The 57,494-nt window shown below is 61.7% G+C and carries 51 protein-coding genes, 3 rRNA genes and 1 pseudogene (1 of these 55 running past the window's edge); 38 read left to right on the top strand and 17 right to left on the bottom strand.

Annotated elements, in window-relative coordinates; all coding sequences use genetic code 11:
- Positions 1-45: 45 nt before the first annotated feature.
- Positions 46-981, top strand: a complete 936-nt coding sequence (trhO, locus tag H0194_RS05300) for an oxygen-dependent tRNA uridine(34) hydroxylase TrhO (protein WP_185176753.1) — start codon at positions 46-48, stop codon at positions 979-981.
- Here the strand turns inward: trhO and H0194_RS05295 are convergent.
- The 4 genes from H0194_RS05295 to H0194_RS05280 all read right to left on the bottom strand — a co-directional run bounded on the left by H0194_RS05295 (position 978) and on the right by H0194_RS05280 (position 4,367).
- On the bottom strand, positions 978-1,487 hold the full coding sequence (locus H0194_RS05295; protein ID WP_185176752.1) for a hypothetical protein: 510 nt from the start codon (positions 1,485-1,487) through the stop codon (positions 978-980). The genes trhO and H0194_RS05295 overlap by 4 nt on opposite strands.
- A gap of 68 nt (positions 1,488-1,555) precedes the next feature.
- Positions 1,556-2,545: a universal stress protein gene (locus tag H0194_RS05290; RefSeq protein ID WP_185176751.1), complete on the bottom strand. Its 990-nt coding sequence runs from the start codon at positions 2,543-2,545 to the stop codon at positions 1,556-1,558.
- A gap of 101 nt (positions 2,546-2,646) precedes the next feature.
- The gene (locus H0194_RS05285; protein WP_185176750.1) at positions 2,647-3,174 is read right to left on the bottom strand and encodes a MarR family winged helix-turn-helix transcriptional regulator; all 528 of its coding nucleotides are present in this window, start codon (positions 3,172-3,174) and stop codon (positions 2,647-2,649) included.
- Positions 3,175-3,221: 47 nt separating this feature from the next.
- Positions 3,222-4,367: an inositol-3-phosphate synthase gene (locus H0194_RS05280; protein ID WP_185176749.1), complete on the bottom strand. Its 1,146-nt coding sequence runs from the start codon at positions 4,365-4,367 to the stop codon at positions 3,222-3,224.
- Positions 4,368-4,538: 171 nt separating this feature from the next.
- Here H0194_RS05280 and H0194_RS05275 point away from each other — a divergent pair, with 171 nt between their 5' ends.
- The 9 genes from H0194_RS05275 (at position 4,539) to H0194_RS05235 (ending at position 13,342) form a co-directional block, all read left to right on the top strand.
- Positions 4,539-4,907 (top strand): DUF5318 family protein, encoded by a 369-nt coding sequence (locus H0194_RS05275; RefSeq protein ID WP_185176748.1) that lies wholly within the window; start codon positions 4,539-4,541, stop codon positions 4,905-4,907.
- A gap of 172 nt (positions 4,908-5,079) precedes the next feature.
- Complete coding sequence (locus H0194_RS05270; RefSeq protein WP_185176747.1) at positions 5,080-7,422, top strand: transglycosylase domain-containing protein; 2,343 nt, start codon at positions 5,080-5,082, stop codon at positions 7,420-7,422.
- Positions 7,423-7,554: 132 nt separating this feature from the next.
- Positions 7,555-8,967, top strand: a complete 1,413-nt coding sequence (locus tag H0194_RS05265; protein ID WP_185176902.1) for a glycosyltransferase family 87 protein — start codon at positions 7,555-7,557, stop codon at positions 8,965-8,967.
- A complete protein-coding gene (locus H0194_RS05260; protein ID WP_185176746.1) occupies positions 8,968-9,144 on the top strand; it encodes a hypothetical protein in 177 nt (58 codons plus the stop codon). It abuts the gene before it with no gap.
- A gap of 137 nt (positions 9,145-9,281) precedes the next feature.
- On the top strand, positions 9,282-9,569 hold the full coding sequence (rpsF, locus tag H0194_RS05255) for a 30S ribosomal protein S6 (protein WP_185176745.1): 288 nt from the start codon (positions 9,282-9,284) through the stop codon (positions 9,567-9,569).
- 82 nt (positions 9,570-9,651) lie between these two features.
- The gene (locus H0194_RS05250) at positions 9,652-10,254 is read left to right on the top strand and encodes a single-stranded DNA-binding protein (protein WP_185176744.1); all 603 of its coding nucleotides are present in this window, start codon (positions 9,652-9,654) and stop codon (positions 10,252-10,254) included.
- Between the two features lie 93 nt (positions 10,255-10,347).
- Positions 10,348-10,800, top strand: coding sequence for a 50S ribosomal protein L9 (gene rplI, locus H0194_RS05245; protein ID WP_185176743.1), 453 nt, complete (start codon positions 10,348-10,350; stop codon positions 10,798-10,800).
- A gap of 606 nt (positions 10,801-11,406) precedes the next feature.
- Entirely contained in the window at positions 11,407-12,855 is a 1,449-nt protein-coding gene (dnaB, locus tag H0194_RS05240; RefSeq protein WP_185176742.1) for a replicative DNA helicase, read from the top strand.
- 304 nt (positions 12,856-13,159) lie between these two features.
- Positions 13,160-13,342, top strand: a complete 183-nt coding sequence (locus H0194_RS05235) for a hypothetical protein (RefSeq protein ID WP_185176741.1) — start codon at positions 13,160-13,162, stop codon at positions 13,340-13,342.
- Positions 13,343-13,357: 15 nt separating this feature from the next.
- Here the strand turns inward: H0194_RS05235 and H0194_RS05230 are convergent, their stop codons facing one another.
- From H0194_RS05230 to H0194_RS05220, 3 genes are all read right to left on the bottom strand, one after another.
- Positions 13,358-14,743, bottom strand: coding sequence for an MFS transporter (locus H0194_RS05230; RefSeq protein ID WP_185176740.1), 1,386 nt, complete (start codon positions 14,741-14,743; stop codon positions 13,358-13,360).
- Between the two features lie 121 nt (positions 14,744-14,864).
- Entirely contained in the window at positions 14,865-17,156 is a 2,292-nt protein-coding gene (locus tag H0194_RS05225; protein WP_185176739.1) for a heavy metal translocating P-type ATPase, read from the bottom strand.
- A 6-nt stretch (positions 17,157-17,162) separates the two neighbouring features.
- Positions 17,163-17,366 carry a heavy-metal-associated domain-containing protein gene (locus tag H0194_RS05220; protein ID WP_185176738.1) on the bottom strand — a complete coding sequence of 68 codons (204 nt, stop codon included), beginning with the start codon at positions 17,364-17,366 and terminating at the stop codon, positions 17,163-17,165.
- Between the two features lie 263 nt (positions 17,367-17,629).
- On the opposite strand from H0194_RS05220, the gene trxA reads away from it, so the two are divergent.
- Both trxA and H0194_RS05210 read left to right on the top strand, forming a co-directional pair.
- A complete protein-coding gene (gene trxA, locus H0194_RS05215; RefSeq protein ID WP_185176737.1) occupies positions 17,630-18,028 on the top strand; it encodes a thioredoxin in 399 nt (132 codons plus the stop codon).
- 182 nt (positions 18,029-18,210) lie between these two features.
- Entirely contained in the window at positions 18,211-18,981 is a 771-nt protein-coding gene (locus H0194_RS05210) for a PspA/IM30 family protein (protein WP_185176736.1), read from the top strand.
- A gap of 93 nt (positions 18,982-19,074) precedes the next feature.
- On the opposite strand, the gene H0194_RS05205 is transcribed toward H0194_RS05210, so the two are convergent.
- Positions 19,075-20,418, bottom strand: coding sequence for an NYN domain-containing protein (locus tag H0194_RS05205; protein WP_185176735.1), 1,344 nt, complete (start codon positions 20,416-20,418; stop codon positions 19,075-19,077).
- Positions 20,419-20,662: 244 nt separating this feature from the next.
- Between H0194_RS05205 and H0194_RS05200 the strand changes: the two genes are divergently transcribed.
- From H0194_RS05200 to H0194_RS11165, 12 genes and pseudogenes are all read left to right on the top strand, one after another.
- Complete coding sequence (locus tag H0194_RS05200) at positions 20,663-21,037, top strand: GntR family transcriptional regulator (RefSeq protein WP_185176734.1); 375 nt, start codon at positions 20,663-20,665, stop codon at positions 21,035-21,037.
- Positions 21,034-21,942 (top strand): ATP-binding cassette domain-containing protein, encoded by a 909-nt coding sequence (locus tag H0194_RS05195; RefSeq protein ID WP_185176733.1) that lies wholly within the window; start codon positions 21,034-21,036, stop codon positions 21,940-21,942. The genes H0194_RS05200 and H0194_RS05195 overlap by 4 nt, the downstream gene beginning before the upstream one ends.
- Positions 21,923-22,981 (top strand): hypothetical protein, encoded by a 1,059-nt coding sequence (locus tag H0194_RS05190; protein WP_185176732.1) that lies wholly within the window; start codon positions 21,923-21,925, stop codon positions 22,979-22,981. The genes H0194_RS05195 and H0194_RS05190 overlap by 20 nt, the downstream gene beginning before the upstream one ends.
- Positions 22,968-23,861 carry an AAA family ATPase gene (locus H0194_RS05185; RefSeq protein ID WP_246389091.1) on the top strand — a complete coding sequence of 298 codons (894 nt, stop codon included), beginning with the start codon at positions 22,968-22,970 and terminating at the stop codon, positions 23,859-23,861. The genes H0194_RS05190 and H0194_RS05185 overlap by 14 nt, the downstream gene beginning before the upstream one ends.
- Complete coding sequence (locus H0194_RS05180; protein WP_185176731.1) at positions 23,842-24,948, top strand: hypothetical protein; 1,107 nt, start codon at positions 23,842-23,844, stop codon at positions 24,946-24,948. The genes H0194_RS05185 and H0194_RS05180 overlap by 20 nt, the downstream gene beginning before the upstream one ends.
- A gap of 541 nt (positions 24,949-25,489) precedes the next feature.
- Positions 25,490-27,003, top strand: a 16S ribosomal RNA gene (locus H0194_RS05175).
- 463 nt (positions 27,004-27,466) lie between these two features.
- Positions 27,467-30,537: ribosomal RNA gene (locus tag H0194_RS05170) — 23S ribosomal RNA — on the top strand.
- A 121-nt stretch (positions 30,538-30,658) separates the two neighbouring features.
- Positions 30,659-30,775 (top strand): 5S ribosomal RNA (rrf, locus tag H0194_RS05165).
- The 16S, 23S and 5S rRNA genes sit together here, the layout of an rRNA operon.
- Before the next feature lie 533 nt (positions 30,776-31,308).
- The gene (locus H0194_RS05160; protein ID WP_185176730.1) at positions 31,309-32,775 is read left to right on the top strand and encodes a putative Ig domain-containing protein; all 1,467 of its coding nucleotides are present in this window, start codon (positions 31,309-31,311) and stop codon (positions 32,773-32,775) included.
- Positions 32,776-33,189: 414 nt separating this feature from the next.
- A pseudogene (locus H0194_RS11120) lies at positions 33,190-33,720 on the top strand (potassium transporter TrkG); the annotation flags it as partial.
- Positions 33,721-33,790: 70 nt separating this feature from the next.
- Positions 33,791-34,051 (top strand): potassium transporter TrkG, encoded by a 261-nt coding sequence (locus tag H0194_RS11115; RefSeq protein ID WP_343061342.1) that lies wholly within the window; start codon positions 33,791-33,793, stop codon positions 34,049-34,051.
- 207 nt (positions 34,052-34,258) lie between these two features.
- Positions 34,259-34,612 carry a potassium channel family protein gene (locus H0194_RS11165; protein WP_425486449.1) on the top strand — a complete coding sequence of 118 codons (354 nt, stop codon included), beginning with the start codon at positions 34,259-34,261 and terminating at the stop codon, positions 34,610-34,612.
- On the opposite strand, the gene H0194_RS05145 is transcribed toward H0194_RS11165, so the two are convergent.
- A complete protein-coding gene (locus tag H0194_RS05145; protein WP_185176729.1) occupies positions 34,554-35,618 on the bottom strand; it encodes a pseudouridine synthase in 1,065 nt (354 codons plus the stop codon). The two genes, H0194_RS11165 and H0194_RS05145, sit on opposite strands and share 59 nt — an antisense overlap.
- On the opposite strand from H0194_RS05145, the gene H0194_RS05140 reads away from it, so the two are divergent.
- The 4 genes from H0194_RS05140 to H0194_RS05125 all read left to right on the top strand — a co-directional run bounded on the left by H0194_RS05140 (position 35,554) and on the right by H0194_RS05125 (position 37,954).
- Positions 35,554-35,700 carry a hypothetical protein gene (locus H0194_RS05140; protein ID WP_185176728.1) on the top strand — a complete coding sequence of 49 codons (147 nt, stop codon included), beginning with the start codon at positions 35,554-35,556 and terminating at the stop codon, positions 35,698-35,700. The genes H0194_RS05145 and H0194_RS05140 overlap by 65 nt on opposite strands.
- A 150-nt stretch (positions 35,701-35,850) precedes the next feature.
- Complete coding sequence (locus H0194_RS05135; RefSeq protein ID WP_185176727.1) at positions 35,851-36,747, top strand: universal stress protein; 897 nt, start codon at positions 35,851-35,853, stop codon at positions 36,745-36,747.
- Positions 36,748-36,988: 241 nt separating this feature from the next.
- Positions 36,989-37,183 carry a GlsB/YeaQ/YmgE family stress response membrane protein gene (locus tag H0194_RS05130; RefSeq protein ID WP_185176900.1) on the top strand — a complete coding sequence of 65 codons (195 nt, stop codon included), beginning with the start codon at positions 36,989-36,991 and terminating at the stop codon, positions 37,181-37,183.
- A 153-nt stretch (positions 37,184-37,336) separates the two neighbouring features.
- A complete protein-coding gene (locus tag H0194_RS05125; protein ID WP_246389089.1) occupies positions 37,337-37,954 on the top strand; it encodes a TetR/AcrR family transcriptional regulator in 618 nt (205 codons plus the stop codon).
- A 42-nt stretch (positions 37,955-37,996) separates the two neighbouring features.
- Here H0194_RS05125 and yidC read toward each other — a convergent pair whose 3' ends face one another.
- A complete protein-coding gene (gene yidC / locus H0194_RS05120) occupies positions 37,997-39,148 on the bottom strand; it encodes a membrane protein insertase YidC (protein WP_185176726.1) in 1,152 nt (383 codons plus the stop codon).
- A 97-nt stretch (positions 39,149-39,245) separates the two neighbouring features.
- On the opposite strand from yidC, the gene H0194_RS05115 reads away from it, so the two are divergent.
- Both H0194_RS05115 and H0194_RS05110 read left to right on the top strand, forming a co-directional pair.
- Positions 39,246-40,043 (top strand): class E sortase, encoded by a 798-nt coding sequence (locus H0194_RS05115; protein WP_185176725.1) that lies wholly within the window; start codon positions 39,246-39,248, stop codon positions 40,041-40,043.
- On the top strand, positions 40,043-40,198 hold the full coding sequence (locus H0194_RS05110) for a hypothetical protein (RefSeq protein WP_185176724.1): 156 nt from the start codon (positions 40,043-40,045) through the stop codon (positions 40,196-40,198). Before H0194_RS05115 ends, H0194_RS05110 begins: the two co-directional genes overlap by 1 nt.
- Before the next feature lie 9 nt (positions 40,199-40,207).
- Here H0194_RS05110 and H0194_RS05105 read toward each other — a convergent pair whose 3' ends face one another.
- Positions 40,208-40,873, bottom strand: a complete 666-nt coding sequence (locus H0194_RS05105; protein ID WP_246389087.1) for a DUF2020 domain-containing protein — start codon at positions 40,871-40,873, stop codon at positions 40,208-40,210.
- Between H0194_RS05105 and H0194_RS05100 the strand changes: the two genes are divergently transcribed.
- The gene (locus H0194_RS05100; protein WP_185176723.1) at positions 40,872-42,116 is read left to right on the top strand and encodes a sensor histidine kinase; all 1,245 of its coding nucleotides are present in this window, start codon (positions 40,872-40,874) and stop codon (positions 42,114-42,116) included. The genes H0194_RS05105 and H0194_RS05100 overlap by 2 nt on opposite strands.
- Before the next feature lie 46 nt (positions 42,117-42,162).
- Positions 42,163-42,801, top strand: a complete 639-nt coding sequence (locus tag H0194_RS05095; protein ID WP_185176722.1) for a response regulator — start codon at positions 42,163-42,165, stop codon at positions 42,799-42,801.
- A 43-nt stretch (positions 42,802-42,844) separates the two neighbouring features.
- Here the strand turns inward: H0194_RS05095 and H0194_RS05090 are convergent, their stop codons facing one another.
- The gene (locus H0194_RS05090; RefSeq protein ID WP_185176721.1) at positions 42,845-43,480 is read right to left on the bottom strand and encodes a DUF6474 family protein; all 636 of its coding nucleotides are present in this window, start codon (positions 43,478-43,480) and stop codon (positions 42,845-42,847) included.
- A gap of 116 nt (positions 43,481-43,596) precedes the next feature.
- Here H0194_RS05090 and H0194_RS05085 point away from each other — a divergent pair, with 116 nt between their 5' ends.
- Positions 43,597-45,150, top strand: coding sequence for a TM0106 family RecB-like putative nuclease (locus H0194_RS05085; RefSeq protein WP_185176720.1), 1,554 nt, complete (start codon positions 43,597-43,599; stop codon positions 45,148-45,150).
- On the opposite strand, the gene H0194_RS05080 is transcribed toward H0194_RS05085, so the two are convergent.
- The 4 genes from H0194_RS05080 to H0194_RS05065 all read right to left on the bottom strand — a co-directional run bounded on the left by H0194_RS05080 (position 45,147) and on the right by H0194_RS05065 (position 50,168).
- Complete coding sequence (locus H0194_RS05080; protein WP_246389085.1) at positions 45,147-46,520, bottom strand: copper oxidase; 1,374 nt, start codon at positions 46,518-46,520, stop codon at positions 45,147-45,149. The genes H0194_RS05085 and H0194_RS05080 overlap by 4 nt on opposite strands.
- Before the next feature lie 63 nt (positions 46,521-46,583).
- Positions 46,584-47,714, bottom strand: coding sequence for an MFS transporter (locus tag H0194_RS05075; protein WP_185176896.1), 1,131 nt, complete (start codon positions 47,712-47,714; stop codon positions 46,584-46,586).
- A 68-nt stretch (positions 47,715-47,782) separates the two neighbouring features.
- Positions 47,783-48,787 carry an App1 family protein phosphatidate phosphatase gene (locus H0194_RS05070; protein WP_185176719.1) on the bottom strand — a complete coding sequence of 335 codons (1,005 nt, stop codon included), beginning with the start codon at positions 48,785-48,787 and terminating at the stop codon, positions 47,783-47,785.
- 775 nt (positions 48,788-49,562) lie between these two features.
- Positions 49,563-50,168, bottom strand: coding sequence for a superoxide dismutase (locus tag H0194_RS05065; RefSeq protein WP_185176718.1), 606 nt, complete (start codon positions 50,166-50,168; stop codon positions 49,563-49,565).
- A gap of 171 nt (positions 50,169-50,339) precedes the next feature.
- Here H0194_RS05065 and msrA point away from each other — a divergent pair, with 171 nt between their 5' ends.
- A complete protein-coding gene (msrA, locus tag H0194_RS05060; RefSeq protein WP_185176717.1) occupies positions 50,340-51,011 on the top strand; it encodes a peptide-methionine (S)-S-oxide reductase MsrA in 672 nt (223 codons plus the stop codon).
- A 68-nt stretch (positions 51,012-51,079) separates the two neighbouring features.
- The gene (locus H0194_RS05055) at positions 51,080-52,765 is read left to right on the top strand and encodes an alkaline phosphatase D family protein (protein ID WP_185176716.1); all 1,686 of its coding nucleotides are present in this window, start codon (positions 51,080-51,082) and stop codon (positions 52,763-52,765) included.
- Here H0194_RS05055 and H0194_RS05050 read toward each other — a convergent pair.
- The gene (locus tag H0194_RS05050) at positions 52,750-54,582 is read right to left on the bottom strand and encodes an alpha/beta-hydrolase family protein (protein ID WP_185176715.1); all 1,833 of its coding nucleotides are present in this window, start codon (positions 54,580-54,582) and stop codon (positions 52,750-52,752) included. The two genes, H0194_RS05055 and H0194_RS05050, sit on opposite strands and share 16 nt — an antisense overlap.
- A 95-nt stretch (positions 54,583-54,677) precedes the next feature.
- Between H0194_RS05050 and H0194_RS05045 the strand changes: the two genes are divergently transcribed.
- The 3 genes in view from H0194_RS05045 to H0194_RS05035 are tightly spaced (at most 42 nt apart) and all read left to right on the top strand, a layout consistent with a single transcriptional unit that may run on beyond the window.
- A complete protein-coding gene (locus tag H0194_RS05045) occupies positions 54,678-56,528 on the top strand; it encodes a pyruvate kinase (RefSeq protein ID WP_185176714.1) in 1,851 nt (616 codons plus the stop codon).
- A complete protein-coding gene (locus tag H0194_RS05040) occupies positions 56,525-57,238 on the top strand; it encodes a glycerophosphodiester phosphodiesterase family protein (RefSeq protein WP_185176713.1) in 714 nt (237 codons plus the stop codon). Before H0194_RS05045 ends, H0194_RS05040 begins: the two co-directional genes overlap by 4 nt.
- A 42-nt stretch (positions 57,239-57,280) precedes the next feature.
- A protein-coding gene (locus tag H0194_RS05035; protein ID WP_185176712.1) for a DUF5926 family protein crosses the window boundary here: on the top strand, positions 57,281-57,494 show its 5' portion. Its footprint extends 698 nt past the window's final position; 214 of the gene's 912 nt are visible here — the first part of the coding sequence; it begins with the start codon at positions 57,281-57,283; the stop codon falls past the right edge of the window.

The raw sequence follows: 57,494 nt of genomic DNA, 5'->3' as shown, positions 1-57,494 counted from the left end.
AACGGTGATTTTCTTTATGGGGCTCGGGGACTAGGATCGAAAGCTATGCAGCGCCTTTCGAAGATCCTCCTGTATTACAAGTTCCTCCCCATCAGCGACCCCAAGGCCGTGATGCTGTGGCAGCGCGAACTGTGCGAACGCCTCGGCCTCAACGGTCGAATCCTGATTTCCGAGCACGGCATCAACGGCACAGTCGGCGGAGATATTGACGCCTGCAAGGAATACGTGAAGAAGACCAAAGAATACTTTGGGGCGATGGAATTCAAATGGTCCGAGGGCGGCGCCGAGGACTTCCCGCGCCTGTCCGTGAAGGTGCGCGATGAGATCGTGGCCTTCGGTGCGCCGGGGGAGCTCAAGGTGGACGAGAACGGCGTCGTCGGCGGAGGCGTGCACCTCAAGCCCGAAGAAGTGAACACACTGGTTGAGGAACGCGGCGACGACGTGGTCTTCTTTGATGGTCGCAACGCCATGGAAGCGGAGATCGGAAAGTTTAAAGACGCCGTGGTGCCCGATGTGACCACCACGCACGACTTCATTGCGGAACTAGAGTCCGGCAAGTACGACTGGATGAAAGACAAGCCGGTGGTCTCCTACTGCACCGGTGGTATCCGCTGCGAGATCTTGTCCGCGCTCATGAAGAATCGCGGCTTCAAAGAGGTCTACCAAATCGACGGCGGCATCGTTCGCTACGGCGAGAAGTACGGCAACGACGGCCTGTGGGAAGGCTCCCTCTACGTCTTTGACAAGCGCATGCACACCGAGTTCGGCATCGGCACTGAGGACCCCGGATTCGTGCAGCTTGGTCACTGCATCCATTGCGGCAAGGGGAACAATAAGTTCGTCAACTGCGTGAACGAAGACACGTGCCGCCAACAGGTGCTCATCTGTGACGAGTGCGCCGCTGACGTGCGCACCTCACACTGCGGCCGGGAAGACTGCGCCGCGGTCGCCAGCGAACTCGCCGCGAAGCAGGGCGCCTAGCTCGTCGCGTCCACGAAGACCATGATGGTGGCCAACAGCCACCCCATGCAGTGCGGGACGAGGAACCAGAAGAAGCCCATCCAGGAGCGCCAGCGCACGTAAGACTTCAGCTTGTGCACCATGATGACGCCGCAGCCGATGGCGCCGACGATGGGCGGGATGCTGGTCAGCCCGGCCCACCACAGCTGCTGGGAGCGGGTGCACAGCCAGACCCCTTCGCCGCTATCGCAGCGCTCGCCGCCGACGAGCCGGAACGCAAGCGCGAGGCCGAAGGCCACGAGCACGGACATGATCACTGTGCCCGCCGCCCACAGCTGAGCCTGACGGGTGGAGCGGTTATTGAGCTCGGCCTGCACCTTGGGATCAACCCCTTGCGCGAGTTCCTCGAAGCTGCGCGGCTCCGGGGGAGCAAGGTTGGCGGAATCCGCGTCTCCGAACAAGTCGTTTTCGGGGTGCTCGAGGCGCCGTTGGGACTGCTGGCGGCGATCGCGGGGTGAAGAGGACATGGCTCTTAGCTTAGTGCCCGGCGCAAGGCGATGGGGCGCGACGGCGGGCAAAGGTCACGCGGTTGTGCCTAACGCGTATGCGCGGGGTAGATAATCACCGGTACCCGTAGGTGGTTCAAAAACTCGGTGGTGGTGGAACCGAGGAAAACGCGCTCGAAAGGACTGAGCGGCGCGGAGTCCAGGCACATGATGTCACCCTTCTTCCATTTCAAGGCGTCGACCGCGCCGGCCCAGCCGTTGCCGGAGCCGATGTCGGTTTCCACCTCGAGGTCGGGGAACGCATCGAGGACGAAATCGCTGGCGACGTCGAGAAGCGCCAACGAGGTCTCCCTCCAGTGCGAGGTCAGGGCCTGCGCCACATCCATGGAACCCGAGGGTGAGCTCAACAAACCGGACGGGGAGAAGCCGAGGATGCGCAGCGGGACGTTCCAACGCGACGCCATGGCGGCCGCGGATTCCAACCCGGGAAGCTGGCTGAGCTCCAGGTTCTTGCCGGGCTCTTCGACGAACGCAAAGTTCACACGGGTCACACCGTGCTTGGACAACTTGGCGGCCCGCGGGCTCAAGCCCAGTGGGATGGGGGAGGAGTGGAGCAGGGTGTCGGCGGTTGTGCCGGCGAGGAAGCGCCCCTTAGGTGCGGCGGCGCCGGGCCCGATCAGGATGAAGTCCGCGTCGAAGTTTTCCGCCGCGGCGGTGAGTAGCGCGGCTTTGGAGGAGCCGTCGACGAGGATAGAGAATTCCTCGTCCCAGTTCTCTTCCGCGATACCTGCGCCGCGAAGGGCCTTTTCTACCTGTTCAGCGCAAGCAGCAGCTTCCTTCTTAAACCACTTTTTGTACTTGCCACCGAGTTTGCTCAGGCTGGTGGTGGTCCAAGGTTGGACGAGAGTAGAAATCACGCGAATGTGGATGGGGGTGGTGCGAGCCAGCCAGGCGGCATAGTTGAGCGCGGCGTCGCTGGAGTTCGTGGGGCTCCACGCAATCAATACCCTCGGGATCGCTGGGACACCGCGCTGCGCCAACGCGGTGTCAGAATCCGGAGCAGAGGTGTCTTTAGCCATAGTGATGTTTACAGCTAGCTTAGTACATGCAGTTTTAACGGAAAATCCCGCTGGAGTTAACGCGGATTAACACCGGTTAACTAGGAGGACACTCAGCCCGGCTAGGGCTGGGTGGGTCGGTAGATGCGGGAGAGTTCGTTGATCAACTCAGCGAGGTTCTCGGCGGTGTTGATATATTCCGGCCCGAGCCATTGGACGATTCGGGCGAGGGCTTCCGACCGCTGCTCCGAGACGTCGTCGAGGACCTGGCGGCCCTTGTCCGTCAGGGCCACCTTTACGCCGCGGCGGTCGTCCTCATCGCGTACGCGGGACACCAAGTCGCGCTTTTCCAACTGCAACAATGCGTTGGAGGCGGTGGGCATCCTGATGAGCTCCATGGAGGCCACGTGGCTAATCCGGCATGCACCCTCCTCTTTGAGGCGGTTCATGATGGAAACCTGCGAGGACGTCAGGCTCGAGCCTTCCGTGGTGCGCTGAAAGATGACCACCAGCTTGTTCATGGCGGGCTGGATCTTGGTGGCCAGTTCCATGGCATCCTCCATGGAGGTGGGCGGAACCGAATCTCCCGCGGGGGCGCCCGGCTGCCCCGGTGCAGCAGGATTGTTGTCGGGCGAAATATTTTTGTCCATGACAGCAATCCTAGCTAATTTCCATTTTGTGCTAGAAACTAGTCGGACTACTGGTCGACGATGAAGTTTTCCAACTCCTCGCGCGCCTTCTCATCGGCCATCTGCACTGGTGGGGACTTCATGAGGTAAGCGCAGGCAGGAAATACTGGCCCGGCGACTTCGCTATCCAAGGCGATCTTGGCGGCGCGGAGCGCGTCGATGATGATGCCGGCGGAGTTGGGGGAGTCCCACACCTCCAACTTGTATTCCAGATTGAGAGGAACCTCGCCGAACGCGGAGCCCTCCAGTCGGATGTACGCCCACTTGCGGTCATCGAGCCACTCCACGTAGTCCGACGGGCCAATGTGGACATTGCGATCTTCTTTCTTGCCAGCCAGGGGCCCGTCCGTAAGGTTTGAGGTCACAGCCTGGGTCTTGGAGATCTTCTTTGACTCCAAGCGGTTGCGGTCCAACATGTTCTTGAAGTCCATGTTGCCGCCCACATTGAGCTGCATGGTGCGCTCCAGGCGCACGCCGCGGTCCTCAAAGAGCTTGGCCATCACCCGGTGGGTGATTGTGGCGCCCACCTGGGACTTGATGTCATCGCCAACAATGGGAAGCCCGGCTTCTTCAAACTTTTGTGCCCATTCCGGGTCGGAGGCAATGAATACTGGGAGTGCATTGACGAAGGCGCAGCCGGCGTCGATGGCGGCCTGAGCGTAGAACTTCGCCGCCTCTTCAGAACCGACGGGGAGGTAGCAGACCACGACCTCGGCGCCGGCGTCCTTAAGGGCCTGCGCGACGTCGACAGGCGCAGCGTCTGCTTCCTCGATGGTCTGCAGGTAGTGCACGCCCAAGCCGTCGAGTGTCGGGCCGCGCTGCACAGTCACGCCCAGGTGGGGGACATCTGCGATGGAAATGGTGCAGATCGTCGGCGCCTTTGTCGCCTCGCTGAGATCTTTGCCCACCTTTGCGGCGTCGACGTCGAAGGCGGCGACGAATTCGACATCTTTAACGTGGTACTTCCCGAGCGTGGCGTGCATCAACCCCGGGATCTTCTCCTCCGTGCTGGCGTCGCGATAAAACTCCACGCCCTGGATGAGGGACGTGGCGCAGTTGCCGACGCCGACGATGGCCACCTTCACACTGGAATTGCCGGAGGGTTGCGTGCCGGCGGTGGAGGAATTTTCTGCGGGATTGCCCGAACCGTTCATGGTGCGTGAGCTCCTTTTTCTTTCTGTCGTGCTCGCCACACATCGCTGCCTGCGACGTGTTAGACCTCTCAGGCTAGGTAGGGTCGCAGGAAAAGAGTAGGGTGAAACCTCCATTGCGCACGGTGTATCGATTAAGTAAATCGATCAAGGTTTCACTGAGGAGGTGGTGGCATGGCTCGCAACATTCGTTATACCGATGTGGTCTCCCATGAATGGGAGCGCGCAGCGGCGCTCCGGGACCTGCGCGCCGGGCGGGTGCTTCGCGACGACGTGTGTGATGCCGACTTCCTCCTTCGCGCGGCGGCCGAACACCACGGCGAGACAGCGCCGCGACCGTGCCCGGTGTGTGAGGACGAGGAACTGCGTTTTACTCGTTGGGTGTACGGAGAAGCACTTGGTCGCCGTGCCGGTTCGGCACGCAGCGAGGAAGAGATCGCTGATTTTGTCGCCGAGGGGCTGGAGTTTACGGTGCACCTCGTTGAGGTGTGCCGTCGATGTCAGTGGAACTTTCTCCTGCGTACTGCTACTGCAGGAGCGTAACGCCTGACGCTGAATGCACAATAAATTGAATGCGTGAGGCTTGAAGCTGGCTTGAAAACGGCTCACAACTGCCAACTGGTTGGTTGTGTTGGTTTTCTGTAGGCCCGAAAACCCAGTAAGCTGCGAATATTGTGTTGTACATTTCCTCTACTCAACTGAGGGGCAGAATTTAGTGAATGAGAAAGCAGAATCCGGCGCAGCGCACTCCGCGTCCGCGTCGGGTGCAAGCGCCCGGTCCGCTACCCGAAAGGGAAGGCAGAAGCCTAAGCGCCGGGCGAAGTCAGGCTGCCTCATCTGGTTCCTCGTCATCGCGCTGGTGGCCATCGCTGTGCCAGCAGTGGCGTTTTCTGTGGCCTACTCCAAGGCCCGCATCCCAGAGGCGAGTGAGCTTCAGAACGCGCAGATTTCTACCATCTTTGCCGGCGATGGCAAGACTGAGCTCGCGCGTCTAGTACCGCCGGAGGGTAACCGCAAGCAGATCACCTTGGACAAAATTCCGGACCACGTTGAGACTGCGGTGCTGGCGGCCGAGGACCGTGAATTCTGGACCAACAGCGGCTTTTCGGTGACTGGTTTCGGACGCGCCGTCATCGGACAGTTGACCGGTAATGACTCCGCCGGTGGAGGCTCCACTATTACCCAGCAATACGTGAAAAACACCTTGGTCGGCGACGAGCGTTCCTATGAGCGTAAGGCCCGTGAGCTGGTGTATTCGGTGAAGATGACCAACGAGTGGCCCAAGGAGCAGATCCTTAACGCTTACCTCAACACGGTGTACTTCGGCCGTAATGCCTATGGCATCGAGTCTGCGGCGAATGCTTATTTCAATAAGCCCGCCAGCAAGCTGACCGTGAGCGAAGGCGCTTTGCTCGCCGGCTTGATCCAGACCCCTTCGCAGCTGGACCCGTGGGTGAATAAGCAGCGATCCGTAGATCGCTGGAATTACGTTATGGACGGCCTCGTGGAGATGGGTGAGGTTGATGCGGCGGAGCGCAGCAAGCAGAAGTTCCCGCAGACACGTAACCCCGCGAAGTACTCCGCCTACACGGAGGCCACCGGACCTAATGGGCTCATCAAGAATCGCGTGATCGACGAGCTCGAGCACATCGGCATCACCGAGGACGATGTGACCAACAAGGGCTTGCAGATCACCACCACCATCGAAATGAAGGTGCAAAACGCCACTCTCGATGCCGTGCGTGCCAACCTAGATCCGCTGCAGGACGACGCCCGCGCGGCGTCGGTCAGCATTGATCCCGCCACCGGCGCGGTGCGCGGCTACTACGGCGGCGATGAGGCCGGAGGCTGGGACTACGCCAACGCCCCGATGCAGACGGGCTCTACCTTCAAGATCATGGCGCTGGCCGCGGCCCTGCAGCAGGGCATCTCCCTGGACACCGGCTACTCTTCGGCGCCGGTGACTTTGCCGGGCAACATTCCGGTGTCCAACGTGGAGGGCTTCGACTGCGGCTTTTGTTCCATCAAGGATGCTCTGAAGTACTCGCACAACACCTCGTTCATTCGCCTGCAGGACGACCTGAAGAACAAGATGCAGGACACTGCGGACATGGCTCACTCTCTGGGTGTGGCTGATACCCTGCCGTCGATTGAAAAAACCTTGACCGAAAACGGCAACCCTCCTTACGAGGGCATCGTTTTGGGCCAGTACCCGTCTCGCCCGGTGGACATGGCAACCGCCATGGCTACTTTGACGAATAAGGGCGTGTGGAACGAAACCCACTTCGTGCAGAAGGTAGAAACCGGCACCGGCGAAGTGCTGTTTGAACGCCCGGAGCCGGAAGGCCAGCGCCGAGTCTCCGAGACCGTTGCAGGCAACGTCCTGGAGGCAATGAAGCCAATCGCCTCCTACTCCAACGGCGCGCTTGCCGACGGCCGTGAGTCCGCGGCCAAGACCGGTACCTCGCAGCTGGGCGATACCGGCAACAACCGTGACGCCTGGATGGTGGGTTCCACCCCGCAGCTCGCCTCCGCAGTATGGGTAGGTACCGCTGACAACGCCTCCGCCATCTTCAACCAGTGGGGCGGCATCATGTACGGTTCCCAGGCACCGACCCAGATTTGGAAGCAGACCCTGGATGCCTCCCTCGCCGGTCAAGAATTGGTGCCTTTCGATTCAGTAAAGCCGGTGCGTTACGGCACGGGCATGTACGGCGGCGGCTACGTGGACCCCAACTACGTCCCTGAGCAGGCGGCCCCAGTTGAGGAGGCTCCGGTGGAGGAGGTACCCGCCGAAGAGGCCCCTGCGGAGGAGCAGCGGACCCCGCGCTCCAACCGAGGTGACTCCGGCAACTCCGGAAACAGCAACCGCGGAAACTCGGGCGGCAACTCGGGCAATGGTGGCGGTAACTCGGGCGGGAACTCCGGTAACGGAGGCGACTCTGGCGGAAACTCGGGTGGCAACTCCGGCAACGGAGGCGGCAATACCGGCGGGGGCAACGGCGGTGGCGCTGTAGAGCAGGACATCGAGGATCTCATCAACGAGTTCCTGCAATAAATCTCGCACAGTAAGTATCCGGCGAACGTCTGAAGTAAAGTATCAGCTGTGAAAACTTCGACGAACTCCGCGACTGAACCCAATAGGCCTACCGGGCGCTCACGCCGCGCACCGCACGGGGAGAATCTCCCGGTGGTGCGCGGCGTCGTCGACTATCTAGGCGGGCCCCTCGGCGCCCATGCCGGCGCCGTCCGCCCGGGGTGGTGGACGCTGCTGCGCACGCTTATCTTCACCGCCCTGGTGTTCTTGAGCTTCGGTTACCTTTCTAAGGCTCGCTGCCTGGAAGGCGTGCGCAGCGCCGACGGCGTAGTGAACCTCAACTGGGCGGGCAACCGGCAATACGTGGCCGCCTGCTACAACGACATCATCCCGCTGTATAAGGGCCGCGGTCTCAACGAACCGGGGTTCATTTACAACTTCAGCTGGCAGGAAGGCGACCTCACCCGGTACATCGAGTACCCGGTGCTCACCTCCCTGTTCCAAAACCTCATGGGTTTCATTAGCCGCTCCACCTACGGCGTGTTGAATATCTTCGGGGAGCACTCCATCCCGGAGGCCTCGTGGTACTTTTCGGTAACCGCCCTGGTGCTTTCAGCATTGTGGGTAGTGACGTTGCGGATGGTCGCGGACATGGTGGGCAATCGCCACCTGGACGCTTTCCTGGTCGCTGCTAGCCCCATCGTTATTGTCCACGCCTTTTCGAACTGGGACATCCTGTCCATCTTCTTCGCCGTCGCCGGTATGTACGCCGTGATGCGGCGCAAGACCTGGCTCGGCGGCATCATGTTCGGTCTGGGTACCGCCGCCAAGATGTGGCCGTTGTTTATCCTCGGCGCCTTCCTCGTGCTTGCTTTCCGATGCCGCGCCTGGGCCCCGTTCGCCCAGATCACCGCCGGCGCCGCGGGAGCATGGCTGGTGCTCAACGTTCCCATCATGCTGGCCTTCCCTGAGGCGTGGCGAGAATTTAACCGGCTCAACACTGAGCGCGGCTGGGAGTGGACGACCATCTACGCCATAGCGAGCCGCAACCTCGGCTGGACTGGCTTTGACTCTGGCGACGGCGCGCCCACAATCCTCAATGCCGTGACGCTGCTGCTGTTTCTTGGCAGTTGCCTGGCTATATTCCTCCTCGGCATCAAGGCGCCACACACGCCGCGGGTGGCGGAGCTCGTGCTGCTCATCCTCATCGCTTTCCTGCTGTTCAACAAGGTGTGGTCGCCGCAGTACTCCATCTGGTTAGTGATCCCGGCCGTCCTTGCGGTGCCGCGCTGGCGACTCCTGATCTCGTGGATGATCACAGAGATGTTGGTGTGGCCGGCGCTGATGTGGCACATGCTGGGCACGGATAAGAAGGGCGTGCCGGGTGAATTCTTGGACCTGGTGCTACTGTGCCGCGACGGCTTCCTCATCGCGCTGGCGGTCATCGTGATCCGTCAGATGTACGGCAAGACTGCGGACAAGGTGCGCGACGCGCACGAGGGCCGCGATCCCCTCGCCGGCCCCTTCAGGCCGCGAGTAAAAGTGGCGTCGGAAAGCGCGATCTAAATGGCCGTGACCATCATCGGCATCGTGTCGATCTTCTTGGGCTTTATTTGTGTCATCACGGCGTACTGGACCTTTATGCGCAACAAGCCGCGGTGGGTGCCGCTCTTGTTGGGGCTGGGGGCCTTAGTGTTTCTCACGGTCATTCCCACGACCTGCGCGGTGTTTTACGCCGCTTAAGCGAGGTAGGGGATTTCTTTTCGGGGTCTGACTAGGGTAATCTGGCGTGGTTGCTTGACGCAACGTACCCTCCTGCCACATCCGCAAAGGTGATGTGGCCGATTACAACAACTAGACCATAGGAGGTGATGAGGTCCGTGCGTCACTACGAAATCATGATCATTGTGGATCCAAGCCAGGATGAGCGCACCGTAACCCCGTCCCTGGATAAGTACCTGGAAATCATCCGTAAGGATGGCGGCAAGGTAGAAAACCTGGACGTGTGGGGCAAGCGCCGTCTTGCGTACCCGATCAACAAGAAGGAAGAGGGCATCTACGCCGTCGCCAACTTGGAGTGCGAGTCCGCATCTGTGCAGGAGCTCGACCGCCGTCTGAACCTCAGCGATACCATCCTTCGCACCAAGGTTCTGCGAACCGACAGCTAATTGAGGATACTGGGTTTGGACAAGCTCAAATGTGAGCTTTTGAACCTCGGAACCTAAAGCACTTCAACGAAAGGCTGAACACATGGCACAGGGCGATACCAACATCACGTTCGTGGGTAACTTAGTTGCCGATCCCGAACTTCGTTTTACCCCTGCGGGAAAGGCAGTTGCCAACTTCCGCGTCGCTTCCACACCTCGTCGCTTTAACTCGCAGACGAACCAGTGGGAAGACGGCGAAGCCACGTTCTTGACCTGCAATGTATGGAACAAAGCCGCAGAAAACGTCGCCGAGTCCCTGACCAAGGGCGCTCGCGTCGTTGTCACTGGTCGCCTCCGTCAGCGGTCCTACCAGACCCGCGAGGGCGAAAACCGCACCGTTTTTGAAATCGAAGTAGACGAGGTTGGCCCCTCCCTGCGTTATGCCACTGCCCAGGTGAACCGGAACCCGCGTGAGGGCGGCTCCGGCAACTACGGCGGCGGCAATAACTTTGGTGGCGGCAACTCCAACTTTGGTGGCGGCAACGGTGGGAACCAGGGCGGCAACTACGGTGGCTTCGGTGGCAATCAGCCACAGCAGGCCCCCGCGTCCCAGCCGCAGCAGAACGCTCAGCCTGACAATGATCCGTGGGGCTCTGCTCCGCAGGCTGGCTCCAACTTTGGTGCCAGCGAAGAGCCACCGTTCTAAACCCAGTTACCCCTTAGCCTGTCATTTCTCACCATAAACCCATTTCCGCCAGCGCTTTTTAGCTCGCGGGCATAACAACGAAAGGCAGGGATCATGAAGCTGATCCTCACCGCTGCCGTTGAAAACCTCGGCGCCCCAGGCGAAATTGTTGAGGTTAAGGACGGCTACGGACGTAACTACCTGCTTCCTCGCGGCTTGGCCATCGTGGCTACCCGTGGCGCGGAGAAGCAGATCGAAGGCATCAAGCGCGCTCAGGAAGCACGTGCGATCCGCGACCTGGACCACGCACGCGAGGTCCGCAACCAGCTCGAGCAGCTCAGCGGCGTCACCGTCACGGTGAAGACCTCTGAGAAGGGCAAGCTCTTCGGCTCCGTGTCCGCACAGGACATCGTGGACGCTGTGGCAGCTGCCGGCGGTCCGAAGCTGGACAAGCGCATCGTGAACATGCCAAAGGGCCTAGTCAAGAAGACGGGCAACTACCAGGTCGAGGTCAAGCTGCACGCTGACGTACTCGGCAAGGTCAACTTCTCGGTCGTAGGCGCTTAAATTACTTAAGCCCTTCGGCGGTCACTGTCAGTGACCCACAGACAACAGCACTCGAAAGCCCCGCACGGCTTACCCGATGATTCGGGTTCGTCGCGGCGGGGCTTTCGCGGTTCCTGGGCCGCGCTCGGTGCCTCATGTGGGGTATGTGGATAACTCCGAAAACCTGTGGATAACTTTTGAGAAAAATCCCACAATTCCTCGTTCGCGTTCGTGCAGGTGGCAATCTTATCCATTTTTCATACCGTCCCTTAGCGCAGGTAGAGGTAGTTTTGCACAATTAACACGATGGTTGTCCACAGCCACAAATGGCGTCTGAGCTGCGCATTGCATGAAAAGTGCCAAAGTATGCGTCCGTTTCTCCACAAGTTATCCACAGTGGGTGTAGGGCACGGATGCTTAAAACCGCACATGAGGCGCCGATAGGAGCGGGAGCTGTGGATAACTTGGGGGCTGGGGTGGATATCGGTCCGCGAGCCAGTGGAGTTATCCACTGGCTCAGACCCAGCTAGACTGTTCGAGCAAGCGGTTTATTTTTCGATGCGCGTGGCGTCCGCGGTGCCCCGGCACCGGCGGTCGTATCCGTGAAAAGGGGAAGGTAGAGAACCTATGACGAGTGGCTTTAGCCCAGCTTTCGACGACGCCAGTTTCCCTCCGGAACCGTTTAATGATTCCCCGCCGGAGCCCACTGGGCGCTATTCCTCCCCGCGGTCGGACCAGGGAAACAATTACGGTGAATTCCGCACCCCGCCGCAGGACCGCGAGGCTGAGGAAGGCGTGCTGGGTGCGATGCTGCTCAGCCGGGAAGCCTGTGACGAAGTCATGGACATCCTCAAACCCGATGACTTTTATGTGCCCCGCAACCGCACGATTTACGAGGCGATTCTGAAGGTCTTGTCCAACGAGGGCGAGATCGATCCGCTCATTCTGTCCGGCCAGTTGGATCGCCAAAACGATCTGGAGCGCGTGGGTGGCGCGGCATATCTGCACCAGCTCGTGGCGTCCGTACCTAGTGCGGCGAACTCGCGCTTTTACGCTGAGATGATCGCGGAAAAGGCGGTGTTCCGCAGCCTCGTGTCAGCCGGTACACGCGTAGTGCAGCTGGGCTACGAAGGCTTGGAAGATGCCGAAGTGGACGCTGTCGTGGATATGGCGCAGCAGGAGGTCTTCGCCGTCGGCAAGCGCCAAACCGCAGATGACTACGACGTCTTGGGTAACCTGCTCGGCCCCACCATCGATACCCTCACCGAGCTGCAGCAGCACGGCGGGCAACAGGTGGGTGTGCCCACCGGTTTCATTGACTTGGACGAGCTGACCAACGGCCTGCGCGGCGGCCAGATGATCATCATCGCGGCGCGTCCGGGCGTGGGTAAGTCAACCTTGGCCATGGACTTCATGCGCGAGGCCTCTATTCGCCACGGCAAGACGTCCGTCATCTTCTCGCTAGAGATGTCCAGCGAGGAGATCGTCATGCGTATTTTGTCCGCGGAGGCCGAGGTCAAGCTGTCGGATATGCGCGGCGGCAAGGTGTCCACGGAGGACTGGCAGAAGCTGGTGGCGAGCTTTGATGCCCTGGAAAAGGCGCCGTTGTACATTGACGATTCCCCGACGCTGACCATGATGGAGATTCGCTCCAAGGCGCGCAAGCTCTCGCAGACCCACGGCCTAGATCTGGTGGTGCTGGACTACATGCAGCTGCTGAGTTCAGGCCGCAAGGTGGAGTCGCGTCAGCAGGAGGTGTCGGAATTTTCGCGACAGCTCAAGCTGCTGGCTAAGGAGCTCGATGTCCCCGTCATCGCCATCTCGCAGCTCAACCGTGGCCCAGAGGCTCGTACGGACAAAAAGCCCCAGTTGGCCGACCTGCGTGAGTCCGGCTCGCTGGAACAGGACGCGGATATGGTGATGCTGTTGTACCGCCCGGATTCCCAGGACCGTGACAACGAGCGCGCTGGTGAGGCCGACATCATCTTAGCCAAGCATCGTGGCGGCCCTATCGATACCGTGCAGGTCGCGCACCAGTTGCACTACTCCAAGTTCGTCAACATGGCCCGCGGCTAAGCGAGACCGCTTCTCGACGCCTCGCGAACCTCCCCCCCCCCAACGAGGGCGTCAATGTTAACTTTGTCACACTGGCAGTCGCGGGCGTCGGCGCCCCGATGCTTCTCGAATGGGAGAAATTGCCTTTTACGTGCGGAAATCATGGTCTATTTAGGCTTACCTATTTAAGGGCAAAGTTACTAAGTATTGGCTTACCAACGGTGACTTTGCTGGTCATGGACTTCTAAATTAGGCAATGCAAGAGATTTCGACATGATGTAGCCCATGATGTTTCGATCGTCACCCATTGGAGGAGGGACAAGCCATGACTATCCGCACCTTGAACACGAAGGCAGCGTGCGCCAGCACCCTCGCCTCCCTGACTGAAGACATCACGGTAGCGCGCACGGAGCGCTCCACCATGTTGCTCAATATGCCCACGGACATCCGTGAGCTGGAGGAAGCCGCCCCGAAGCGCGGTTTCCTGACTCGCCTTTTCGGCGCCTAAAGGCGATGAGCTCCTTTAAGCATCAACGACCTTGGCCCGCTGCTCCGGCAGCGTGAAGGCGGCGATGGCCGCCACAGCAAACGAAGCCGCGAACACGGCGAACAGAACGCCGGTAGACCAGTTGCCCAGAATGAAGGGCACGGCAAGCGGGGCCAAGATGGATGCGACGCGGCCGAAGCCCGCCGCCGAACCCGTGCCCGCGCCGCGGATGTGCGCTGGGTAGAGCTCCGGCCCAATCGCGTAAAGGGCACCCCACGCGCCGAGGTTGAAGAAGCTCAAGAGGCAGCCGGCCACGATGATCATGATCTCAGTGTCGGCGGTGCCGTATAGCCCCGCCGCTGCGGCCGAACCCGCCAGCAACGTGGCCAAGGTAGCGCGGCGGCCCCACGCCTCCACCAGCCACGCCGCCACGGCGTAGCCGGGCAGCTGAGCCAGCGTGATAATCAGCGTGAACGTAAAGGACTTCACCAGGGTGAAGCCATCCGCCACCAGCAGCGACGGAATCCAGATGAACGCTCCGTAGTAGGAGAAGTTCACGCAGAACCACACGATCCACAGCGCCGCAGTGCGCCCGCGCATGACGGGGGAGAAGATGCTTCGCGCGGTCAGCGCCGGGTCGCTTTCTAGGCGGGCGCTGCTGCCCGGCGAGCTGACCTCGTCCACCGCGGCCTGAGTAGCTTCGTTGAGCTCCGCTGCAGGTACCTCTGCCTCGAAAGAAGCCACTACCTTTTCCGCCTCCTCGTGGCGCCCGCGCGCTTCGAGGTAGCGCACGGATTCCGGCAGGCCGAGGCGGACCACTAGCGCGTAAAGTGCGGGGACCGCGCCGAGCGCCAGTGCCCAGCGCCAGCCGTTGTCGGAAGCGCCGACGACGAAGGTGCCGATGCCCGCGGCGAGGATCCACCCCACGGCCCAGAAGGCCTCGAGGATGACCACCATGCGCCCGCGAATCTTACGGGGCGCAAATTCCGATACCAAGGTGGACGCCACCGGCAGTTCCGCGCCGAGGCCGAGGCCGACTACAAAGCGCAGCGCGATGAGCATGGCCAGGCCAGTGGACAGTGCCGAGGCGCCGGTGGCCAGGCCGTAGACCAAGAGGGTAAGGGCGAATACTTGGCGGCGGCCAATCTTATCGGCGAGCAGGCCGCCCAGGGTTGCACCGATGGCCATGCCTACAAAGCCCGCAGAGGCGAGCCAGGACGTCTGGGTCTTGTCCAGCTCCCAGTGGACCGCCAGCGCGGCCATGATAAAGGAAATGAGCCCGACGTCCATGGCGTCAAGGGCCCATCCAATTCCTGATCCGAGGACCAAGCGTTTGTGCTTACGGGTGACCGGAATGCGGTCTAGGCGCTCGTTGCGAGTCAGCGGAACCGCAGGTGAGGTGGAGTTTTCAGTATTGAGCATGAAGGCATATTAATCCCTATCCCAACAATTGGGAAGCATTTGTCAATAAAAGTATGCTCGCGGTGCACTGTATCGATTGAGAGCCCACACCTGCGGGGCCCGACGGCGGGCGGGGAGCGGCTTAGGCCCCGGCGCGGAAGCCCCGCAGTCGCAAGGAATTGCTCACCACAAACACCGAACTCAGCGCCATGGCCAGACCAGCCAGCATGGGATTGAGTAGGCCCAGTGCCGCGACGGGGATGAGCACCACGTTGTAGGCGAAGGCCCAGAACAGATTGCCCTTGATGGTGGACAGGGTCTTGCGTGACAGCCGGATGGCGTCGGCGGCGGAGTGTAGATCGTTGTGCATGAGCGCGATGTCCGCGGCTTCCAGTGCGACGTCCGTGCCGGCGCCCATGGCTAGGCCGAGGTCGGCTTGCGCGAGTGCGGCGGCGTCGTTGACGCCGTCGCCGACCATGGCCACGTTGTGGCCTTCTTCCTGGAGCTTCTCGACGATCGCGACTTTGTCCGCCGGCATGACCCCGGCGGTGACGTTGGCGGGCTCGATGCCCACCTCGCGGGCGACGGCCTGTGCGGCGCCCTTGTTATCGCCGGTGAGCAGGTGGGGAGTCAGGCCCAGGTCGCGAAGGCGCTGGATGGCGGCGGCGGAAGATTCTTTGACGGTATCGCTGACAGTGATGATGCCCGCCGGTGCGCCGTCGACGTAGATCACCACCGGGGTGGCACCCCGTTCCTGCGCCGCGGTGAAGCCGTCCTGCAGTTGCCCCAGTGGGCCCTGCGGGCGGCCGACAAATACTTCGTGGCCGCCGACCCGGCCGCGCACGCCCCCGCCGGGCTCGGACTGGAAGTCCGTAACGTCGTCCGGCGCATCGTCGGCGGACTCTGCTGTGGCAGCGCTGACGATGGCGCGGGCAATAGGGTGCTCGGATCCCTGCTCCAAGGCACCGGCGAGCGCCACAACGTCGGCGCGAGAGTAAGCGCCCGACTCCGGTACGAGGACATCCGTGACGGTCATCGTTCCCTCAGTGACGGTTCCGGTCTTGTCCATGACCACCGTGTCCACCTTGCGGGTGGACTCCAGTACCTCGGGGCCCTTGATGAGTAAGCCAAGCTGGGCGCCGCGGCCGGTGCCCACGAGGATGGCCGTGGGCGTCGCCAAGCCTAGCGCGCAGGGGCAGGCGATGATGAGCACTGCCACTGCGGCCGTGAAGGCGGCGGTGAGGGAGGCACCAGCGAGTAACTGGCCGATGAGGGTGAGCAGCGCGAACGCGATGACGGTGGGGACGAAAACCTGGGAGATGCGATCCACGAGTCGTTGGACGGGGGCCTTCTTCGACTGCGCGTCCGTGACGAGCTTCGCCATCTGCGCCAGGGTGGTGTTCTCGCCGACCTCGGTGAGCTCCACCTCCAGGCGTCCCGAAGTATTGAGCGTCGCGCCGGTGACGCGGTCGCCTTCGCTGACTTCCACAGGGACGGATTCGCCGGTGAGCATGGATTCATCGATGGCCGAGGCGCCGGCGCGGACAATGCCATCGGCGGGAATCTTTTCTCCGGGGCGCACGAGCACCCGGTCTCCCACCTGGAGGGCGGAGACGGCGACGCGGGACTCCGCGCCGTCGCGAAGCACGGAAGCCTCCTTGGCGCCCATGGTGAGCAATGCCCGCAGCGCCTCGGAGGACTGCCCCTTGGCGCGGGTCTCGAACCAGCGGCCCAGCAACAGGAAGGTGATGACCATGGCCACGGACTCCAGGTAAATGGCATCACCGTGCGAGTTCCGGGCAAAAAGCTCCATGTGCATGGTCATGCCTGGCTCGCCAGCGGTGCCAAAGAAGAGCGCCCACAGGCTCCATACGTATGCCGCGGTGGTGCCCAGTGTGATGAGCGTGTCCATGGTGAACGAACCGTGTTTGAGGTTCGCCCAGGTGGCGGTGTGGAAGGGAGCGCCGCCGAAGATGTAGACGATGGTGGCCAGGACGAGGCTGGCCCACTGCCAGTTGTTGAATTGCCACGCCGGGATCATGGACACGGCCATGATGGGAAGGCCCAAGATGGCGGAGATGATGGTGCGCCGGAGGAGGTCGCGAGCCTCGGCTTCGCGGGCGTCGTCAAGCCGATCGGTGGCAGAGGCGCTGTGTCCGGAACCCGCGGAGTCGGCATCCGCAGAATCGCTTGTCGACGTCGCGGCCTTGTCGAAGGCGTCGTATCCGGCGCCGCGGATGACCTCGATGAGCTCATCGGGGGAGGTCTTGGTGGGGTCGTAGTCCACAGAGGCGGACTCGGTGGCGTAGTTGACAGCCGAGGTGACGCCGTCGACCTTGTTGAGTTTGCGCTCGACGCGCGAGGAACAAGACGTACAGGTCATCCCCATCACCCCGAGATCGAGGTGAACAAACTGCGGAGTAGGGGTAGACATGGTGATTTAGGCTTTCAGGGTGTAGCCGGCCTCGGCGACGGCAGCTGAAACCTGGTCGTCGGTGAAACCCTCGCCGCTGACGGCGACGGCACCGGTGTTGTGATCGGCGGTGACCTCGTTGACGCCCGGGATCTCCATGATTTCCTCCTGCACGGACATTTCGCAGTGGCCGCAGGTCATGCCTTCGACGGAGTAGTTCTTCTGTGCCATGGTGAACTCCTTAAATCCTTAAATATGGTGTCGGTGAAATTGCTTACGTCCTCAAGAGTATACCCCTAGGGGGTATCTCGCAAGGGAGGCTATCGAGCTGATGTGCCATACTGGCGGGCGCTAGGAATTGGGCTAGGAATTGGATGAGGAATAGGACCGAGCCTAGTGGTGTTGGAGCCACATAGAACGCCAACAAACGAGCCCGCGGTAGAAGGCCTCCCTGACATCGCCGGCGCAAACGAGAAACCTAAGGAGCGATAGACATGGCAACCATCGACATCACCGAGGACACCTTCGAGGAGACCGTCACCCAGGACGGCATTGTTTTGGTTGATACCTGGGCAGAGTGGTGCGGACCGTGCAAGCGCTTCGGCCCCGTCTTTGAGAAGGCCTCCGAGGAGCACCCGGACGCGGTCTTCGCCAAGATGGACGCGGACCAGAACCAGGGCATCACCGCTGCGCTGCAGATCCAGTCCATCCCGACGCTCATGGTCTTCCGTGATTCCATCATGGTCTACCGTGAGGCCGGCGCGCTGCCGCCAGCTGCACTGGAAGATCTTATCGGGCAGGTTAAGGCGCTGGACATGGACGAGGTACGCCGCCAGGTGGCCGAGCAGAACGCCGCCGCTGACGCCGAGGGTGCCGAGGGTAACAACGCCTAAGGCTCTGCCCAATCCTGCGCGCCCGCGGCATACGCCAAGCTCGCGCGCGCTTGCTGAGCGCCTCCTCCCTGCTTTCGTTAAGATCGCAGGGAGGAGGCGCTTTTATGGGCCTGCCTCGAATTTCATAATGAGAGATATTAGAACGCGAACCAGGCAACACCGAAGGATAGGGAGCAAACGACATGGCGAACCCATTGGGCAAAGGATGGAACTACCTGAAGTCTTCGCTGGACAAGAAGATTGAGGACAACGCCGATCCACACGTGCAGATTGAGCAGGCCATCGCCGCTGAAAAGGAACGCCACCAGCACATCTCCGATTCCGCGGCGGAGATCATCGGCACCAAGTCGCAGCTGGAAATGAAGCTCAACCGCCTCCTGGAATCACAGGAGAAGTACCAGTCCCAGGCGCGCGAAGCCATCAAGGCGGCCGATTCTGCTTCCACTCCGGAGGATGCTGAGCGCTACAACCAGACCGCCGAGGTGCTTGCCTCCCAGCTAGTCAGCGTGGAGCAGGAGATCGAAGCGACCACAAAGCAGCACGAGGAAGCGACGCAGGCCGCGGAGCAAGCGAAACGCCAGCAGCAGGAGTCCGAGGCGCGCCTGCGGGAGCAACTCTCGCAGGTGGAGGGACTGCGCCAGCAGGCCGACCAGGCCAAGCTGCAAGAGACTAGCGCTGAGATTCTGCAGGGCGAAGACCCGCTGGCCCCCGACGATTCCGTGCCGACGCTGGATTCGGTGCGCTCTAAGATCGAACGCCGGTACACCGATGCCCTCGGTGCGCAGGAGATCTACCAGTCCTCCGTGGGGGACCAGATGCAGCAGATCCAGTCAGAGGGCAACGACATGCGCGCTACCGCGCGCCTGGACCAGCTCCGCCAGGAGATGAAGGGAATCGAGGCCGGCAGCAACGCTGAGGACGCCGACTCGCCCGCCGCTGATGAGCAGAAATAAGGCGACGGAGAAGTAAGGTCCAAAAGAAAACAGCGGGCCAGCCTGCCTTCCCTGAAGGGAAGGGGCTGGCCCGCTGTGCTGCGTTGGGCGGTCCTAGGTGCGGCGGACGTTAATGAGAACGCCGCGGATGCCGGAGTGGAAGCCGTCACGCAAATTCACGCGCTGAGACTCGCTGAGCGTGTACTCGTGCAGGGTCTCGCAGGCGAATTGCAGGAGCGGCCGGTCAATCTCGGGCGGCAGGCCGCCGCCGGAGAGCAAATGAGCCTGGTCGCGCTGCTCCGTGCTGGCCGCGTTGTTGTACCACCAGGTGGCGTATTGCTGGCCGACGTCGAAAGGCGTTTGGAAGCCCGCGGACGTCCACACCTCTTCCGGCAAGGGAACATAGCGTGAGCGCAGCTTTCGTCGCGGCGCCATCATGGACGGCTTAGGTGCGGGCTTGGGTGCGCCACTTGGCTTCGGGCGCGCCGTCTCGTTCTTCTGCTCCGTCGCGGCGGACTCATTGGTGATCTCTTCGGAGCCTGGCCGTGCGGGCGTGGCGGCCTGCGCACTCTGGGGAGCGACGGTTGCCGGGGTGGGATGGCCGCCGGGCATGTTGGCAGGACTCGGGGAGGTTGTCCGTGGGGTCGCCGTAAATGCGGTTTCTGCCTCGGACGGTTCGACGCAATCATCGGCGTCTGCCTCTTCGGTGTCTCGTTCCTTTGCGGTGCTCTCGTCCTTCGAAGGGCTTGCCGCGGCTTCGTTGTCCGGGGCGTCGGTGGTGGCGGTATTGTTGCCATCCGTTGCGGCGGAGTTGTCGCCTTCGGCCTGGGGCACCGGTGCGCCAGGCGGGCACTCGTCGCCCTCGTCCTCCTCCGTCGACTGGTAGGAGCGAATGACTGGTGGCAGCGGGCCTTCGAGGACCTGGAGTTCCATAGCGTCCGCGAAGTCCTCGCGCGGGTCCAGGATGGTTGTCGAATCGCAGGCATGGCGGAGGGCGGAGGACATGGAGTCCCAGCCGAAGCCGTAGAGGTGCACGCGGATTCCGTTGTTGATGGCTTCTTCGACGCCGGGGATCATGTCCGCGTCGCCGGAGACGAGCACAAAGTCGGTCACGTGCTGCTGGATAGCGGTGACCACCATGTCAGCGACAAGGCGGGTGTCCACCGCCTTCTGTGTACGGCGCTCACCCCACTCGATGAGCTGGCCCGTGCGAAGCTGCACACCGTCGCAGGTGCGCAGTGCGCGCTGGTAGCGGTGCGGACCTGATTCGGGGATGCCGTCGTACCAATTTTGACGATGAACTGGGTGGCCTAGTTGGCCTTCCACCATGTGGCCCAAGGTGGCTACTACCTCGGGGAGATCGATTTCTAACTGCGCGCGAGCGCCCGTTTCCCAGGAGTTATAAAAGCTGGCCAGGAGGTATGAGGTGTCAACAAAGACAACTGTGCGTTCAAGCATGACTCCTAAATTCCGTTCTAATTGTTTTTAAATAAATTTTGTTACGCCTCCAGTGTGCCTTATTTGAACTCAGTAGTCGATGTCCGTCCCACAATTTCGGTGTTTATCCCGGTTAGCGGCGGTGGTGGTGACGGATTTCTCACACGCATGCACCTAGCTCTTGCATAGTTTCGGGGGTGGTTATATGGTTAGTTGCATGAGTAACTAACCGAGTAACTCATGGATAGCGTTAACGAGAGGGAACATGGACAACTCAACGCAACCGTTGTTCCGGCAAATCGCCGCGCTCGTGGAGGACTCCATCGTGGACGGCTCCTTGGAAGAAGGGGCCCAGGCGCCATCCACCAATGAGTTGGCAGCCTTCCATTCCATTAACCCCGCAACCGCCCGGAAGGGGCTGAATCTGTTGGCCGATATCGGAGTACTGGAAAAGCGCCGGGGCCTGGGCATGTTTGTCGCCCAGGGTGCGGTGGACAATATTCGCTCGCGACGCCGTAGTGACTTCGCTGCGGAATACGTCGCTCCGCTCATTGATGAAGCCGTCCGGCTGGGTTACGAGCGCGAAGCACTGCACGAGCTATTGGACCGTGTTGCTGAAAGCCGAGGGATGTACAAATGAGAAACGACATCAATACCACCCATGCCAGTGAATCCACCGCCGTTATCGCCCGCGGGCTGCGTAAGAGCTACGGCAAAAAGGAAGTACTCACCGGCGTCGATTTCGCCCTCGAAGATGGCCAGATTTATGGCCTGCTCGGGCGCAACGGCACCGGCAAGTCCACGTTGCTGTCCTTGCTCGCCGGCCAGCTCAAGCACACTGCCGGCGAACTGCAGGTGTTTGGCAAGCAGCCTTTCGATAACGCTGCCGTCATGGATGAGGCGGTCTATGCCGGAATCGACGTCCCGTATCCCCCCACCTGGTCACTGAAGAGGGTCCTCCAGGTCGCGGCCGCCCGTTTCCCGCACTGGAACGCGGCCGAGGAGAAGGAGCTCATTGACGCCTTTGAGCTGGACCCGCGCACCAAGTATTCCAAAGCCTCGCGCGGCCAGCGCTCCATGGTCGGCATCATCATCGGCCTGGCGGCCAACGCGCCGCTCACGCTTATCGACGAACCCTACCTCGGCCTTGATGTTCGCAACCGGGAGGTCTTCTACCGGGCGCTGCTGCGCTCGCAGGAGGCCAACCCGCGCACCATCGTCATGGCCACCCACGACCTGGGTGAGTCCGCGAAGGTCATCGACCACTACCTGCTGCTGGGCCGCGACGGCACCATCTTTATGGACATGGACGCCGCGGACGTAGACGCCGCGTTCGTCACGGTGACCGCCAGCAGCCTGCCTCGCGACGTTCTCACTCTCGCGGTGCACTCCGAGGGGATGCCTGGACAGGAGCGCGCGGTGCTCAAGCGCGAGGCGCTCGACGCCCTCGCCCTCCCCGAAGGGGTGGCCGTTCACAACCTGCCTATCGACGAGGCCCTAGGAGTCTTCCTGGGCAAGGATTGGGGTGGCGGCGATGACGTTTAAACTGATTCGCGCCCATCTTTCCCAGCTGCGGTGGATGTGGCTGCTCCTCGGTTACGTCCTCCTCGTTGCGTATGCCATGACGGCGGCCAATCAATTCTTCGTTGAAGGCAATATCTCGATTGGCTTGGCGGTGTGGACAGCGACAATGCTGTTTATCTGCATCATGATGTTCTCCCCGTCGGCGATCAACGCACGCGCGTTCGGATTACGGCGGACCGTGTTTCTCAAAGCAGCACTGGTCGTCAGCGTCGTCGTGCTCCTGCCGGTCCTAGCAATGGCTGTGTTCAACGGGGGCCTCGTTCCCAGCGGGGGCGGGTGGCTGATTATTGGACTGACGCTTCTCCTCACCGCCTTGTGGGCATGTTTGTCCTACTGGCAGGTGCCTACCGCGCGAGCTGATGAAAACAAGCTGAGCTCCTTTTTGGCTATCGGTGATGTCGAGGTGCTTCCTTTCGGTCCGTTGGCAGTGCGTCTGTTGGTGTATCCGCAGATTCTTTGGAGTGCGGTGTTCGCCGCCGTGGTGGTCATCGTGACGGAATTGACACCCGTCGATTCCCCGCTGGGTGCGTCGTACGCGGTCCTTTTCATCGCCATGGGCGCTTCCGGTGTCCTCACCATCAGTCGAACTCTCGCCACATGGCAGGCTTTCGGCAAGACCCGACGGGAATGGATGCTGGTGACTCTGCTGACCGGCCCGGCCATTGCGGCCGTCTTCGCGGCACTGCTCGAGGTGACGCTATTCCCCGAGTATGGAGGCCACATCACCCTATTGAGCGTCATCACCGCCGTCATGTTCGTTGGTCTCTCGGGTCTCAGCGTCTGGGTCACCTTTGCCGCCATGTTCGCCGTGGCGTTGCCCCTGTCGATGGCCATCGGCTTCGTTGACGGGGCAGCAATCTCGACGCCCATCTTCATCGCGTATGGCATCCTCGCGGCGCTTACGCTCATTGTCTTCTTCGCCACCGCCGGGCGCGGTGTGCGGCCGGCCAAACAACTGTCAACCAATGGACTGAGGAGCAGCAACAATGCACGCCGTTAAAGCAACAACCATGCGCGCTGGATACGGCGCGGGAGCGGTGCTTGAAGACCTGGACTTTACTTTGAGGCCCGACCAAACTCATGGGCTCATCGGCCCGAACGCCGCGGGCAAAACCACTGCGCTGCGCGCCATCGCGGGTCAGGTCCGCGCTAGCGGCCTGGAGGTCTTCGGCGAGAAACCATTTGATAACCAATCCGTCATGGACCGCACGATCCTCATGGGCATTGATGCCCCGCTCGTCGACGGCTGGAGCCTGAAGAAGCTCGCCGCCATCGGCGCGGCGCGGTGGCCCAACTGGGACGATGGCATCCTCGACGAGCTCACGGAACGTTTTGAGCTGCCGCTGAAACAAAACTACTCGGGGCTCTCCCGCGGCCAGAAGTCCGCGATGGGCATCGCGTGCGCGTTTGCGTCCGGATGCGAGCTGGTGTTGTTGGACGAACCGTACCTGGGACTCGACGTCGATAAGCGCCGGGAATTCTACGACGTCCTGGAGCAATTCCGCGGCACGCGCACGATTGTGGTGTCCACCCACCATGTCAACGAAATTGCTGGCCGCCTGGACACGGTACTGCTCCTGGGCAAGGATGGCGCCACCATTGCCGGTGGGGCGGAGGAATTCGCCAACAATATCCTGGAGCTCGCCGGCCCCGGCGAGCTTGTCGACGCCCTGGTGCAAGACCTCACAGTTCTCCACCGCGAGGAAGGGCGCCTGGGTACCCAAGCGATCGTCGACATGCGCGGGCACAGCGACGATGACATCATCGCGCTTTTCGACGCCGCGCGTGCCCAAGGGCGCGTCCGCGTCAAGGAAATCACCCTGGAAAACGCCGTGTGGGCACTACAAGGAGGTGGCCGCCATGACAGCGCCGACCTATAGCAAGGCCGTCACCCCGCGGCGAAACGCCACGTCGGACCTAGCGATTGCACGGCACCTGCTGCTCACGCCATCGAGCCTGACGTACGGGACTCTATTTATGCTTGTCGCCTTTTTATGGACGGGAACCGACCAGGTGTGGCGCGATGCTGGCGCAACGGTGATGTTGGGACTGTGGGTCTGGGGAGGCGGCAAGGAACCCGCGGTCTACCGCGTGCTGAACCTGGGCACCGGGCACATGGCCCTGCATCGCCGACTCCATGCGTTAGTAGCGGCGATGTTGACGAGTGTGGCCTTGGTCATCAAGTTCTTGATGGGGAGCCCAGCGCCCTGGTGGGTTCCTGTCATCGTGGGATGTTGCTTCCTTGCGGCGATGGTGTGGCCGGTATCCGCGATTGATTACCGCTCCACCGATGAACGGGTTCAAGACATGGCTACGAACACCAGCGGTAAAACCACACTCCGTAGCCTTGGGCTGCCCGCGACACCCTTGGGTCAAATCGTGTGGGCATCGCAAATTCGCGGCTGGATGCTTGTGTGGGCCGTCATTGCCGTTGTTGCCGTGATCGTGTTCTTGGGTAGCGCGATCTGGGATTCCGTTGAGATAGCTATCCCGGCGGGATCAATCGCAGTTCTTTCTGGATCGACAGCGATGTCGGCATCAATGTTTTCCGGTTTTAGGGAGTTCCTCACCTTAGGCGGCACGCGCACGCAATGGGCGACCCACACAACGCTGGTCGGCATGGTCAACGTGGTGCCCACCGCGTTGTTGTGCGGAGTTCTTGCCTTCTTTCGAGCTGATGCTGGGCAGATGGTGCCCATCGTGCTCCTGGCACTAGTCACGCCGACTATCGCAGCGCAGTTCAGCATCGCGACTGTAAGAACGGTCTTCTATCCGATTCTGGTTGGGGTTGGCTTCATCGCGCTGATTGCCGCGCGTTCGGAAGGCGTATTCGGTGATGGAGTGCTTATCGGTGTGGCGACGGTGCTGTTTGTTTCAAACTTCGTGGTGCTGCGCTGGATGGCGCGCCGGGCCAACCCGTGGACGGGTGGACTCGAGAACTTCTTTGGCTTGAAAAAGGGCGCCTAAACCGGTGCATTAACAACCCATGTTTTTGTGTGTTGTGCTGGGGATTTGTGTTTGGTTTGTGTGGTGTGTAAGTTTATCTAGGTCAGCGCGACCGACAGCGCCCCACAGGAACTGATTGTTTCTGGTTGTGTGGCGGGAGGAAAACAGGTGCTGGCCAAACACTCGCTTATCTTCTTTGTGGTGGTTTTGTGCCGTCATGGGGTTGTGGTGTGGTGACGTTGTCTGAGAACTCAATAGTGTGCCAATGTACTTTTTTATTTTTTGTGTTGTTGCGCATGGTGTGTTGGTGGTTGTGGTGTGTGCCGGGTGGCGCTTTTTGATGAGGGCGTTACTGTAAACATTTAAGTGTTTCATTGGCTGCATTGTGATTTACTGATTTGCATTTGTGTGTGATGATGTTTCTGGCCCTGTTTGCCCCGTCGGGTGGGGGTCAGTTTTTGTAGTATTTTTTGTCAGCTACATGGGCATTCTGCGGCTTTTGGTTGTGGGTGTTTGTGTGGTTTGTCTTATTTTGGTTAGGTTTGGGCTTTTCACGAGCCTTTTTGTGGAGAGTTTGATCCTGGCTCAGGACGAACGCTGGCGGCGTGCTTAACACATGCAAGTCGAACGGAAAGGCCTTGCTTGCAAGGTACTCGAGTGGCGAACGGGTGAGTAACACGTGGGTGATCTGCCCTGCACTTCGGGATAAGCCTGGGAAACTGGGTCTAATACCGGATAGGACCATCGTTTAGTGTCGGTGGTGGAAAGTTTTTTCGGTGTAGGATGAGCCCGCGGCCTATCAGCTTGTTGGTGGGGTAATGGCCTACCAAGGCGTCGACGGGTAGCCGGCCTGAGAGGGTGGACGGCCACATTGGGACTGAGATACGGCCCAGACTCCTACGGGAGGCAGCAGTGGGGAATATTGCACAATGGGCGGAAGCCTGATGCAGCGACGCCGCGTGGGGGATGAAGGCCTTCGGGTTGTAAACTCCTTTCGCTAGGGACGAAGCTTTTGTGACGGTACCTAGATAAGAAGCACCGGCTAACTACGTGCCAGCAGCCGCGGTAATACGTAGGGTGCGAGCGTTGTCCGGAATTACTGGGCGTAAAGAGCTCGTAGGTGGTTTGTCGCGTCGTCTGTGAAATTCCGGGGCTTAACTCCGGGCGTGCAGGCGATACGGGCTAACTTGAGTACTGTAGGGGTAACTGGAATTCCTGGTGTAGCGGTGAAATGCGCAGATATCAGGAGGAACACCGATGGCGAAGGCAGGTTACTGGGCAGTTACTGACGCTGAGGAGCGAAAGCATGGGTAGCGAACAGGATTAGATACCCTGGTAGTCCATGCCGTAAACGGTGGGCGCTAGGTGTGAGGGACTTCCACGTCTTTCGTGCCGTAGCTAACGCATTAAGCGCCCCGCCTGGGGAGTACGGCCGCAAGGCTAAAACTCAAAGGAATTGACGGGGGCCCGCACAAGCGGCGGAGCATGTGGATTAATTCGATGCAACGCGAAGAACCTTACCTGGGCTTGACATACATCAGATTGCCGTAGAGATACGGTTTCCCTTGTGGTTGGTGTACAGGTGGTGCATGGTTGTCGTCAGCTCGTGTCGTGAGATGTTGGGTTAAGTCCCGCAACGAGCGCAACCCTTGTCTTATGTTGCCAGCATTTAGTTGGGGACTCATGAGAGACTGCCGGGGTTAACTCGGAGGAAGGTGGGGATGACGTCAAATCATCATGCCCCTTATGTCCAGGGCTTCACACATGCTACAATGGTCGGTACAACGCGCAGCTACATCGTGAGGTGGTGCGAATCGCTGAAAGCCGGCCTTAGTTCGGATTGGGGTCTGCAACTCGACCCCATGAAGTCGGAGTCGCTAGTAATCGCAGATCAGCTACGCTGCGGTGAATACGTTCCCGGGCCTTGTACACACCGCCCGTCACGTCATGAAAGTTGGTAACACCCGAAGCCAGTGGCTCAAACTCGTTAGGGAGCTGTCGAAGGTGGGATCGGCGATTGGGACGAAGTCGTAACAAGGTACCCGTACCGGAAGGTGCGGGTGGATCACCTCCTTTCTAAGGAGCATTATTATTTTTTATTCCTGGCATGTTGTGTACACGGTTGTGTGCGGGGGTGTCAGGTGTGGTGGTTGAGTGCCCGTGTGTGGTGCTGCTGCCGTTATGTAAATCGGGTGGACGCATACCCGGTGCCTATTGTGGGGCGCTGTAGAAGCAACTTTTTACCTGCGTGCTGTTGTGCAACGTTTTTGATGCAAAAGATAGAAGTTTTGAGTGTGTTGGCATGCTGTTGGGTGTCTGGGACATGCGTTTGTGTGTTCTGGTTGCCGCATCATTGAAGGTGGGCTGCTTGTGGGTGGTCTGGTTTTTTGGTGGTGTGGGTGTTGTGTGAGAACTGTATAGTGGACGCGAGCATTACAAACACATATGTACTGGTTCTTTTGTGGATTGGTGGGTGTGTGTTTGGTTTTGTTTTGTAGTGTGTTTTGTTTGTTTTTTTAATCAAGTGTGTTTATCTTGTGTGTTTGTTGTTAAGGGCGCATGGTGGATGCCTTGGCATGCTAAGCCGATGAAGGACGTGGAAGGCTGCGTTAAGCCTCGGGGAGTTGTCAATTAAGCGTTGATCCGAGGATGTCCGAATGGGGAAACCTAATCATCTTTGTGGGTGGTTACCTGCATCTGAATTCATAGGGTGTAGGGGGTAATGCGGGGAAGTGAAACATCTCAGTACCCGTGGGAGAAGAAAATAAATTTAATGATTCTGCTAGTAGCGGCGAGCGAACGTGGATGAGGCTAAACCGTGTGTGTGTGATACCGGACAGGGGTTGCGCATGCGGTGTTGTGGGGTTGTTGCGTGCATCATCTGTTCGTGGTGCGTGTGGTGTGTTGTGTTAGGTGAACTGGCTTGGAATGGTCGACCGGAGTGGGTGAGAGTCCCGTAGCTGAAGGCATGGCAGGCTGCATTGTGATTGTCCCCGAGTAGCAGCGGGCTCGTGGAATCTGCTGTGAATCTGCCGGGACCACCCGGTAAGCCTAAATACTTAGTGTGACCGATAGTGAATTTAGTACCGTGAGGGAATGGTGAAAAGTACCCCGGGAGGGGAGTGAAATAGTTCCTGAAACCATGTGCTTACAATCCGTCAGAGCACCTGTTGTGTGTGATGGCGTGCCTTTTGAAGAATGAGCCTGCGAGTCAGCGGCATGTCGCGAGGTTAACCCGTGTGGGGTAGCCGTAGGGAAACCGAATCCTAATGAGGGTGTTGTCAGTGGCATGTTCTGGACCCGAAGCGGGGTGATCTACCCATGGCCAGTGTGAAGCGATGGTAAGACGTCGTGGAGGCGCGAACCCACGTAGGTTGAAAACTGCGGGGATGAGTTGTGGGTAGGGGTGAAAGGCCAATCAAACTCCGTGATAGCTGGTTCTCCCCGAAATGCATTTAGGTGCAGCGTTGTATGAGCTTGTTGGAGGTAGAGCTACTGGTTGGTTGAGCGGGACTATCATCTTAGCAATGTCAGCCAAACTCCGAATGCCAGCAATTTGTGTTATACAGCAGTGAGACTGTGGGGGATAAGCTTCATAGTCGAGAGGGAAACAACCCAGATCGCCGGTTAAGGCCCCTAAGGGTGTGCTAAGTGGAAAAGGATGTGGGATCGCGAAGACAGCCAGGAGGTTGGCTTAGAAGCAGCCATCCTTGAAAGAGTGCGTAATAGCTCACTGGTCGAGTGGTTCTGCGCCGACAATGTAGTGGGGCTCAAGCACACCGCCGAAGCCGCGGCAACAATTTTATTGTTGGGTAGGGGAGCGTCGTGCATGATGTGAAGCAGTATCGTAAGGCGCTGTGGATTGTGTGCGAGTGAGAATGCAGGCATGAGTAACGAATTGGAAGGTGAGAATCCTTCCCGCCGGATGACTAAGGGTTCCTGGGTCAAGTTCGTCTTCCCAGGGTGAGTCGGGACCTAAGGCGAGGCCGACAGGCGTAGTCGATGGACAACCAGTTGATATTCTGGTACCCGTATTATCGCGCCCATGGTAAAGCATTGATACTAACTACCCACAAACCACACCTGATCACCTTCGGGTGTGTGGTGTGGTGCGTGCGTAGGGCCTGATATGTGGTCCAAGTGATGGGGTGACGCAGTGGGGTAGCCAAGCCGCTTAATGGATTGTTGGTGTAAGCGTGTAGCTGATGGCATAGGTAAATCCGTGCTTGTTAGGTAAGACGTGATGCGTAGCCCTAATGGGGTGAAGTTGGTGATCCCGTGCTGTCGAGAAAAGCCTCTAGCGATGTGGTGATACGGCCCGTACCCTAAACCGACACAGGTAGTCAGGTTGAAAATACTAAGGCGTTCGGGTGAACTGTGGTTAAGGAATTCGGCAAAATGCCCCCGTAACTTCGGGAGAAGGGGGACCACATACTGTCAACACCTTTTCGGTGGGCAGCGGTGTGTGGTCGCAGAGAATAGAGGGAAGCGACTGTTTATCAAAAACACAGGTCCATGCGAAGACGTTGAAGTTGATGTATATGGACTGACGCCTGCCCGGTGCTGGAAGGTTAAGAGGACCTGTTAGCCAGTAATGGCGAAGCGGAGAATTTAAGCCCCAGTAAACGGCGGTGGTAACTATAACCATCCTAAGGTAGCGAAATTCCTTGTCGGGTAAGTTCCGACCTGCACGAATGGCGTAACGACTTCTCTGCTGTCTCAACCACAGGCCCGGTGAAATTGCACTACGAGTAAAGATGCTCGTTACGCGCGGCAGGACGAAAAGACCCCGGGACCTTCACTATAGCTTGGTATTGGTGTTCGGTTCGGTTTGTGTAGGATAGGTGGGAGACTATGAAGCTATCACGCCAGTGGTGGTGGAGTCGCAAGTTGAAATACCACTCTGATCGGATTGGATACCTGAACCTTGGCCCATGATCTGGGTTGGGGACAGTGCCTGGTGGGTAGTTTAACTGGGGCGGTTGCCTCCCAAAATGTAACGGAGGCGCCCAAAGGTTCCCTCAGCCTGGTTGGCAATCAGGTGTTGAGTGTAAGTGCACAAGGGAGCTTGACTGTGAGAGAGACATCTCAAGCAGGGACGAAAGTCGGGACTAGTGATCCGGCACCAACGTGTGGAAGTGGTGTCGCTCAACGGATAAAAGGTACCCCGGGGATAACAGGCTGATCTTCCCCAAGAGTCCATATCGACGGGATGGTTTGGCACCTCGATGTCGGCTCGTCGCATCCTGGGGCTGGAGTAGGTCCCAAGGGTTGGGCTGTTCGCCCATTAAAGCGGCACGCGAGCTGGGTTCAGAACGTCGTGAGACAGTTCGGTCTCTATCCGCCGCGCGCGTTGAAACTTGAAGAAAGCTGTCCCTAGTACGAGAGGACCGGGACGGACGTACCTCTGGTGTGCCAGTTGTTCCGCCAGGAGCATTGCTGGTTGGCTACGTACGGAAGGGATAACCGCTGAAAGCATCTAAGCGGGAAGCCTGTTTTAAGATGAGGTTTCTTTTGAGGTCCCCTAAAGACTATGGGGTTGATAGGCCAGACCTGGAAGCAGCGTAAGCTGTTAAGGCTACTGGTACTAATAGACCAAAACAAACACCAAACAACACTTGGTGAAACAAAAAACAACAAAAACATGACAAAACTTGTCGCACGCGTCCACTATGCAGTATTTGACACAACACCACCAGAAACACACCCATAGTGTGTGTCCTGAAGGTTTGTCGGTGGCAATAGTAGCAGGGAAACGCCCGGCCCCATTCCGAACCCGGAAGCTAAGCCTGCTCACGCTGATGGTACTGCACCCGGGAGGGTGTGGGAGAGTAAGTAACCGCCGACACTACAACATAAAACAACTCAATAAACCCAAAAGAGGCCCACGGCACACCACACAGCGTGCCCTGGGCCTCTTCCCCCTTTTTTCTCCTACCCACACCCCGCCAGGCCGACTGGATCGTGCAAAAACTACTAGCACACATCATTACAGGTACCCGCACAACCAAAAACCACAGAAAACGCACAATGTCTTACCGGGGGTTTGTATCTTTGCCTGGATGAACACTGTGCGAAGGGCCACCCATAAGTGGGTGGTTGTACTTAATGGGAGACTGTGTGCCTGTCGGAGGGGGGGGGTTCGGCGAAGCGAACGGGTTTTGTGCAGGCGAGCGCTTCATACGGCATTGAAATTACAACGCGGTGATTTTCTCTTAATTGAGCTCGCTCTTATATTGGCTGCTCAACTGTGTAACAAGTGGGAAAGAAATGGATATTGTTTAAGTAGTGTCGGTCACTTGGAGAAGTGGAATCCGCAATAGTCACATCCATTGAGGGTGCGCCGGCAGGTCACATCTACGACAATGACAGGAGCTTCACGTGAAGAACTCACTCCGCCGCAATCGGTTGGTCACTGCGTCAGTCGCAGTAGCCGCTACCGTATCGCTCGCTACCAATTCCGTTGTACCGGCCGCCGTGGCCGAGTCCGCCGACTCCTCTGCATCCTCGCTGTCTAGCATTGGTTCCTCTGTCGACGGATCTTCTGATTTCTCGACCTCGAGCCTCTCTGGCGGCGGTTCTTCCGACATGGGCTGCGTAGCCGTCGGTTCTGCCATCGGAATCCCGCTGGTCTTGCTTGCCCCGCTGGCGCTTGCCGGTGACCTCAACATTCCTGGCGTGGGTAACGTCTCGGGCAACATTGAGCGCCTGAACACCAACATGCAAAAGCAGCTTGGCATCCACAACCCGCAGTTGGCCGGCATGGCTGCTGACCTTGAGTCTAAGCTCAATGGCTACGGCACCAACACCGGCCAGGTGTTCGGTGGTGCAGCCGCACTGCTGTTGGGTGCCGGTGCAATTGCTGCTCTGGCATCTGCTTGTGGCGGATCGTCTGACGGCTCCAGCACCCCGGTGCTTCCAACCCCAGAGGAGACCACCTCGGAAGTTCCGACCACTGAAGAGCCGACCTCTGAGGAACCAACTTCTGAGGCCCCGACTGAGGAGCCAACCACCGAAGAGCCCACTCCGGCGCTGCCTCCGGTTGAGGCTTCCATCACCCTGGACGGCGCGATGGTGGGCAAGGACGCTACCGGCTCCATCACCGTGACCGGTGAGGGCTGGACCCTGAAGGAAGTAAAGGGCCTTCCTGAGGGTCTGAAGGTGGACCTCGCTACCGGCACTATCACCGGTATCCCGCTGGTGGCGGGAGCCGCTACGGCGACCGCTGTTGTGGAGAACAACGGTGAGACCAAGGAGATTCCGCTGAACATCGATATCGCTGATAAGCCAGTCGAGGAGAACACGCTGGACATCGTTAACGCTACCCCGGACGGCCTGCTCGCCACCTCCAAGAAGGTGACGCTGGAAATCACCGGTGTTCCGGAGGGCGAAGGCTTCACTGTGACCGGTCTTCCTGATGGCTTGACTGTGGACGAGGCAACCAAGACCCTGAAGGGCCAGGTGCACCTCAACGATGCCGGTTCCTACGACATCACCGTCACTACCGATAGCGGTGCGACCGTGACAAAGACTTTCGCCTTCGCTTGGGCTCAGAACGTGGACGGCTTTGCCAACTACCTTGGCTCCGATTCTCTTGCACAGGCTGACTACCCGACGGATCGTCCGTTCGAGTTGACCTACACCACGCCGACTGGCGAGACTGTCACCGAGACCTACACCTACAACGGGTCCGCGTGGGTGGACCAGGACGGTGACAGCGCTGAGCTGAAAACCCAGCCTTACACACTGACCGTGTACAACAGCGCTGGCGAGTCCCGCAGCTTCGAGGGCATCTCCGGCCAACGTGTGCTGTTTGGCTTCGAACTTGGTCGTTTTGTTCGTAGTTAGCATCCAGCTGCGCTAACGGCCCGATGGTCCCCGGGTACCCACCCGGGGACCATTTTTTGTGCGTCAGATTCTTTGCTTGTTCGGTTGTTTCATTTGCGTGTCAATAGGTTACACAAATAATAGGTGACATCTACTGCGGGTGACAGTAATGTGGTCTTGGTCACTCAATGCGAATTGTGTGTTGGGCGCGGGCGTACGAACATTGTTTGTGCCACGCACAGTGAAAGCGGCCGGCTATAAAGCAGCCCGTTTGGTCGCACTTTCATTCTTGCTCCTCATCTTTGCGGGGGGCGTTGTTCTTATGCTGCCTATCTCGAGCGCGACGGGCGAGCCCACCGGCTTCATCCACGCGCTGTTCACGGCCACATCCGCTGTGTTACTAACGGGCGTGGTGATGGTGGACGCCGCCACGCATTGGTCGCTCCTGGGGCAAGTGGTCATCGTGCTGCTCATCCAGGTGGGTGGCTTTGGAATCATGTCCCTGACCTCCCTGGCGGGATTGTTTATCTCCCGCAAGGTGAGCCTGCGCTCACGGCGGCGTGGCGCGGCACCTTTCACGCGGTCTCTGCCTTCAATAACGCCGGGTCCAGCTTGTACAGCGACAACCTCATGGGCTTTGCTAGCGACTGGGTTTTCCTCGGTGCGATCATGTCTGCGCTGGTGATCGGGGGCCTGGGCGTGTCGGTTGTCGGCGAGCTGTTTCGTCGCGTGATGGCGCGGTGGGCGCGCTCGCGCGGTGCGGACACGGTTTCTCTTCCGTGGTGGTCCGTGACCACCCGCGTCACGCTGGGGATGACCGCGTTCCTGATGGTGGTCGGAGCGCTGGCCATCAGGGCGTCGGAATGGATCCGCTCGCTCGCACATCTGCCACTGCATGGCAAGCTCGTCTCCGCGCTGTTTCAAGGCGTGACGCCCCGCACCGCGCGCTTTAATACCATGGACTACGCCGACATGTCGCCGTTGTCGCTCATGATGACTGACGTGCTCATGTTCATCGGCGGCGGGCGTGACGGTGGTGGCGCTAGGCGTCGGAACGCTCCTTGTCTGGGACCCGGAGTTCACCACGGACCAGATCACTCTGGAGGTCGTCTCGGCGTTTGGCACCGTGGGACTGTCCACCGGCATCACGGCACACCTCAGCAACGTCTTGGCGTTGGCGCTCGTGGCGACAATGTACCTGGGGCGCATCGGTCCCATCACGCTGGTTGCGGCGCTGGCGGCAAAGTCGGTAGTCAGGCGCTTTGACTACCCCGAAGAAAGGCCTTTCATTGGCTAAGAAAGATTCCTTCCTCATGGACACCACCGGTCACCGTCATCGGGTTGGGGCGATGTGGCACCTCCCTGGCCTCGGAACTCGTGCGCTGTGGCAATTGGGGCTGGATGAGGCGCAACGCATTGTCGTGGCCATCGGCGGCCACCTGGGGGCCTCAATTCTCACTGCGTCCAATCGGATAAGCACGCCCGGATCCTGGAGCAGATCGGCGTGCATCACGTCATCCGCCCTGAGCGTGATACCGGTCGTCGTGTTGCGCACCTGCTTGGCGGCCGCTTCCAAGACTTCGCCGAGGTGGACGAGAGCTACGGGGTGAGCAAGCTGAGCCCGCCGCCGTGCGTGCTGGGGAAGCCGTGGGATCCGGAGAGGCTGTGGCGCAACCGCCAAGTCCAAATCGTGTCCGTACGTCGCGGCAATGGCGAGTGGCTGCCGGCGGTGTCGGGGATGGAATTCGTCTCGGACGATCTCATCGTGGCTGCTGGAGCCCCGGCCAAACTGGAGGCGTTTACGCAGTCTCGCCGGGGTGTTCGTTCAGGCGATCCAGTAGGTCCAGCGGCGTGGTGAAGCTGCGGTGCTCGCCCGTCACAGGATCATCGAAGGCGATGCTGCGTGCGGTGAGGTGCATGGGCAGGCGCATGTCCTCGGCGTCGACAGGAAAAGTCACCGGGTAGACCGGGTCGCCCAAGATAGGGACCCCGGCGGCCAGCATATGCAGGCGCAGCTGGTGCGTCTTGCCGGTCCGCGGCGCGAGTTCGTAGCGCGCCAATGGTGGGCAGGGGCCGTGGACGGCCTCGACGAGGGCTTGCTCGGCGTCGGAAAGCGGAGTGATGGAGCGGCAGGCAGTAACAGCGTTGTGTTCGCCGTCAGTGTGGTTGTGGCCTTGGATTTCGCCCGGCACCTTGGTCATCCGGGAGGTCCATGTGCATGGAGCCTGGACCTCGCCAAGCGGGGCGATGGCCTCGTAGGTCTTGGTTACGGCGCGTTCGGCGAAGAGCCGCTGGTAGGCCCCACGCACCGCGCGGCGCGTCGTGAAGACCAAGATACCGCTGGTGAGGCGATCCAGACGGTGCGCCGGGGCGAGCTCGCTGTTACCGGTGGCCCGGCGCAGGCGGACGGTGGCGGTCTCCGTGATGTGGCTGGCGCGCGGCATGGTGGCCAGGAACGGGGGTTTGTCCACGACCAGGAGGTTTTCGTCCTCGAAGACGGTGACGATGGAATACGGGACAGGTTCCTCCGGCGCGGGGGTGCGGTAGAAGTAGACGTCGCTGTGCACCGCAACGATGTCATCGGGGCCGAGTACCGTGCCGTCGCGAAGCACGACCTCCCCGGCGCTAAACCGGGCGCGCACCGCCGCGGCATCGTCGGACGGGTGGCGGTGGCGCTGGGACATGACGAGCTCAAGGATGAGGTCTTCCGCCCTGGTAGGGCCCATGTCCGGGGTGACCCGGGCGCGAGTGGGGTTAAGTCCGTCGCGGATAGGGAGTGGCTGTTGTAAGATTTTGCCCATGAATTTTAACGAGATCCTTGAACCGGTCATTGAGTTCTTCTCCCATGGTATCGGTGCCATCATCGCCGAGGTCGCTAAGTTCCTCTACCACTTCGCCTACCCGTCCAATGCTGAGGGCGCGACGCCGGTGGAAATCCCGAAATAAAGGGCAGACAACTGCAACGCACCCTGTCCCCCTAAAAGAGCGGTATAGGTCGAATATCACCAGTATGGGAAAGGTATAACCGGTATACTTGTAGGTGTAGAACAAAAGAAGAGTTTTTCACCGAACCGATACTTGTAAGGAGATTCGGCCATGGCACACGAGGACATTGTTGTCGTAGCAGTAGACGGCTCGGAGGCATCAAACAACGCAGTGCGGTGGGCGGCGAACACCGCACTGAAGCGCGGCATCCCGCTGCGCTTGGCTTCCAGCTACACCATGCCGCAGTTCCTGTACGCGGAGGGCATGGTCCCGCCGAAGGAGCTTTTCGACGACCTGCAGAACGAGACCTTCCAAAAGATCGAGGACGCCCGGGCCATCGCACACGAGGTAGCCCCGGATCTCAAGATCGGTCACACCATAGCCGAAGGTTCCCCCATTGACATGCTGTTGGAGATGTCCAACGACGTCACCATGATCGTCATGGGCTCCCGCGGTATGGGCGGCCTGTCCGGCATGGTTATGGGCTCCGTGTCCGCCTCCGTGGTCTCCCACGCGAGCTGCCCGGTGGTCGTCGTCCGCGAGGACAACCACGTCACCGCCGACACCAAGTACGGTCCCATCGTGGTGGGCGTGGACGGCTCCGAGGTATCCGCAAAGGCCACCGAGTACGCTTTCGCCGAGGCGCACGCCCGCGGCGCGGAGCTGTTGGCGGTGCATACCTGGATGGACATGCAGGTTCAGGCTTCGCTTGTCGGCCTCTCTGCTGCGCAGCAGGAGTGGGCCGAGGTGGAAAAGGAGCAAGCTAACCTGCTCACCGAGCGCCTGGCACCGCTGGTGGAGAAGTATCCCGACGTCGCCGTGCGCAAGATTATTGCCCGGGATCGCCCGGTGCGCGCGCTGAGCGAGGCTGCCGAGGGCGCGCAACTGCTCGTGGTCGGTTCGCATGGTCGTGGCGGATTCAAGGGCATGCTGTTGGGATCCACCTCCCGCGCGCTGCTGCAGGCGGCTCCGTGCCCGATGATGGTGGTGCGCCCAGATTCCGACTAGGTTCTGGCCGGGTTCCGCCGTGACAGGGGTGCATTAATGAAAAAGTTATAGCGCCCCGTGACCTGCATCGATACCGTGTACCGATGCAGGTTTTTGCGTTGTGGGCTTAGCACGGTTGCGCAATAGTCGGTATCGTTGTGACACGTAAACAAAACCTACTAATTAATTGGAGTGATTTACTGTGTCTTGGATTGCTTGGATCGTCATCGGTGCTATTGCCGGCTGGTTGGCTGAGAAGATTATGAAGCGCGACCACAGCATCTTCGTCAACATCATCGTTGGCATTATTGGCGGTATCTTGGGCGGCTGGATCCTGCAGCTGTTCGGTATCGGTACCGGCTCCGGCTGGTTCGTTACCCTGATTACCGCTGTGGTGGGCGCTTGCCTGCTGCTGTGGATCGTCGGCCTGGTCACCAAGCCGAAGGGCCGCGTTTAACCCGCACCCTGCACTAGCGTGAGCTAGTTCGAGCTCAAGGCGCGCTCTCCGTGGGACACCACGGGGGCGCGCCTTTTGTGTTAACTATGTGTACTAGGCTGTCTATGTCAGAATATGATGAGGTCTAGACAGAACAAGGATGGAAGGGACACCGTGGCCGCTGCACCCGCTAAGAAATCGCGCCGGAACCGCCCGGCGCCCCGAGTGCGCCTACTCGAGTCCGCCACCAACCTGTTCATGATGGAGGGCATCCGCGTCATCGGCATTGACCGCGTGCTGCGTGAGGCGGACGTGGCCAAGGCCTCGCTATATTCCCTCTACGGATCCAAAGATGCGTTGGTCACCGCCTATATCGAAGCCATGGACGAGCAGTACCGCAAGGACTGGACGGACAAGGCGGTGCTCATGACCGATCCCATCGATAAGGTCCTAACCTTCTTCGACATGGCCATCGAGCAAGAGCCGGTGAAGAATTTCCGCGCCTCCCACTTCAAGACGGCCGCCAACGAATACCCCAACCCGGAAGCCGATTCTGAGCGGGAGATTGTTGCCGCGTGCCACGCGCACCGCACCTGGCTGCTGTCCACCGTGACGGCCCTGCTCAACGCGAAGAATGGTTACCCCTCGGAGACCCAGGCCCGCCAGATTATCGTCCTACTTGAGGGCGGCTTGGAAGGCGCGCGCCTGGATCACAGCGTGGAGCCACTCATGACCGCCCGCGAGATGGCGCGCACGCTGTTGTCCGTGCCACCGGCGGACTATTCCATCTAACCCACCGAGGCTCGCTGTAGCGGTGACGGCTACCGCAGCGGATTAGTCGGCGCTGGGCTTGTCGACGTCGCCAGGCTGGGCGACGGCGTTGTCTGCGGCCTTGCCTTGGCTCGCGGCCTCGCGTTGCGCCTTTTTCTCGGCAATCTCAGCCTGCCGTGCCTTGAGGCGTTCGCGGCGGATTTCCGCGCGCAGTTTGTTCTGAGTTTTCTGCAGCTCGCGCTTACGCGCCTTGTGTGCTGCCAGTTCCTGCTGGCGCTGTTCTTCCTCCGCCTTGATCTCCGCGCGCTTGGAGGAGCTCAGGAGCGCACGACGCTTGCGGCGCGAGAGGTCCTTCCTGTCCCGGCGGGCCTGCTTGAAGCGCTCCAGCGAGCCCTTGCGGTGCTCGTGGTGCTCGTCTGCCAGTGGCAGCTTGAAGTGCAGCAAAACGTTGAAGAACAGCGTCTGGATGAGCGTGTACAGGTTGGAGGTGAACCAGTAAATGACAATCGCCAGCGGGACGGGGCCGGCGGTGGCCAGGTTCCACAGCATCCACGGGAAGAAGACGACGCCGAGGATGATCATGACGTAGTACATCCGGCGCATGATGGTGTTGGTGAAGTCCATCGTCCAGTAGCTGCGGTACAGCGAGGCCATCATGTTGATAACCGTGAAGATGATGGCGGGGACCAGCAGGGGAAGGATCGTGTTGTAGACCTGTTCACCGGTCACTCCCATGGATGCCGCCCAGTCGTCAGGCATGGCGGGGAAGGCGGTGAGGGGGATGCCTTGGTAGACGGCTTCGCGAAAGCTGGCGATCTCCTGCGGGTTCAGCGCGCCGACGTTGGCGTCAGCGCCGTGGTTGTCCGGCGATGCCATGTACAAGATGACCCGGTAGAGGCCGATGAAGACCGGGAACATGATAAGCGGCGGGATGCAGCCGGCGGCGGGTTTGAAGTTGTAGCGCTTGTTGAGCTCCCGGATGGCGTCGTCACGCGCGGCGACCTCCTCTTTGGTGGTCGCCTCGGCGTAGCGGGCCTCGATCGCTTCTTTTTCTGGGCGCATGAGCGCGCTGACACGGCCGGAGCGGATGGACATCCAGGTAATAGGAGCGATGAGGGTGCGCACAGTAATGACTAGGAGGATGATGGAGATAATCCAAGAAGCGGAGTTACCGAGGGAGAAGACGTTGTGGAGCAGAAGATGCCACGCCTTCATGATCCCGGAGACTGGGTAATTGAAAATTTCTAGCATTCTGACGGTAACCTCTCTATATAACAGCTAAATCGTACTTCGGTGAAGGAAGTCCCACGCTATGACCCACCGCAAGCCCCAGTCGCGCCCGCGGCGCAAGGCCACGGTCTCCTCCGTTTTCGGGGAGATCATCTTGACCATCGGCGTCCTCATGCTGCTTTTCGCTTTCTATGAGTCCTATTGGACCAATATCGAGGCCGGGAAACAACAAGACGAGGTTAATAGCGCGCTGGATGATAAATGGGTGGACGACGGGCGTCGGGTGAACCCGCGCCAGAAGCTCAACCCAGAGCTCGGCGAGGCCTTTGCGCGCATGTACATCCCGACCTTCGGTTCGGACTTCCACTTCGCCGTGGTGGAGGGCACCAACGACGCCGACCTGTTGCGCGGCCCGGGCCGCTACCAGGACACCCAAATGCCGGGCGAGGAAGGCAACTTCGCCGTCGCGGGCCACCGCGTGGGCAAGGGCGCGCCATTCAATGACCTGGACAACCTCAAGTCCTGCGATGCCATCGTGGTGGAAACGCAAACCGAGTGGATCGCCTACCGTGTGCTTCCTCTGGGTGACAACCGCGAGGCAGAAGCTGCGAAGTGTTTGAGTGACAAGCAGGTGGAGAAGGTCGCCTCTGGTGCCTACGCCGGGGTGCAAGGCCGTCACATCACGTTGCCTGGCGATGTCAGCGTGCTGGACAAGATCCCCGGTGCCGGCAAGGACGCGAAGGCGACGGAGCGCCTGCTCACCCTGACCACGTGCCACCCGCAATTCTCTAACGCGGAGCGCATGATTATCCACGCCATTGAGGTAGATTCCGAGGCGAAGACTCCGGGCGAGCGCCCGGCCGTATTGGAGGAAAACTAATGTACGCGTTCATCTTCCGGCACCTGCCCGGCCCGACCGCGCTCAAGGTCATCGAGGCGCTGTTGCTGCTGGCGCTCGTGTTCTACGTGCTCATGGAGTACGTGTTCCCGTGGGTATCCACGATCATGCCGTATGCCGACGTCGCAGTGTCCTAGAGCTCTGTCCTAGAGTTCTAAGTTCTTGATGGCTTCCTTGGCGATGAGCTCGGCCTTGACGGTCTGCAGCTGGTTGGACCACACGGCGACGGTCACGTTGCCCTTCTGCACGGCGTAGACCGCGCGCTCGTCGATGACGCCGCGGCCGCCGGACCAGCCTGCGGGTTCTTCGGCGGGTTCGGTCTGCTTGATCGGCGCCGCCCAATCCACGACCTCGATGGCAGCGTCCTCGTCCGGCATCTCGCGCACCAAGACTACTGCCTGTGGCTCTTCCGGGTAGGACCAGATGAGGCACGCCGGGGTGTCAAAGCGGTTGTCCACACCCTGGTAGGTGATGCGCTGGCCGTTGGTCTCGGCTACCCACTGCGAATCCAAGTAGGGGCACTCGCCGTCGGCTTGCTTCTCGGGGAAGGTATCCGCCGGCAGGACGTCGGCAGCAGGCTGTGCCGCGCTATCCGTCGCCCCGTCGCCCTTGTCGGCATCCGCGCCCTTCTTGGCGGCGGTGCTGGCGGACGCCGCGTCGGAAGTGGGCTCGTCGGCGGCGTCGCTGCCGAGGGCGGAGCAACCAGAAAGCAGAAGCGTCGCAGCGAGCACGCTGGCGGCGCTGGCGGCCTTGGCAGTGGGGACGGAGGCGGAGTTCCGCAGGCGGATTCGTGGGGATAGGCTCATACGCATGACCACTAGCTTAGAGGAAGAATTCAGCGACTCCGAAGTGTTACGCAACGGTGTCCACGTGCTCACCGCCACGCTGCTGATGGTCACCGCAGGTGCCTCGCTGCAGTTGGCGCTGGGGCCCGGGGTGCTGAATCTCTTGCTGGTGACGGGCTTCGGTGCGCTGTACTTCGCCGGCTCCGCCTACATTGATAAATGGAACGACCCGGCGAAGACCGCGTGGCTGGTCATCCTCACTGCCGTGTGGACAGCCGACATCCTCGTCGCCCCAGTGGCCATCTACCTGGTCTTTGCCCTGTACTTTGTGTATCTGCAGGTATTCGATGATGTCCGCGGTGTGCTCGCGGTCATTGTGGCTACGTCCATGTCCATCGGCGTGCAGATCCCCCATGGGCTCACCCTGGGCGGAATCATGGGCCCGGCAGTCTCCGCGGTGGTGACCATCGCGATCTTCTTCGCCTTCCGCACGCTGGCGCGGGTCAACGCGGAACGCGCGCAGCTCATCGAGGAGCTCATGGCCACCCGCAATCAGCTGGCGGAGACGGAACGCAGCGCGGGCGTCAACGCTGAGCGCCAGCGCATCGCGCACGAAATCCACGACACCCTGGCCCAGGGCCTGTCCTCGATGCAGATGCTTTTGCACGCCGCGGACCGGGACATCGCGAAGATCGCCGACGGTGCGGATGCTGACAGCAAGATTGACGTCGAGGCGGTCAACGCGGGCGTCGACAAGGCCCACGGCCGCATCGAACTCGCCCGCCGCACCGCCGCGGAGAACCTGCAGGAGGCGCGCGCCATGATCGCGGCGCTGCAACCGGCCGGCCTGCAGCAAACCTCACTCCAGGGGGCGCTGGAACGCATGGCGGACGGGTTCGCGGGGGCGGGAGAGATGGAGATCGCCGTGGATATCGAGGGCGAGCACTACCAACTGCCCATGAAGGTGGAGGCTGCGTTGTTGCGCATCGCGCAGGGCGCGGTGGGCAACGCCACCAAACACTCGCAGGCGAAGAAGGCGCGGATCACGGTGACCTACGAACCGGACCAGGTGCGCCTGGACGTCGTGGATAACGGCGTCGGGTTTGCGCCGGAGACGCTCGCCGAGCGTCCCACTGGCTTAGGCCACATCGGGCTGGACGCCATGAAACGCCGCGCGGCCGAGCTGGGCGGCGAGCTGACCGTGGAATCCACCCCGGGCCACGGAACGGCGGTGGCAGGGGGGGGGCCGATGACGGAGGGGCTAAACTGATGAGTCGAATGCCAAACTTTAGTTGCAACCGGGGAGGGGTGCGCCGATGATCAGGGGTCTGCTCGCAGACGATCATGAGATTGTCCGCCTGGGCTTACGCGCCGTGTTGGAAGAGGCGGACGACATCGAGGTCGTGGGTGAAGTAGCCACCGCCGAGGCCGCCATTTCCGCGGCGCAGGCCGGCGGCATTGACGTCGTGCTCATGGACTTAAGGTTCTCCGCCGGGGTGGAGGGCACTCGGGTGATGAACGGCGCGCAGGCCACCGCGGAGATTCGCCGGTCTATGCAGCGCCCGCCGAAGGTCCTGGTGGTCACTAACTACGACACGGACGCGGACATCCTCGGCGCCATCGAGGCGGGTGCGGTGGGCTACCTGCTCAAGGACGCCCCACCCGCGGAATTGCTGGAGGCCGTGCACTCTGCGGCCGAGGGAGACTCGGCGCTCTCACCGATCGTGGCGGACAAGCTCATGACCCGCGTGCGCACCCCGCGCACGTCGCTGACCCCGCGCGAGCTGGAAGTACTGCAGCTGGTGGCCTCCGGCGCGTCCAACCGGGACATCGGCACGGAGCTCATGCTCTCCGAGGCCACCGTCAAGTCTCACCTCGTCCACATCTACGACAAGCTGGGCGTACGCTCGCGCACCTCCGCCGTGGCGGCGGCCCGCGAGCAGGGGGTTTTGTAGCCGGAGGCTATAAAACCCGGGAAACGCTACAAAACCGGGAAATTTACAGGCGGTTGATCCGGTTCTGGATGTCCTGGGTCACGGAGTCGATGTCGCGCTGAATGGAGTGGTGCGCGCGGCGACGCTGCTGCGGGGTCATGAACTCCGCGTTGTCGATGGCCGCGTCAATTTCATCGAGTTGATCGCGCACGTCGCGCTGGTAGCCCAGCGGCAGGCTGGATTCCTTGAGGGAATTGCGGATTCCCTGGGTCTTGGCACGCAGCGGCGCGCCGTGACCGGAGAACTCCGCCATCTGGTCCGCGGAGATGCCGGCGCGCTGTGCGCGGCGCTGCTCCAGGGCCTCGCGGCCGGCGGTGATAGCGCGGTAAGCCAGCGGCAGCAGCAAGGGGGCCGCGGCGCGGGCGGCACCCGCATAGCGCTGGACGTTCGCCTTGTTGAGCCTGCCAGTTTTGATGCGATCGAGCTCCGCCTTGGCCATCTTCAGCTCGTGCTTACGCTTGGCCTTGAGGTTCTTCTTCTCGTCCTTGAGCAGCTGCTTTTCCTGCTTGGCCAGGAGCTTCTGCTGGCGCTCCTGGGCCTTGTTGGCAGCCTTAACCTCGCGGCGCACGCGCTCCTTGGCGGCCTTGATCTCCGCGCGGGCTTCGTTGCGGCGCTTGCGTAGCTTCTTCAGGATGCTCATGGTGTATTCAGTGCTCCCTCGTTCATCAATCTTTATTGGTGCAGTTTTTACCTTCCCCAGAGTACCTGGAATAAGGTGGGCAACGAGGGATATGCGTGGGATAAGGTAGGCACGACGTGAATGACACAATTTCAGCCTCGGATGTGGTGGGGTGCCGCTACCGGCTCGCCCAGCGCCGCGCGCACCCTGATATTCCCCGCACTCCTGCCGCGCAGGCGCGTGCGGATCGCTTCGCCGCCGCCCGGGAGCTCGTGCTCACCAAGCTACCCACCAAGCGCGGGCCCGGGGACGGGAGCGCCCTGTTCAAGCGCGTGGACCTTGGCCCCCTGCCCGCCGATGATCCGGAAGCGCGCTTCCTCGAAACGCTAGAGGCCCTGGCCTCCGGCGCCACGCTGATCACCGGCGCGGTGCTCGAATCCACCGCCACCACGCCGACGGGCCCGGTGCGCTACTCGGTCAACGTGGATATCCTGCAGGCCACATCGCCAGTTGAGTCCGTTGCGACTGGCTCCCGCGCCTACCTGCCGATTCTGGTGAGCAACCACCGCGCCGCCCGCGCGCACGCCACCATCACTACGCCCGCCGTGCCCACCCATCGGCTGGGGCTGTCGGCGCCGCTGCCCGCGCCGTACAAGATCCGCCATCACGTTACGGACGGCTACCGGCTGTCCATGGCGGTGCGCGTGCTCGACGAGCTGGGCCTGTCCACCGGCAGCGGCGGCGTCATTGGACAAGACCGCGACCGCGTTTTCTTCACCACCCCGCACCCCAGCGCTTTGGACGACGCGTTGGCCGCGCCCACCCCTGTGGCACCGCGCCGGGTCAAGGAATGCGCCAGCTGCCGCTTCTGGCAGCTATGCGAACCGCAACTTCAGGCCGCGGACGAGATCTCCTTGTTCCTCCCCGGCGACCGCGCCCGCGCCTTCCGGGAGCAGGGCATCGATACGGTCCAGGGGCTTATCGACGCCCAGCTGGGCGAGCCCTCCACCTTGGCCCGCGCCTGGCGCGAGGGCACGGTGGCGCTGCGGCGCTCGGATGCTGCGGCCATCGCGGCGTCGCTTCCGCGCGCCGACGTCGAGGTGGACGTGGACATGGAGGCCTACCTGGACCAAGGCGCCTACTTGTGGGGCGCGTGGCACGACGGCACCTATCGCGCGTTTGTCACCTGGGAGCCGCTCGGCGGTAAATATGAAGCCGCGAATTTCCGCGAGTTCTGGGAGTGGTTGCAGAACCTGCGCGACCAAGCCCACGCCGCAGGCAAGACTTTCCGGGCGTATTGCTACTCCAACCACGGCGAGAACCATTGGATGACCATGTCCGCCCAACGCTTCGGCGACCCTACCCTGCAGGAGGTTAAGGATTTCCTGCACTCAGAGGAGTGGGTAGACGTTTTCGCCCACGTCAAGCGCCACCTGGCGGGTCCTTACGGCCTGGGCCTCAAGGTCATCGCGCCGGTGGCCGACTTCGAATGGGAGGACGAGGGCTTCGACGGCGAGGCCTCCGTCAACGCGCGACGCCACGCCATGCACAGCGAGGACGCGGCGACAGCGGAGGATATCCGGGAGCGCATCCTCCGCTACAACCGCGATGACTGCCGCGCCACCGCCGCCGTGCGTGAGTGGCTGCGCGCCGGTGCTCCGGGTGCTCCGACGTTAACGAGTGAGACCTAGGAGGGGCCGCCCAACCCGCCGAATAGGGCGAGGAGCAGTGCGAGCGTCGCGACGCCCGCGGTGACCTGGCCCCAGGGAGGGGAGGCGGCGTCGTCTTTGGCGGGGCCTGCAGCCTCGCCGAGCAGGACCGCCTTCTGGGCGCTGACGGAGCGCTTGATGAGGACGGGGAACACAGCGAGCGCGGCGAGGCACAGCATGGAGGAGGTCACGGCCAGCCAGGAATAGGTGGTGGTTAGCCAGATGAGCAGGCCGCCGTTGATGAGCGTGGCGCGGTATAGTCCGGCGCGGTTCATCTCTTTGAGGCCTGCGCGCACGGCCTGCGGGCCGCCGCCCATCGTGGTGGGCAACAGGTAGCTCATCGCGCCGATGAGCAGCTGCGCCGCGAAGCCCACCAGCAACGGCAGGGTGGGAAGTTCCACGGTGGCAAGGCCGTCGCGGGCCAGGATGAGGCGGACCCCGAAATGCACGAGCGCCAGGGTGAGCCAGGTGATGGCCAGCAGCACCGAGACGGAAGGGTAGTTGATGCGATCCCGGGGGTCCTTGAGCACCGCGCCAGTGAACTGCAGCCAGAGCTGCCAGGACGCCACCCAGCCCGCGGCGTAGACGATGACGCCGACACCGGCGACAGCACCGACGTCGGCAAGCGCGCCGCCGGTGGCCATGACTAAGCCGAAGGCTTGCAGGCTGAGCGTGAGGCTGAAGCGGTTGGAGCCGCCGCGTGTGCGCCAAATAGCGGGGAACAAGATGGTCAACGAGGCGGCCGCGGCGATGCCCACGAAACCCAGAATGTTCAGCGCGATATGCGCGAGTAGCAGGCGTTCATGCCACGGCGCGTCGAGCCCCATGGCCAGCAGCGCGCCAAGGATTGCGCCCAGCGGCAGACATAGCGCGGAGACCACGTAACCCAACACCACGTTACGGAAGCGCTTGTCCGCGTCGAGGGCGCGCCACTGCCGCAGCAGTGATACCCCGTGCCAGCCCACCACCACGGCGATGACGGTGGCGCCTAACTGGGTGAGTATCCAGTGCTTATCCCAGGTCTCGTGGAGGATCTGTCCCATGACGGCGATGACCACGCCGCCGTTGAGCGCCCAGATGCGGCGCAGCTGGCCCGGGCGGGTGGAATCGGGGAGTGTGGATTGGGTGAATTTCTCGGTGAGGTGCTGGGACCACACCACAATCGAGTTGGTTACGATGCCGAGGGTGAACATGTGGATGAGCACCCAGCGGTAGTTGGGGATGATGATGTGTACAGAGCCGAGGACGATGAACAGCGCCATCCAGTAGATGATGGGTTTGCTGGCGCGGCGGTGCCAGGACTTGGCAGACCACTCCTTGGTGGGCAGGCGCCCCGACTTTTTATCATCCATAAGTATTAACCATATCCCCATGATTTGTACGGGTCAATGAGTGTTAAAGATGGTAGGTGGTGCTCAAGCTGCTGTTCGTCGTAGCGCCGCCGCCAGGCCCACCAGCGCCAGTAGCACCACCGCGAGGCTTAGAATGAACACCCACCACGGGGAGGCGCTGAACACCGGGCCGGCCGCCGCGCCCAGCACCGAGGAGCCCAAGTAGTAACACAATACGTACATGCTGGAGGCCTCCGCGCGGTCGCGGGTAGCTAGCGCGCCCACCCAGCCCGAGGCGGTGGAATGCAGCGCGAAGAACGCGCCGGTGAACACGACCAGGCCCACGAGGGTGAGCCACAGCCACCCGGTCACCATGAGCAGCAGGCCCGCCAGCATGCCGACGGCCGCGGCCAGCAACGTGGTGCCGCGCCCCAGGCGCGCGACCACGTTGCCCGCCTGTGCGGAGGCCACCGTGCCCACCAGGTAGACCAGGAACACCCCGCCGACGAGCGCCGGGTGCAGGCCGAAGGTATCGATGAGCCGGAAGCCGATGTAGTTATACAGCGACACAAAAGTGCCCATCGCCAGAAACGGCGTGATGAAGAGCATGACCAGCGCCGGGGTATGCCAGTGTCGATACATGGCCTCCCACTCGTGGCGCAGGGTTAGCGATTTGGGTTCGAAGAATTTCTGCGCCGGAAGCAGCCACCACACCGCCGCGGCCATGAGCAGGCCCAGCACCAGCGACGCCGCGAGCGCCACCCGCCAGCCGGCGGCGTCCACCAGAACGGCGGGCACGATGCGCCCGGTCAGCCCTCCTAGGGAATTGCCCGCGATATACAGGCCCATAGCCTTGGGCAGTGCGGATTCGTCAAGCTCCTCCGCCAGCCACGTCATGGCCACCGCCGGGGCGCCGGCCAGCAGCGCGCCCTGCGCACCGCGCAGCGCGATGAGCAGGTAGATGTTGTCCGCCAACAGCGGGGCCAGCAGACCCACCAGCGCCGCGGCCACACATGACGCCACGAGCACGCGGCCGCGGCCAAAGCGCTCGGAAAGGATGGACAGCGGCACCACGCACAGCGCCAGCGCGCCCGTGGCCGCCGAGACCGTCAACGCGGTGAGCGTCGGCTCGGCCGCAAAATAGTCCGCGAGCGCTGGCAGGATTGCCTGCGTGCAATACAACCCGGAAAACGTCGCCAGTCCCACCAGCAGCATGGCCACGTTAACGCGCCCGTAGGCGGGATCGCCCGGACGCAACCCACGACGCCTAGAAGCCACTGAGATCAGAACGGGTGACGCAGGTACTGCGCCAGCAGCGCGTCGCCGTCCTTGGCGGAGATGGCGGGTACGCCCTCGCGGTCGGTGCGCGCCGGGCCAACGAGGGAGGACGCCGTACCGTGGGAGAGCACGTGCTCGGTGGGGGTGAGCTCGCGGATCGCCACGCCGCGCACAGCGGTGGGGTGCTCTGCCACGAGGTTGCCGTAAATCAGGGGATCGTGCTGGCCGTTATCGCCCACCAGGATCCATTCCAGGTCCGGGTAATCAATGAGCAGGTTACGCAGCTGCACCTTCTTGTGTTCCTGCCCGGAGCGGAACAGTCCGGTCGGGGTCGGACCCCAGTCGGTGAGCAGCAGCGGGCCCTTGGGTAGGCCCTGCTCCTCGATGAACTGCACCAACGTGTCGTACGTGTTCCACGCGCCGGTGGACAAATAAAACACCGGCGCATCGGGGTCGTCGTGAAGCAGTTCGTTGTAGAAGCGCGCCATGCCCTGGATCGGCTGGCGGGCGTTGGTGCGCAGGAACCAGGAATTGTAGGCGGCGTGGAAGGCACGCGGCAGGTTGGTCACCATGATGGTGTCATCGATGTCGGACACCAATCCCAGCTTCTGTCCTTCCGGGGTGACCAGCACCTCGGCCACGACGTCCTCGGCGCCCTGGGCGCTGACGGTGACCTCATTCCACCCGGTGGGCAGGCCGTGGTCGTCCACGGTGACGTCGAAGTAGCCGTTGGAATTGGTCAGGGTCTGCACTTCTTGGCCGTCCACGTGGACGGTGACGGGCACGTCACCCACCTGCACGGTAAAGAACTGGCGGTAACCGCGCTGCACCTCGTTCTTGGGCGCCTCCGGGTTCTCCATGAGCACGCGGCCGATGACGTGCACGCGTGCCGACGTCCCGTAGCCCCGGTAGGCCTGAATCACCGGCGTCCAGCCGGACTTCCGGGCGCGCTTCACGCCCTCAGCGTTCAAGAATTCTTCGGCGTTGCGGATGACGTCTTTGATTCCCATGCGAACCAGGGTACTGAAACTGGACGCCATTGGTTCTTCGTTCCAAGCAGGATTGTTATGACGCTGAGAATCGGCCCCTAGGATAATGCTCGAGATTCAAGTCTGTGGACCTATCGTTTCTATCGGCTAGGGAGTGTGATTATCGGCGAGCTACTACGAGCCACAAGAGGGAAAAACCTAGAATGGCTATCCACACATAGGGCTGGGCCTGCCACGCAAGTCCGAACAAGCACACGGTAGCCACAATGTCGCGCGCTGCGATGATCACAGAGCTACGTGTAGCGGGGACCATGTGAAATGCCGACAGACAGCAAAGAACTACGCATATTGCGAAAGCAATGCCGTAAAAGACCCAGAAAACGGTCGTGGCAGTTTCCGCCATTCCAGTGAGACGACTGATGTGCATCCCAAGTGCGATGCCACCGATAAGTACAGGGAGGAATGCCCGGTAAACTGAGTTTTTAGACTTCATGTCGGTACCCTCATCTCTCCGGACTGTTACGCGCTTACTCAAGCATGGTCTCAATTGGAGGGAATCCCCATTGTGCGTAGAAAGCTACGCCTTTCCCTTGCGCTATTGCTCCAACGATCGTTGCCGCCATGTCAATGAAAAACTATACCGAGAAGGGCCACGCCTCCGGAGAGTACTGATCCGATTGAGCCACCCATCGCGCTGGAAACAGCGACCGTCGCGGCGGCAAGCGCAACAAATGCTCCCCACTAGCAGGAAGCTGATTTCTCAGTTCAACTAGTGGGGAGCGGTTTCATTGAAGGCTTACTTAGCGGACGCCTTTGCGAAACGCTCTGCAACGTCCTCCCAGTTGAAGACGTTCCAGACGGCCTTGACGTAGTCGGCCTTGACGTTCTTGTACTGCAGGTAGAAGGCGTGCTCCCACATGTCCAGCATGAGCAGCGGGGTGAAGTCAACGGAGATGTTGCCCTGCTGATCGGTCAGCTGCTCCACGATGAGGCGGCCAGCGATGTGGTCGTAGCCCAGCACAGCCCAGCCGGAGCCCTGCAGGGAGGTAGCCACTGCGGAGAAGTGAGCCTTGAACTTCTCGAAGGAACCGAAGTCGCGGTTGATAGCCTCAGCCAGCTCGCCGGTTGGCTCGCCGCCACCGTTCGGGGACAGGTTCTTCCAGAAGATGGAGTGGTTGGTGTGGCCACCCAGGTTGAAGGCCAGGTTCTTGGACAGCGCACGGATGTTGTCCGGGTTGGCCTCGCCGTTGCGCTCCGCCTCGAGGGCCTCGAGGGCAGCGTTGGCACCAGCGACGTAGTTAGCGTGGTGCTTGGAGTGGTGCAGCTCCATAATCTCAGCGGAGATGTGCGGCTCCAGTGCGTCGTAGGCGTAGTCCAGTTCCGGCAGTTCGTATACAGCCATGATTATTCAAATCCTTTCGTTCGGGTACGCCACCCATCATAGGCACGTCGGGACATTCTGCAAGGAAGTTTTGTAAATGAAATAAAATCGTGGTCGGGCTTCCCGATGTCCGCGGCGGGGAGTAGATTGTCGGCTAAGGACAGTCAAGCCAGTCAAGCAAGGAGTTGTGCCATGTCGTGGATGTTTATGCCCGCGCCGACGTTGCTCGCGGTGGAGGACGCCCTGCCCGGGCGCGCCGAGCCGGTGTTGGCGCAGCCGCAGCCACACACCGTTCTAGGCACGCCCATTACCGGGCCCTGGAAGGACGGCCAGCGTGTGTTGTACGTGGCCATCGGCTGCTTCTGGGGCGCGGAGAAGATGTACTGGGAGATGGAGGGGGTGGAGTCCACCTCTGTGGGTTATGCCGGCGGCGTGACCGTTAACCCTAGCTACTTCGAGGTCTGCCGCGGGGTGACCAACCATACCGAGACCGTCGCCGTGGTCTATGACCCGCAGCGGGTGAGCCTGCGCGAGCTGGTTGTGGCCGCGCTGGAGGCGCACGATCCCACCCAGGGCTTCCGCCAGGGCAACGACGTGGGCACCCAGTACCGCTCGGCGTTTTATACCGTGGGCTCGGACGTGGCGTCGGCGGCAGAGGAAGCCGCGGAGATCCGCGAGCTCGTGGACGCCTACGGCGTCAAGCTTGCCGACGCCGGGTTCGGCGCCATCACCACGGAGGTCATGCCGTTGGCGGACACGGCGTCGCAAAGCTATTTCCTGGCCGAGGACGAGCACCAGCAGTACCTGGACAAAAACCCCAACGGCTACTGCCCGCACCACTCCACCGGCATCGCCTGCGGATAGCGGCCGGCGGCTAGTGGTGTGAGCGCAGACACTGCGAAACCTTGGGTGAACGGGTAGAACTGAAAGACGTGAGCAAGGGTGAAGAAAGCGGGCGGCGCCGTGGAGGACGGCGCCGGTTGACGAGGAGGAAGCTCTTCGGTGGCACTTTCCTCGCAGGCGCGGGTGCCATGGCCAGCGCTACCCTCAACCCCGGCAACGCCAATGATCTGCAGGTCATGGGCGATGCGGAGCTGGACAAGCTCCACCAGCCGCAGCCGTATACCGTGGCCGAGCACCACCCTTTCATGCATGGAGTGGCCTCCGGGGATCCGCTGCAGACCTCCGTGGTGCTGTGGACCCGCGTGACGCCTGCGTCGGAGTGCGCGCCCGGAACCGGCGTGGGCGAGGACGTGCAGGTGACCTGGGAGCTGTGCGAAGACCCGGAGTTTAGCGGGCGCGTGCGCCGCGGGGTGACCACTACCGGCCCGGACAAGGACTACACCGTGCACGTGGACCCCTTCGAGCTGGAGCCGGGAACTGAATATTTTTATCGCTTCCGCTTCCGCGATGCCACCTCCGCGGTCGGACGGACCCGCACCGCGCCGCGGAAAACCTCGCGCCTGCGCTGCGCGGTGACCAGCTGCGCCAACTTCGAGGCCGGGTACTTCGGCGCCTACGGCGATATCGCCCGCCGGGCGCGCGCCGGGCACGTGGACGTGGTGCTGCACATGGGCGATTACATCTACGAATACGCCTCGGGCGAAGCCCCCGGCAAGCACGGCGTGGTGCGCCCACACGTGCCCACCTGGACCATCACCACGCTGGCGGACTACCGCTCCCGCTACGGCCACTACCGCCGCGACGTCGAGTTGCAGGCCGCGCACGCGTCCGCACCGTGGGTGGTGACCTGGGACGATCACGAAATCGCCAACGACGCCTATGAAGCCGGCGCGGAAGAACACAACCCGCACATCCACGGCACGTGGTCGCAGCGCCAGTCCGCCGCGATGCAGGCCTACTTCGAATGGCTGCCGGTCCGCGCCCCCAACCCGAGCAAAGGCGGACACCTGTACCGCTCGTTCGGTTTCGGCGACCTCGTGGACCTGCACATGCTGGATCTGCGCACCTACCGCAGCGCGCCGGGCACCATGCGGCCCAAGCGACGCGACGAACACCGCACCATGATGGGCACCGAGCAGTTCCAGTGGTTGTCCATCCAGCTGGCCACCTCCACCGCGCAGTGGAACCTCGTGGGCACCTCCGTCATGGTGGCTAACCTCAACGTCGTGGGCCTGGACGAGGACACCCGCAACCCGCTGACCAAGCTGGTGGGGGAGACCGTGCCGTTCAACGCCGACCAGTGGGACGGTTTCACCGCCGACCGCGCCCGGCTGCTGGAGCAGATCCAGCGCAGCGAGCAGCGCACCGTGTTCGTCACCGGGGACATCCACTCCGAGTGGGCGATCGACGTTGAGCACAACGGCGAGCACGTCGCCGCGGAACTGGTCACTTCCTCGGTCACCGCACCCAACCTCGACGAGTTCTTCAACCTGCCCGAGGGCAACGCCATCTCCCGCCGCGCCGAGCGCTACCTCCGCGGCGCTAACCCGCACGTGGGCCACGTGAACCTCGACGCCCACGGTTACGCGCTGCTCGACGTCACTGAAGACAACATCACGTTCAGCTGGCGGCGCGTGGAAGACATCGCCGTGGCTGGCTCCGCGGTGACCACGGCCGGCTCCGTCACCTACGACGGCGCTTACCTCCAGAACTGATCCGCGTCCACGAACTTCTTCATCCGCCCCGCGTAGCGGTGGGTCAGCGGCGCGCGGGCCTGATCCCCCAGCACGGCCTCCCAGTACCAGAACATCTCGGCGTAATAATTGTGGCCGTGCCCGCCGGGGACGTTGAGAGAATTGATCTGGTCCAGCCCGATCTGCCAGAAGCTAATGAACGGAATCCAGCGCACGCCCGCGAAGGTGTCCGAGTACATGGTGGCCGGGGCCTTGATGCCGCCACCGCCGGGCTCGCGCATCCAATCGGGGCGTCGCCACGCAAGCTGCGGCTCCCAGTGCACGATCGGATCGGAGGCGTGCTGGGCGATGACCACGCGGGGCGACTGCCACGGCTGCTGGTAGGAGCGCCCAAAGGCGTCGTGGCGCAGGTGCGCGGGGTTGATGACGAAACGGGTGTGCCGCCCGGCGTCGACAAGCGGGAGGCGCTCGAGCGAGCCGCGGGGACGCTGTAACGCCAGTGTGCGCACTAATGTGGTAAACCGCGGCGGGCCCGTAAACACCGCGCCATCGCAGACGTCGTAAAGCTCTTCAATGTCCTCGAACATGTCGAGGATTCCGTAGGCGCCCAAGGACTCGCCGGCGAGGTAGAACTTCGGTCGATTTTCCTCCGGCATGGAATCCAGGCGGATGCGAATGGCACGCAACAGCTCCCGGGTGGCCTGAATGGGGATGTCCTTTTCCATGACGTAGCTAAACGCCGAGGGCAGGTACGAGTACTGCACGGCTACCGTCGCGCAGTCGCCCGCAGTGAGGAACTCGTACGCTGAGATGCCGTAGTTGTTGATCCAGCCCGAACCCGACGAGACCTGCATGACCAGGGTGTTGCGGTGGAAGGCGCCGGTGCGTTCCAGCTCGGACATGGCGCGCCGGGCCGCCTCCCGCGGCGAGCGGCCGGGAACCAGGCCGATGAAAATGCGGATGGGTTCGTGGGTCTCTTCGTATTCCATCACCGCCGCGATGTCGCGGGCCCGCGGGCCCTTGGTGAGCATGGCGCGGCCCTGCGAACCCACCGCCGTCCACGACTCGTACGACCACGGCGAGCCCGAGCGCTCCGGCTCCCACGGCATCTGCGAACCGGGGAAAACGCTGCGATTGACCGCCGCCGCGTTGATACTGGCGCGGTGGAGGAAGCGCCGGATCATCACGTGGTCCGCGAACTCCCAGGCCAGAATGCCCACGCCCGCGGCGGCAATCGGCCAGGCCGCCAGGGCGGGTAGCCACACGTTGAGGCGCTTGCTGAGCTGGTCCACGCTTTGCTGCGTGGCCTCGCCGAGCAGGAGGAGCGCGCCGTAACCCAGCGTGCCTGCGGCCAGGCCACCTAGCGCCTGGGCGGGGCCGCGATTGTTTTCGGTGCCCACCAGCTCCGCCTGGTTCTGCTGCCGAAACAGCGCCGCCACGCCCTGCGCGGCGCTCATCCCCGCGATGGCCCAGTGCAGGCCACGCTTGATCGGGGTGGTCACGCGATCTTGCGGGCGGAGACTGGCAACCCGCAACCCGCGCTTGAGCGCATAGGCGCTGGTGGCAGCCGCCAGGTGTCCGAAGCTCTGGCCCACTGCCACGTTCGCGGCCGTCACCCACCACGGCCGGGGGAGCAGTGACGGCGATACCGCCGCCCACGTGGCCAGCTCGGCGCCTAACAGGCCCGCGGACATATTTCTTGGCAAGCGGCGCCTCGAGGCCATGCGCACGCCCGGGGTGAGGTCGGCGAAGATCTCTACACCAACGATGGCGCCCCGGAGCACCGCGCTTGCCGCCTGCAATGTCCCGCGGCGGAGGAGGGATGGCAGCGAACCCATGCCCACCAGTGTGGCAAAAAAGATCTTGCCGTGCAGGAATGCCTAGCGCGGGGCACAATGGTGGCGTTAAGAGACAGATTGAGGAGGCAGAACCGATGGCAACCATGGATAGCGCCGCAGCCCTGGCGACCATCGACGCGCTTATCGACGACCTGCGCGCCAGCGCCGACGAGCACCGCGCGCTCATCGACGCCGTGCACCCCACCCACCGCGCCGGCGCCGAGAACCTCGTGCATTACCAGACACTGCGCGAGCACGACCTGCGCCCGCTGCAGGCCGCACTGACCGCCATTGGGGCGACCCGCCTGACCTCCACCGAGCCGACCGTGCTGCCCAAGCTGCAGGCGGCACACAACATCATCAAAGCGCTCACGGGGGCGCCCGCGCAGTTCCCCATCGAACAGGTCGGCGCGGCGCTCGCGGCCGCCGATGATCAGCTAGAGGACAACGCCACCGCCCTGCTCGGCGACGCCGACGAGCAGTCTCACTCCCGCATCATGGTCACCCTCCCCGCCGAGGCTGCCGAGGACCTGGACCTGGTCCGCGGCTTCGTGGACGCCGGAATGGACCTGGCACGCATCAACTGCGCGCACGACGACGCCGAGACGTGGAAGAAAATGATCGACAACGTGCGCACGGCGGCGGACGAGGCCGGGGTGGACATCAAGATCTCCATGGACCTGGCCGGGCCCAAACTGCGCACCGGGGCCATCGCCCCGGGACCGGAGATTTCCCGCGCGCGCGTCACCCGCACTAACTACGGAAAGGTGCTCACCCCCTCGAAGCTGTGGATCACCCCGGAAGGCGCGGAGGTACCTGAGATGCCGGAGCTGCCCGGCCGCCCGGCTCTCAACGTCCAGGTGGACGAGCAGTGGTACGCGGACCTGGAGGTGGACTCGCGTATCACCCTCACCGATACCCGCGGCTCGCGCCGCGAATTCTTCGTGGTTGAGGAATTCGAGGGTGCCAAGCTCGCCCACGGCCAGCAAAACGCCTATATCTCGAACACGACGCTGCTGAACAGCAACTGGGTCAAGGCGCGGGTGTCCGGCATCCCGGCTTCCGAGCAGCGCCTGCGCCTGCACCCCGGCGACCAGCTGGTGCTCACCACCGACCCCGCCCCACGTCAGCCGGAGGAAGGCATCATCGGCTGCACCCTTCCCGAGGCCGTGGAGGCCATCGAAAAAGACCAGCCGGTGCTGTTTGATGACGGCGCGATTGCGGCACGGGCCGTCGACAAGCGCACCACCGATGACGGGCACACCGAGGTAGTTTTGGAGATCACCCGCGCCAAGCCGGACGGCACCAACCTCGCCGCCTACAAAGGCATCAACCTGCCCGCCACCGAGCTTCCGCTGCCCTCGCTGACCGAAGAAGACCTGCAGGCGCTGGAGTTCGTGGCGCACAACGCGGACATCGCCAACGTCTCCTTCATCCGCACGCCGGACGACGTCCGCTTCCTGCTGGACAGCCTGGAAGAGATCGCGCAGCGCTCCGCGGACCCGGACCGGGTGCGCGCCCTGGGGCTGGTCTTAAAGATTGAGACCATCCCCGGCTACGAGAACCTGGCCGCCGTCCTGCTAGAGGGCATGAAGCATGAGAAGCTCGGACTGATGATCGCGCGCGGTGACCTGGCCGTGGAGCTCGGCTTCGAGCGCATGGCGGAGGTGCCGAACCTCATCGCGCTCATGGCCGAAGCCGCGCACGTCCCCGTGGTGATGGCCACCCAGGTGCTGGAGAGCCTGGCCAAGTCCGGTCTCCCGTCCCGCGCGGAAATCACCGACGCCGCCTTCGCTCTGCGCATGGAGGCCGTCATGCTCAACAAGGGCCCGCACATCACCGCGGCCATCAAGATTCTGCACTCGATTTCCCGCAAACTCGGCCGCAGCCAGCGCAAGAACCGCCAGATGCTGCGCAAGATCCGGAGCTGGGAGAACACCCTGTGAAGATAGTGGCGCACCGCGGATACTCCGGCAAGTACCCCGAGAATAGCCCGCTGGCCTTTGAGAAAGCCCTGGAGCTGCCCATCCACGGCGTGGAATGCGATACCCGGCTGACCAAGGACGGCTACGTGGTGGTCAACCACGACCGCACCCTGGATCGCACCTCGGATAAGGGCGGCGAGATCGCCGCATTGGATCTCGAGGACGTGCGCCGCGCCAACATCGGCAGCGCGGAGCATCCGCAGCAGATCCTGCTCCTCGATGAGCTGCTGGACATGGTCCGCGCCACCGACCAGCACATCTACATCGAGACCAAGCACCCCGGCTCGTATGGGCCCATGCTGGAGGAACAGGTCATCCTTCGTTTGAAGTACGCCAAGCTTCTCGACGACCCGCGTATCCACATCATCTCTTTTTCGCACCGCGCGATGTGGCGCATCGCGCGCCTGGCCCCGGAGCTGGACCGCATCTATCTGCGGCGCGACTGGGAGCGACACTTTAACAAGCCGGATATCCTTTTATCCCAGCCCACCGGCCTGGGCATGTCCATCCTGCGCGGGAAGCTCCAGCCCTCGGCGATTGGCGCGCACGATCTGCCCACCTATATGTGGACGGTGGACCGCCCGGAGGACATGAAGTGGGCCTGGGCTAACGGCGTGGACATCCTGGCCACCAACCAGCCGGAGACGGCGCTGCTGGCCATCAATTACTAGGCGCAGGCACGCGGCAGCAGTATGCCAGGTAGATTTGTGCACATGGCTAAGAAGAAAAAGAACCAGGACAACCTGCCCGAGGGCATGAGCCGCCGCCAGGCTAAGCTTGCTGCCCGTGCCGCCGAGCGCGCTGCGCTGGAAAAAGATCCCCGCCCCTTCGGTGGGCTGGCTGCAGAGTCGCAGCTCATCGCGCTGCAGGAATTCTCCCCGTCGGCCGTGGCGAAGCTGCCCGTCAAGGGCTTTGACCGCGCCGTGT

This window comes from Corynebacterium incognita (assembly GCF_014217255.1).
In the GTDB taxonomy this organism is placed as follows: domain Bacteria; phylum Actinomycetota; class Actinomycetes; order Mycobacteriales; family Mycobacteriaceae; genus Corynebacterium; species Corynebacterium incognitum.
Note: the sequence above shows the minus strand (reverse complement) of the source record. Positions and strands in the feature narration are given on the sequence as shown.

Excerpts from the sequence above, each read along its gene's own strand:
- H0194_RS05220 (WP_185176738.1), bottom strand. The coding sequence starts at position 17,366 with ATGGCACAGAAGAACTACTCCGTCGAAGGCATGACCTGCGGCCACTGC.
- H0194_RS05050 (WP_185176715.1), bottom strand. The coding sequence starts at position 54,582 with ATGGGTTCGCTGCCATCCCTCCTCCGCCGCGGGACATTGCAGGCGGCA.
- H0194_RS05200 (WP_185176734.1), top strand. The coding sequence starts at position 20,663 with ATGGACAACTCAACGCAACCGTTGTTCCGGCAAATCGCCGCGCTCGTG.
- H0194_RS05275 (WP_185176748.1), top strand. The coding sequence starts at position 4,539 with ATGGCTCGCAACATTCGTTATACCGATGTGGTCTCCCATGAATGGGAG.
- H0194_RS05280 (WP_185176749.1), bottom strand. The coding sequence starts at position 4,367 with ATGAACGGTTCGGGCAATCCCGCAGAAAATTCCTCCACCGCCGGCACG.
- H0194_RS05290 (WP_185176751.1), bottom strand. The coding sequence starts at position 2,545 with ATGGCTAAAGACACCTCTGCTCCGGATTCTGACACCGCGTTGGCGCAG.
- H0194_RS05180 (WP_185176731.1), top strand. The coding sequence starts at position 23,842 with ATGACAGCGCCGACCTATAGCAAGGCCGTCACCCCGCGGCGAAACGCC.
- msrA (WP_185176717.1), top strand. The coding sequence starts at position 50,340 with ATGTCGTGGATGTTTATGCCCGCGCCGACGTTGCTCGCGGTGGAGGAC.
- H0194_RS05070 (WP_185176719.1), bottom strand. The coding sequence starts at position 48,787 with ATGGGAATCAAAGACGTCATCCGCAACGCCGAAGAATTCTTGAACGCT.
- H0194_RS05295 (WP_185176752.1), bottom strand. The coding sequence starts at position 1,487 with ATGTCCTCTTCACCCCGCGATCGCCGCCAGCAGTCCCAACGGCGCCTC.
- dnaB (WP_185176742.1), top strand. The coding sequence starts at position 11,407 with ATGACGAGTGGCTTTAGCCCAGCTTTCGACGACGCCAGTTTCCCTCCG.
- trhO (WP_185176753.1), top strand. The coding sequence starts at position 46 with ATGCAGCGCCTTTCGAAGATCCTCCTGTATTACAAGTTCCTCCCCATC.
- H0194_RS05090 (WP_185176721.1), bottom strand. The coding sequence starts at position 43,480 with ATGAGCATCCTGAAGAAGCTACGCAAGCGCCGCAACGAAGCCCGCGCG.
- H0194_RS05130 (WP_185176900.1), top strand. The coding sequence starts at position 36,989 with ATGAAGCGCGACCACAGCATCTTCGTCAACATCATCGTTGGCATTATT.
- H0194_RS05065 (WP_185176718.1), bottom strand. The coding sequence starts at position 50,168 with ATGGCTGTATACGAACTGCCGGAACTGGACTACGCCTACGACGCACTG.
- H0194_RS05285 (WP_185176750.1), bottom strand. The coding sequence starts at position 3,174 with ATGGACAAAAATATTTCGCCCGACAACAATCCTGCTGCACCGGGGCAG.
- yidC (WP_185176726.1), bottom strand. The coding sequence starts at position 39,148 with ATGAAGGCGTGGCATCTTCTGCTCCACAACGTCTTCTCCCTCGGTAAC.
- H0194_RS05075 (WP_185176896.1), bottom strand. The coding sequence starts at position 47,714 with ATGCTGCTGGTGGGACTGGCGACGTTTTCCGGGTTGTATTGCACGCAG.
- H0194_RS05205 (WP_185176735.1), bottom strand. The coding sequence starts at position 20,418 with ATGCTTGAACGCACAGTTGTCTTTGTTGACACCTCATACCTCCTGGCC.
- H0194_RS05135 (WP_185176727.1), top strand. The coding sequence starts at position 35,851 with ATGGCACACGAGGACATTGTTGTCGTAGCAGTAGACGGCTCGGAGGCA.
- H0194_RS05260 (WP_185176746.1), top strand. The coding sequence starts at position 8,968 with ATGGCCGTGACCATCATCGGCATCGTGTCGATCTTCTTGGGCTTTATT.
- H0194_RS05185 (WP_246389091.1), top strand. The coding sequence starts at position 22,968 with ATGCACGCCGTTAAAGCAACAACCATGCGCGCTGGATACGGCGCGGGA.
- H0194_RS05045 (WP_185176714.1), top strand. The coding sequence starts at position 54,678 with ATGGCAACCATGGATAGCGCCGCAGCCCTGGCGACCATCGACGCGCTT.
- H0194_RS05210 (WP_185176736.1), top strand. The coding sequence starts at position 18,211 with ATGGCGAACCCATTGGGCAAAGGATGGAACTACCTGAAGTCTTCGCTG.
- trxA (WP_185176737.1), top strand. The coding sequence starts at position 17,630 with ATGGCAACCATCGACATCACCGAGGACACCTTCGAGGAGACCGTCACC.
- H0194_RS05195 (WP_185176733.1), top strand. The coding sequence starts at position 21,034 with ATGAGAAACGACATCAATACCACCCATGCCAGTGAATCCACCGCCGTT.
- H0194_RS05095 (WP_185176722.1), top strand. The coding sequence starts at position 42,163 with ATGATCAGGGGTCTGCTCGCAGACGATCATGAGATTGTCCGCCTGGGC.
- H0194_RS05105 (WP_246389087.1), bottom strand. The coding sequence starts at position 40,873 with ATGCGTATGAGCCTATCCCCACGAATCCGCCTGCGGAACTCCGCCTCC.
- rplI (WP_185176743.1), top strand. The coding sequence starts at position 10,348 with ATGAAGCTGATCCTCACCGCTGCCGTTGAAAACCTCGGCGCCCCAGGC.
- H0194_RS05235 (WP_185176741.1), top strand. The coding sequence starts at position 13,160 with ATGACTATCCGCACCTTGAACACGAAGGCAGCGTGCGCCAGCACCCTC.
- H0194_RS05225 (WP_185176739.1), bottom strand. The coding sequence starts at position 17,156 with ATGTCTACCCCTACTCCGCAGTTTGTTCACCTCGATCTCGGGGTGATG.
- H0194_RS05230 (WP_185176740.1), bottom strand. The coding sequence starts at position 14,743 with ATGCTCAATACTGAAAACTCCACCTCACCTGCGGTTCCGCTGACTCGC.
- H0194_RS05100 (WP_185176723.1), top strand. The coding sequence starts at position 40,872 with ATGACCACTAGCTTAGAGGAAGAATTCAGCGACTCCGAAGTGTTACGC.
- H0194_RS05110 (WP_185176724.1), top strand. The coding sequence starts at position 40,043 with ATGTACGCGTTCATCTTCCGGCACCTGCCCGGCCCGACCGCGCTCAAG.
- H0194_RS05145 (WP_185176729.1), bottom strand. The coding sequence starts at position 35,618 with ATGATGGCACCGATACCATGGGAGAAGAACTCAATGACCGGTTCAAGG.
- H0194_RS05250 (WP_185176744.1), top strand. The coding sequence starts at position 9,652 with ATGGCACAGGGCGATACCAACATCACGTTCGTGGGTAACTTAGTTGCC.
- H0194_RS05140 (WP_185176728.1), top strand. The coding sequence starts at position 35,554 with ATGAATTTTAACGAGATCCTTGAACCGGTCATTGAGTTCTTCTCCCAT.
- H0194_RS05115 (WP_185176725.1), top strand. The coding sequence starts at position 39,246 with ATGACCCACCGCAAGCCCCAGTCGCGCCCGCGGCGCAAGGCCACGGTC.
- H0194_RS05080 (WP_246389085.1), bottom strand. The coding sequence starts at position 46,520 with ATGGATGATAAAAAGTCGGGGCGCCTGCCCACCAAGGAGTGGTCTGCC.